Annotated in this window: 38 protein-coding genes and 1 pseudogene (1 of these 39 cut by a window edge); 17 read left to right on the top strand and 22 right to left on the bottom strand. The window is 44.6% G+C overall.

All coding sequences use genetic code 11. The annotated features are described in order from the left end of the window. Positions 1-4,705, bottom strand: a 4,705-nt coding sequence (locus tag ACRBG0_RS15250; RefSeq protein ID WP_431487724.1) for a hypothetical protein, incomplete at its 3' end; no start/stop codon positions are given. A gap of 389 nt (positions 4,706-5,094) precedes the next feature. Here ACRBG0_RS15250 and ACRBG0_RS15245 point away from each other — a divergent pair. Then, entirely contained in the window at positions 5,095-7,029 is a 1,935-nt protein-coding gene (locus tag ACRBG0_RS15245; protein ID WP_431487723.1) for a hypothetical protein, read from the top strand. Between the two features lie 417 nt (positions 7,030-7,446). Here the strand turns inward: ACRBG0_RS15245 and pdxH are convergent, their stop codons facing one another. From pdxH to ACRBG0_RS15220, 5 genes are all read right to left on the bottom strand, one after another. Further along, a complete protein-coding gene (gene pdxH, locus ACRBG0_RS15240; RefSeq protein WP_431487722.1) occupies positions 7,447-8,091 on the bottom strand; it encodes a pyridoxamine 5'-phosphate oxidase in 645 nt (214 codons plus the stop codon). A 588-nt stretch (positions 8,092-8,679) separates the two neighbouring features. After that, the gene (locus ACRBG0_RS15235; RefSeq protein WP_431487721.1) at positions 8,680-12,120 is read right to left on the bottom strand and encodes an efflux RND transporter permease subunit; all 3,441 of its coding nucleotides are present in this window, start codon (positions 12,118-12,120) and stop codon (positions 8,680-8,682) included. After that, positions 12,113-13,279: an efflux RND transporter periplasmic adaptor subunit gene (locus tag ACRBG0_RS15230; RefSeq protein WP_431487720.1), complete on the bottom strand. Its 1,167-nt coding sequence runs from the start codon at positions 13,277-13,279 to the stop codon at positions 12,113-12,115. Before ACRBG0_RS15230 ends, ACRBG0_RS15235 begins: the two co-directional genes overlap by 8 nt. 63 nt (positions 13,280-13,342) lie before the next feature. Further along, positions 13,343-14,659 (bottom strand): TolC family protein, encoded by a 1,317-nt coding sequence (locus tag ACRBG0_RS15225; protein ID WP_431487719.1) that lies wholly within the window; start codon positions 14,657-14,659, stop codon positions 13,343-13,345. A 59-nt stretch (positions 14,660-14,718) separates the two neighbouring features. After that, positions 14,719-15,336, bottom strand: coding sequence for a TetR/AcrR family transcriptional regulator (locus tag ACRBG0_RS15220; protein ID WP_431487718.1), 618 nt, complete (start codon positions 15,334-15,336; stop codon positions 14,719-14,721). Between the two features lie 513 nt (positions 15,337-15,849). Between ACRBG0_RS15220 and ACRBG0_RS15215 the strand changes: the two genes are divergently transcribed. The 10 genes and pseudogenes from ACRBG0_RS15215 (at position 15,850) to ACRBG0_RS15170 (ending at position 27,595) form a co-directional block, all read left to right on the top strand. After that, entirely contained in the window at positions 15,850-16,218 is a 369-nt protein-coding gene (locus tag ACRBG0_RS15215; protein WP_431487717.1) for a hypothetical protein, read from the top strand. Then, positions 16,211-17,032, top strand: a complete 822-nt coding sequence (locus ACRBG0_RS15210; RefSeq protein ID WP_431487716.1) for a hypothetical protein — start codon at positions 16,211-16,213, stop codon at positions 17,030-17,032. The genes ACRBG0_RS15215 and ACRBG0_RS15210 overlap by 8 nt, the downstream gene beginning before the upstream one ends. Further along, positions 17,032-18,782, top strand: a pseudogene (locus ACRBG0_RS15205) (KGGVGR-motif variant AAA ATPase); the annotation flags it as partial. The gene ACRBG0_RS15210 and the pseudogene ACRBG0_RS15205, both read left to right, overlap by 1 nt. A 33-nt stretch (positions 18,783-18,815) precedes the next feature. Beyond that, positions 18,816-21,587, top strand: coding sequence for a tetratricopeptide repeat protein (locus ACRBG0_RS15200; protein ID WP_431487727.1), 2,772 nt, complete (start codon positions 18,816-18,818; stop codon positions 21,585-21,587). A 208-nt stretch (positions 21,588-21,795) separates the two neighbouring features. Further along, complete coding sequence (locus ACRBG0_RS15195) at positions 21,796-22,113, top strand: transposase (RefSeq protein ID WP_431487715.1); 318 nt, start codon at positions 21,796-21,798, stop codon at positions 22,111-22,113. Between the two features lie 32 nt (positions 22,114-22,145). Then, positions 22,146-22,394 (top strand): IS3 family transposase, encoded by a 249-nt coding sequence (locus ACRBG0_RS15190; RefSeq protein ID WP_431487714.1) that lies wholly within the window; start codon positions 22,146-22,148, stop codon positions 22,392-22,394. 140 nt (positions 22,395-22,534) lie between these two features. Next, positions 22,535-22,669: an IS3 family transposase gene (locus ACRBG0_RS15185; protein ID WP_431487726.1), complete on the top strand. Its 135-nt coding sequence runs from the start codon at positions 22,535-22,537 to the stop codon at positions 22,667-22,669. A gap of 64 nt (positions 22,670-22,733) precedes the next feature. Beyond that, positions 22,734-23,501: a hypothetical protein gene (locus ACRBG0_RS15180; protein ID WP_431487713.1), complete on the top strand. Its 768-nt coding sequence runs from the start codon at positions 22,734-22,736 to the stop codon at positions 23,499-23,501. A gap of 871 nt (positions 23,502-24,372) precedes the next feature. Further along, the gene (locus ACRBG0_RS15175) at positions 24,373-25,872 is read left to right on the top strand and encodes a hypothetical protein (protein ID WP_431487712.1); all 1,500 of its coding nucleotides are present in this window, start codon (positions 24,373-24,375) and stop codon (positions 25,870-25,872) included. A 61-nt stretch (positions 25,873-25,933) separates the two neighbouring features. After that, positions 25,934-27,595: a glycoside hydrolase family 10 protein gene (locus ACRBG0_RS15170; protein WP_431487711.1), complete on the top strand. Its 1,662-nt coding sequence runs from the start codon at positions 25,934-25,936 to the stop codon at positions 27,593-27,595. A 183-nt stretch (positions 27,596-27,778) separates the two neighbouring features. Here the strand turns inward: ACRBG0_RS15170 and ACRBG0_RS15165 are convergent, their stop codons facing one another. Both ACRBG0_RS15165 and ACRBG0_RS15160 read right to left on the bottom strand, forming a co-directional pair. Then, the gene (locus tag ACRBG0_RS15165; protein WP_431487710.1) at positions 27,779-28,471 is read right to left on the bottom strand and encodes an RluA family pseudouridine synthase; all 693 of its coding nucleotides are present in this window, start codon (positions 28,469-28,471) and stop codon (positions 27,779-27,781) included. 148 nt (positions 28,472-28,619) lie between these two features. After that, positions 28,620-29,474 carry a glucosaminidase domain-containing protein gene (locus ACRBG0_RS15160; protein ID WP_431487709.1) on the bottom strand — a complete coding sequence of 285 codons (855 nt, stop codon included), beginning with the start codon at positions 29,472-29,474 and terminating at the stop codon, positions 28,620-28,622. 140 nt (positions 29,475-29,614) lie between these two features. Here ACRBG0_RS15160 and ACRBG0_RS15155 point away from each other — a divergent pair, with 140 nt between their 5' ends. From ACRBG0_RS15155 to ACRBG0_RS15145, 3 genes are all read left to right on the top strand, one after another. Then, on the top strand, positions 29,615-30,349 hold the full coding sequence (locus tag ACRBG0_RS15155; RefSeq protein WP_431487708.1) for a S24 family peptidase: 735 nt from the start codon (positions 29,615-29,617) through the stop codon (positions 30,347-30,349). 9 nt (positions 30,350-30,358) lie between these two features. Then, the gene (locus tag ACRBG0_RS15150) at positions 30,359-31,087 is read left to right on the top strand and encodes a metallophosphoesterase (protein ID WP_431487707.1); all 729 of its coding nucleotides are present in this window, start codon (positions 30,359-30,361) and stop codon (positions 31,085-31,087) included. Positions 31,088-31,222: 135 nt separating this feature from the next. After that, complete coding sequence (locus ACRBG0_RS15145) at positions 31,223-32,071, top strand: hypothetical protein (protein ID WP_431487706.1); 849 nt, start codon at positions 31,223-31,225, stop codon at positions 32,069-32,071. 26 nt (positions 32,072-32,097) lie between these two features. Here the strand turns inward: ACRBG0_RS15145 and ACRBG0_RS15140 are convergent, their stop codons facing one another. The 3 genes from ACRBG0_RS15140 to ACRBG0_RS15130 form a co-directional block, all read right to left on the bottom strand. Next, positions 32,098-32,748, bottom strand: a complete 651-nt coding sequence (locus ACRBG0_RS15140) for a phosphatidylserine decarboxylase family protein (RefSeq protein WP_431487705.1) — start codon at positions 32,746-32,748, stop codon at positions 32,098-32,100. A gap of 38 nt (positions 32,749-32,786) precedes the next feature. After that, the gene (locus ACRBG0_RS15135; protein ID WP_431487704.1) at positions 32,787-33,632 is read right to left on the bottom strand and encodes a phosphatidate cytidylyltransferase; all 846 of its coding nucleotides are present in this window, start codon (positions 33,630-33,632) and stop codon (positions 32,787-32,789) included. A gap of 86 nt (positions 33,633-33,718) precedes the next feature. Next, complete coding sequence (locus ACRBG0_RS15130) at positions 33,719-34,660, bottom strand: CPBP family intramembrane glutamic endopeptidase (protein WP_431487703.1); 942 nt, start codon at positions 34,658-34,660, stop codon at positions 33,719-33,721. A gap of 303 nt (positions 34,661-34,963) precedes the next feature. Here ACRBG0_RS15130 and ACRBG0_RS15125 point away from each other — a divergent pair, with 303 nt between their 5' ends. Next, the gene (locus ACRBG0_RS15125; protein WP_431487702.1) at positions 34,964-42,877 is read left to right on the top strand and encodes a gliding motility-associated C-terminal domain-containing protein; all 7,914 of its coding nucleotides are present in this window, start codon (positions 34,964-34,966) and stop codon (positions 42,875-42,877) included. Positions 42,878-43,105: 228 nt separating this feature from the next. Here ACRBG0_RS15125 and ACRBG0_RS15120 read toward each other — a convergent pair whose 3' ends face one another. Further along, entirely contained in the window at positions 43,106-43,399 is a 294-nt protein-coding gene (locus tag ACRBG0_RS15120) for a hypothetical protein (protein WP_431487701.1), read from the bottom strand. Positions 43,400-43,621: 222 nt separating this feature from the next. Between ACRBG0_RS15120 and ACRBG0_RS15115 the strand changes: the two genes are divergently transcribed. After that, positions 43,622-44,887, top strand: a complete 1,266-nt coding sequence (locus ACRBG0_RS15115; RefSeq protein WP_431487700.1) for a hypothetical protein — start codon at positions 43,622-43,624, stop codon at positions 44,885-44,887. On the opposite strand, the gene ACRBG0_RS15110 is transcribed toward ACRBG0_RS15115, so the two are convergent. The 3 genes from ACRBG0_RS15110 to ACRBG0_RS15100 all read right to left on the bottom strand — a co-directional run bounded on the left by ACRBG0_RS15110 (position 44,874) and on the right by ACRBG0_RS15100 (position 47,150). After that, positions 44,874-45,698: a DUF6503 family protein gene (locus ACRBG0_RS15110; RefSeq protein WP_431487699.1), complete on the bottom strand. Its 825-nt coding sequence runs from the start codon at positions 45,696-45,698 to the stop codon at positions 44,874-44,876. The genes ACRBG0_RS15115 and ACRBG0_RS15110 overlap by 14 nt on opposite strands. 44 nt (positions 45,699-45,742) lie before the next feature. Beyond that, entirely contained in the window at positions 45,743-46,477 is a 735-nt protein-coding gene (locus ACRBG0_RS15105; protein WP_431487698.1) for an SDR family oxidoreductase, read from the bottom strand. Between the two features lie 70 nt (positions 46,478-46,547). After that, positions 46,548-47,150: a TetR/AcrR family transcriptional regulator gene (locus ACRBG0_RS15100; RefSeq protein ID WP_431487697.1), complete on the bottom strand. Its 603-nt coding sequence runs from the start codon at positions 47,148-47,150 to the stop codon at positions 46,548-46,550. A 198-nt stretch (positions 47,151-47,348) separates the two neighbouring features. Here ACRBG0_RS15100 and ACRBG0_RS15095 point away from each other — a divergent pair, with 198 nt between their 5' ends. Beyond that, positions 47,349-48,674 (top strand): extracellular solute-binding protein, encoded by a 1,326-nt coding sequence (locus tag ACRBG0_RS15095; protein ID WP_431487696.1) that lies wholly within the window; start codon positions 47,349-47,351, stop codon positions 48,672-48,674. Here the strand turns inward: ACRBG0_RS15095 and ACRBG0_RS15090 are convergent. From ACRBG0_RS15090 to ACRBG0_RS15060, 7 genes are all read right to left on the bottom strand, one after another. Beyond that, positions 48,643-49,770: an ABC transporter ATP-binding protein gene (locus ACRBG0_RS15090; protein ID WP_431487695.1), complete on the bottom strand. Its 1,128-nt coding sequence runs from the start codon at positions 49,768-49,770 to the stop codon at positions 48,643-48,645. The genes ACRBG0_RS15095 and ACRBG0_RS15090 overlap by 32 nt on opposite strands. A 272-nt stretch (positions 49,771-50,042) precedes the next feature. Next, a complete protein-coding gene (locus ACRBG0_RS15085) occupies positions 50,043-51,359 on the bottom strand; it encodes a hypothetical protein (protein ID WP_431487694.1) in 1,317 nt (438 codons plus the stop codon). After that, the gene (locus ACRBG0_RS15080; protein WP_431487693.1) at positions 51,360-52,790 is read right to left on the bottom strand and encodes a glycoside hydrolase family 130 protein; all 1,431 of its coding nucleotides are present in this window, start codon (positions 52,788-52,790) and stop codon (positions 51,360-51,362) included. Between the two features lie 20 nt (positions 52,791-52,810). Then, on the bottom strand, positions 52,811-53,626 hold the full coding sequence (locus ACRBG0_RS15075) for a carbohydrate ABC transporter permease (RefSeq protein WP_431487692.1): 816 nt from the start codon (positions 53,624-53,626) through the stop codon (positions 52,811-52,813). A 134-nt stretch (positions 53,627-53,760) separates the two neighbouring features. After that, positions 53,761-54,630: a carbohydrate ABC transporter permease gene (locus tag ACRBG0_RS15070; RefSeq protein WP_431487691.1), complete on the bottom strand. Its 870-nt coding sequence runs from the start codon at positions 54,628-54,630 to the stop codon at positions 53,761-53,763. A gap of 14 nt (positions 54,631-54,644) precedes the next feature. Further along, the gene (locus ACRBG0_RS15065) at positions 54,645-55,697 is read right to left on the bottom strand and encodes a glycoside hydrolase family 130 protein (RefSeq protein WP_431487690.1); all 1,053 of its coding nucleotides are present in this window, start codon (positions 55,695-55,697) and stop codon (positions 54,645-54,647) included. An 81-nt stretch (positions 55,698-55,778) separates the two neighbouring features. Continuing rightward, on the bottom strand, positions 55,779-56,322 hold the 3' end of the coding sequence (locus ACRBG0_RS15060) for a LamG-like jellyroll fold domain-containing protein (protein ID WP_431487689.1). The gene runs 3,548 nt beyond the window's last position; the window shows 544 of its 4,092 coding nt (coding positions 3,549-4,092); its start codon lies beyond the right edge, outside the window; it ends in the stop codon at positions 55,779-55,781.

Here is a 56,322-nt window from a genome sequence, read left to right as displayed (position 1 = left end):
GCAGGTTGAACCCGATCAGGGTTGCTGCTGCAAATGGGTTAGGCGTGTTCTGATACAATTCGTAAAGACCTTGCACTAGAACGTCCTTGTCGCTGAATATAATACCCAAATTATACACCTCTTCTCCTCCATCAGGCAAGCTATCTCCTTGCCCTAGCGGAATCTTATATGCCTCTGCAGCCGTGTACCGGTTATTGAAACTCAATAACTCACTCAATTTTGCCTTTCTCTTAGCGCGGACGACCAAGCTGAATAAAGGACTCGTCGTTCCAGCAACTTCTTTACCACGCATCTCTGCTGGCTTAAACCAAGCCATCGTCAGGTAGCCTTCCGCTAGATAACGGGTACCAAGATGATCGCGTCCAAAGAAGGGCTCCAGTCCATAATGGATATCTATTACCTCCAGATCTTGCCAATGAAACGTCCCCTGTAAACCGGCAAACTGCGCCAAATCCTTGACCATAACAGGGATCGTATATTCCTCCCCTATTCCCATTTCAATATCCTCTACCCAAAGGTTGACCGTCTCTCGAAGGTACGACTCCGGAGGCGATTGAAAATTAGACATGGCGGTACAATTCAAATCGCCAATTTTGACACCCACAAAATCGATATCCAAAACATCCTCTTGTACATCTCCCAGCGTTATAATTTCCGGGAACGCAGATTCCCAAGGATTAGAAGGATTTGGGAATACGTAATCAGCAAGCACAAAACGCCAGCTCGTATTGTTAGGAAACACCTGAATTATACCCAGTAAAAGCTGCCGGATATAATCAAAATCAGCCATCGTAATATCTCCGGAACCATCAACGTCCGCTGCAATCAATTGGTAAGGGCTTTGCAACAGCTCCGTTCCATTGATGTGTTTCAATATTTTTATCATATCAATGGTGTTGACACCATTCCCGTGGTCAGTATTGAGGTAAGGGACAAGGGAGAAACCTCCACCAAAGTCCAGGCCTCCAAAGTAGTAGTCGCCAACAGCATCTGTTTCATCGCTCATATTGGCACTACCGCTCAGGGTTACTTCTACCCCTTCAATCGCTTCATCCTCTTTCGTCTTAATTATTCCTCCGAGCTGAAGAAAACACTCATGTGAAAATTGGACTAAAATATAAGTATCACATGAACCATAATTCCCCTCTTCGTCAAAGGTGAAGATAGTTACAAGCGTAGTTTCCTCATAGTTTTCATCCGTGACCCACAAACTCGTATCGGCTGGGCTGGGCACAAAGGTCGAATCATTTACTTCAGAAGTGAAGTAAATGGCATATTGGGTAATAAGTGACTTACCTGATGACGGGACCTCTGGCCCTTGGCCTGTACAGTCGTAGATAGGAGAGCCACTAAAATCGATAGCCATCACTTCAAGAGCACATCCCCCTTCTGGCTGTGGGCTTAGATTTATGGTTAGACCATTGATACAGACAGCTAATGGTGCCTTACAATCAACCACATCAAAAGTGATCATCTCATTACTTTGATTACCACAACCATCTTCCACGACAATAGATACAGCATGGTAAATACTATCTCCCATTGCTGATGGAATAATGGGGTAAGCCCCTTCAAGGGTATACGTGCCATCGCTATTGGTAACAATATTGGCGATTACATTACCAGCCTCACCTGCTTCTGCAACAAATTCATCTGCTTGGATGATGTTATCACCATTCGCATCTACCGCAAAAGCATCCAACTGTGCGGAAACAATGCTCACACTGGTGTTCAGTTCATCAGCAAACAGGCCACAACCAGAAGCTACCGAAAAAGGAATAGCAACCTCCTCTTCACAATCACCATCATCATCGCCAAACTGGCCAGGTAGAAGGTCAGGGCAGTTAGCCGTCGGCCCTCCAAAGGCCAACACATTGGTCTCGATGCTTTCCACATTCAGCACCTTCACAAACTGCGTATAGCGAAAACGGCCATAATTACGCAGCCCATTCTCATCAGCGGGTAGACAAGCTTCTGGTGTTTCTGCGACATTATCGTATTGGACATCCGGCAGACTAGAATCGCCATCTACATCAGGGTGGTTGCGATCTAGTAGCAAGAAGTAACGAATATTAGTCGCATCATCCACACCATTTTCAGCGGTGCTCAAGATACCGTCACAGTTTTCATCGTCAGGGCCAGTCGTTGAGGTGATTCGCAATACAGGACGTTCAGCGGCTTCTACGCCAAAACCTGTACCAAACGGTTCACCGTCATCTTCCGTGAGGCGGGGAACTTCCCAGCCTTCTGAAGCGCCATCCCACACGCACCAGTTGATGACGTCGTAGGTGATGCTCACCTGGTTACACTCCTCTCCTGAAACAGTAGAGGGTACCGGGTCACCGATATTGATGCTCAATACATCACAGCCTGTTGAAGTAGTCACCACACCTGGGAAATCTGTTTCACTACAGTCAACGATAACGTCCTGAGGAAAATCAATCACAAAATCATGGGCTTCTGCTACTGTAATAACCTGAGTACAGTTATTCGTAGATCGCAGCACTTCCGCTATGTCAATCGCTCCATTGCCATTCACATCACCCTCCGGCAACAACTGCCAAGTTTCAAAACGACGGATGATGGTTCCCCAACCACAATCGTTGAACTGAAAAAGGGGCTGGTTTTCTACCAAGGTGTCCACTGCACAATTATCCGTACCTGTAGCTTCGCCAAACAAACTATTCATTAAAACCGAGGTAGCTGTAAAATCATTGACATACGCTCCTTCTATGTCAGCAGGAAAGCCCACTGGAGACTGCCCACAGGTGATTGATGCAGCAGCGGGCGCATAGCAATACGGAGCAAGCATATCGTCTATTTCCGCAATCGTCCAGCAGGTACTTTGTTGTCCTCCCCCATCGGTCACGCGTAGCTCTATCGTCACATTATCATTATCAATATCACAGCAATAAAAATCAACATGTGGACCCCAAGGACTCCAACGGTTAGCACTCAGGTCGCAGGTGTTATTGCGCCAATAATTTCGGCGCAATTCAAACGTCACTTCGCCACAATTATCATTGGATCCATTATTAACATCCTCAGGAAATACTCGGGCAATCCCCTCTAATCCATTCGCAGTATCTCCTCCTCCAATAAGAATAGATAGATTAGAGTTACAATTAGCGGTAGGCGAGGTACTATCCGTAATAATAAGTACCGTTTCCCCGCAAGTTTCGTTACCACAGGCATCTTCGGTACAAGAAACAACGATGTGCTCACCAAGGGGTAACTGAACGACATCACTATCATCGAGGTCCCCACCCGCAAAAAAGAATTCTCCAAATGCCAAAACAGCATACGTCGTAAGCACTGCGGAGGAACAGCCATTGCCATCCGTCACCTCTGGCACAGGCACTGCAAAATGGGCAAAACAACTAAATGGAGAGGAAGAAATCCTTATCGTATCCATCAGGTTAAAAAAAACAGGCCCTACCTCGTCATCTACGGTCACCAACTGGGGAATCATCAGGCTACCCTCCGGGGCACACTCATCCTCCAGGCTCCACTGCCGCCGGTATTTATAGATTCCATCACACACCACAATCCTCGGTTCATCCACGTAGCTGGCGCCAAGATTCAGATAGCTGGAATCCAGCTCTACATAGCCTGCGGCCGTCAATAGCAGTGGCCTCCCTACGGCTGCTACCGAAGGGTTATCGTCAGGCCCTCCGACTTCGCCATCTACAGGAAAGTTTTCATCACATTGCACACTGGCCGAATAAGCAGGCCATTGCACATCTGCTAAAGTTGGCGAACGAAAAGAAATCAGTTGCTGGCAGCTGGTAGTAGCAGGGGTGCAATTTTCGTCTATCGTTTGCACCTCAAAAGTCCGGGTAATGGTCAGCCCTTCACAGGTCATTCCCTGACTAAGTTCATCGTTCAGGCGCACTACCATCGGGCCACAATCACCACTTACTGCTGGTAGCCCGGTGTAATTCAATTGTGCCAGGAAAGCATTGAGTTGCGCTTCATCACCTGCAAAAAAAGCAGCAAGCGTAGCCACTGTATCCAGGTTTCCTGCTTCGTCGACGATCCATTGCTGAGGGCTGGAAAACAGCACTTCACTCGTGTCCGTAAGCAGCAAATCAAACAACAGCGGATGTAATACTGGGGCATCGAACCCACTCAGCGTACCTGCTGTTTCGTGATAGGCCGTCACCTCCCAGCTTCCTGCCTCACCTACGAGTTCATTGGAGATCAACAAACTGTAAGTTTCGTTGGCACGCAAGTCAAAACTCAAATGTTCTTCTGGTAATGGCAAAACACCTGGTAGCGGTAATAAATAGCTTCTTTCGGCACTTTGCATCAAATGGCTACAAGGGTTATCAACATTGAAGCTACCTTGGGACAAACTAAAATTACCCGCAAAATCGGCGCCCATAAAAAAGGTATAAATCCCCGATACACTTGGTGTGAAGTTGACCACATCAAACTCATGCTCCCCCTCTGCAACTTGCAAGTAGGAAGAGAAACAACTGTAGTCCAGAAAATTAATGGTTGGATCCCCCAGCTCCAGCGATCCACTTATTCGTTGTAATCGCTTGGTTTTCATGACCTTCCCAGTCGCTGCCGGGCATACTACATCAAGCGGAGGCAGCATTGGCGCATCAGCCAGAGAAGAACTTCCAATAAATAAACTTGCGAACAGGAGGAGTAACGAGTGAGAGATCACTCTTGAAGAGTTGCGTCTTTTTTTCATTTTTGAGAGCTTAAAAAGTTAATGGGAATATTTCGCTATCAAAATACGAAACTTAAACCTTTTGCAAAGGATACATTATCAATTATTTGCAATTAAAACACCCTTCTATGTTCATCCTCTCCTTCTTTTGGGGCCGTGCCATTAGTAGCGTTGCTGCGCCGCCGCCACTACGGCACCAGGCTGTTCGCTCTTTCCGCTCCTTAGGGGTGGGTTTTACCCCCCCCTAAGAAGCGGAACCGCTGCCATCCCTCGGCCTTGCCCCCTCCGGGCCCCGCGCTCCGGCCTCACGGCCTGCGCACCGATTGCTACTTTTACACCTGTTTAGTCGGTGGGTTCGTTAATGGCACTCGAAGAGAAAAGAGAAAACAACTCGGACAAACCCGGACAAAATGGCCAAGCAGTTAATTAGGGAGTATTCATTGCTTATTTTTACCAAAATGAATACCTTAATAATGAGAAGCAACAGGCCGCTCTACCTATTTTGTTTCGCCTTGGTCGCTTTCTTAACATGCTGTGCCCTCGGTTGTAAGAAAAAGGCAACCGGACAACCGGACAACACGTTTTTCGAAACCCAGAATGCAGCTCATGGAGGCGACTATCTGGCGACCTATCCCCTGTCCAATGCAGATTCTTGCGTCGCACGACTAAAAGCCGAAGTGCCTGCCGATCTTCAACCTTGGGGCTGCCTAAGTATTTGGTACCACATGCCGAGAACCAACCCTGCTGTAAATTTTCGGCTCTTGGAGCTTTACGAAAAGAACTACCCGCATGATACGGTGTTTGCTTTTGCCCAAATGGTACGAGGTGAATTTTATGTAGACCTGGCCAAATTTGACTCTGCCCAGGTTTGTCTGGCGGATGCCCATGATCGGTATATCCGACTCCATCGCCCCTTAGATGCCAGCGATGCCACCTACCTGATGGCTCGTAGCTACTTGTATCAAAATAATTATGCGGATGCCCTCCAAGGCTATTTTGAAGTATTGGACTTACTTAATATTAATGACACTACTTTCTCCCATCGACGGGCTTATCTATATAGAGATATAGCTATCGCCTATGAACGCAGTGGCAACAAACCCCAAGAATTGTTCTGGTGGAAAAAGATGTGGAACGCAAACGCATCAAAACTGGATAACCCCGGGCGATTCAAAGCAGGAGTAGCATCTGGTCTCAGCTCTTATTATTTAAGGTCAGACCCTGATTCCAGTATCATTTGGACAAAAAAAGCGATTGAGCTTTTTAAAAAAGAGAATGAATCCTCCCCTCCACCTGCCAGGTTTATCTACTGGCTGGCAAGAGCTTATTTTATGAAAGGAGAATGTGAAATAGCACTCCCTTATTTCTTAGATGCCTACCAACGAAATCTACACAAAAGCAACCTTTTTAGCCATTACCAATATGGACTGGCACTTGGCGAATGTTATTTATGCTTAGAGAAATTAGACTCGGCAGAGATTTACCTTACGGAAACACTGGCCACACCTGACACAGGCAACTTAGCAAAGAGCTACGAACTACTGGGGGAACTTTATGCCAAAAAACAACGCTACCAAAAGGCATGGCTGGCAGAAAAAGAGAATTTTCGACTGACTAAAGCCAAAATCACCTCAGACAGGATAAAAGCAACTGCTAATGCAGATGCTCGCTTCCGATTGGCGCAAAAAGCTTATCAAATTGAGGCCTTGGAATCACAACACGAAATCACTCGCCAGAAAAATCTCATTGTATCCCTCCTTGCCTTACTTTCAATAGGCTTACTATTATTCCTCTATCAGAGACAACGTGTTAAACACCAATTGATAGAAAAGGAAAAAAACGCCTTAGAGCAAAAAAAACAATTAGCGGAAACCAACGAACGCCTGAAATCACAAGAATTACTTCTTGCGCAGAAAGACCTGGTAGAAACAAAGGCAGAACTCCACGCAACCATCGATATTCTATCACTTAAAGATCAAATAATAGAAGAACTACAACTGCGCATTACAGATGCGAATTCCCACTCAGCGAAGAATAACGATAGGACACCTGATAATCACTTAACCAGTATGAAGATACTGACTCCTGCCGATTGGGGGCGATTTCAGCGACGCTTCAATGAGCAATTGCCTGATATTATCCCAAAAATGAAATTGGACTTCCCTAATTTAACATCCGCTGAAACTCGTCTATTTTTACTCATCAAATTAGGCTTTGAAACGTCTGAGATATCAGAAACGCTGGGCATTGCCCGAGATAGTGTTTGGCGTAGTCGACATCGACTGAGTAAAAAATTAAATCTACCTGACACCAGCACGCTAGATACCTTCATCAGCACATTCTAATGTGCTATACCCGTTACTAGGTTCTCCTTGGGGGGAGAAAAAAAAGAACCAGTCATTACGCCTAAACATAGTGACTGATTCTTGAATGCAAAGTGGTTTGGTAAAGGGTTGTAGCTTGTGAAGCCAATACTATCAGGCCCTTAAATGCTTCTTTTCAACCTGACAAACCGGAAGTAATTTTCATCTGTAATTTCCGCTGAAAAGAGCGTGTTACACTACTGTAAAAGTCAGTACTTACAACTTTTGTGTTTATTGTTTGGGTTAAAAAGCAATGCAACAACGCTATGCTACAAAAGAACAGCTATCTTTCAAAAATCCATCCTTTTTGGACTAGGACAAACACCGGACAAAACCAAAATCGTGTTAAGTTCAAGGCAAGTTCATGAATTTTCCTTGAACTTTGATTGGTGGCCCCTCCTATGGTGCCAACCGCTCGCGCAACCATTCTCCATCCACCAACCGGTAGCGGATACGATCATGCAGGCGGCTGCTCCTCCCTTGCCAGAATTCAAAGCAGTCGGGAATAAGGCGAAAGCCACCCCAGTTGTTTGGCAAGGGTAATTTTTCCTGATCAGCATAAGCCTCTTCCAATTGAATAACTTTATTTTTCAGGATTTCACGGTCAGAAATGACCTGACTTTGTGGAGATGCTGTAGCTCCTATTTGTGACCCCTTTGGACGAGACTGAAAATAGTCGCGCGAGGATGTTTCGCTAATTTTTTCAACAGTACCTTCAACTCTTACCTGCCGCTGCTGGGCATCCCAGAAAAAAACGAGACTGGCGACAGGGTTAGCTACCAAATCCTGCCCTTTTTGGCTATCATAATTGGTATAAAACAGCAAGCCATGCTCGTCTACATGCTTGAGTAACACGATCCTTGCTTTAGGCCGGCCATTTGCAGCAATCGTTGCCAGCGTCATGGCGTTAGGCTCTCGTACCTCCGATTCCTGAGCGGCAGCAAACCACTGTTTAAATTGATCGAACGGACTAGGGCAAGTATCTTCAATGGAAAGTTCATCCTTATTGTAGTCCTCTCGAAGATCTCCTAAATCTAATAGCATAGTCTAATGTTTTACTTTCTTCCTTTAAAACACCTCTGAATCTATGAAGTTTAGGGGCATAAAAAAACCCCATCAAAGGACGGGGTTCGAAACAAACACTATGAACAACACAAATTCTTAAGAGGATGAAAAAAATCCCCCAACCAAGGGGGGATTCTAACTATGAACAAACACTCACCCAATTGTATTTTGGACGGTAATTAAACCGTATTAATCTTTCTTATAACACAAATTAAAGCCCATAACGCTTCTATAATACTACATAAAACACAACAAATGTGACATAGTAAACGGCAATAATGGGCAAAAAAAAGCTGGAAACTTACGTTTCCAGCGGAAAATCATATCACATGAAAAAAATTACATCTTTATATTCACTCTCAAATAGAGGAAAATTTTGCAGTTCATTTGTAACCTTGGAGACCAAGTGATTACAATGCAAACATATATTTTTTTTCTTATACTTCCTAGGTTAAGTGGGCTTTTTTTTGAAAAAACGGAATTTACTCAACCCTAAATAAACAGGACACCAACAAAGTATCTTGCTATATATGAAAAGTGATGAAAAAAAAGGTGTCACAAAAATTCTCACTCTGTTGATGCGTTCTTTACATTCTTTTTCGGCCCGAATACACTATTTATCCATAAACGGGAGCGATATGCCAGCCAGTACATAACCGGAATAACGACCAATGTAAGGAATGTAGCAAAAGTCAAGCCATAGATAACCGTCCAAGCCATCGGTCCCCAAAATGCCTGATTATCTCCACCAATAAATATTTGTGGGTCCCAATCAGTAATCAATGAGAAGAAGTCAAAGTTAAAACCTATCGCAAGTGGTACCAAACCAAGAACCGTTGTAATTGCGGTTAATAACACGGGACGCAAACGTGTAGCTCCTGCCTTGATAATACTATCTCGTACATCCTTTGCATCCAATTCGTACATGCTCTTCAGCCCCTTGGCTTCGATCTTTTTGCTTATCAAAAGAATGATATAATCAATCAAGACAATAGCATTGTTCACGACCACTCCGGCAAGGGAAATAATCCCCACACCAGTAAAGACTATTGAGATATCCTGTAGGAAAATAGCATACCCAAGGAATACACCAATTGTACTAAACAAAACAGAAAGGATAATAATAAAGGGCGCCGTAATACTATTGAACTGAGCAACAAGAATGATAAAGATAAAGAACAGCGCTGCCAAAAAGGCCCCACTCAAAAACTCCGTATCTTCTGCCTGTTGCTGCTGCTCACCGGTAAACTCGTAGGTAAACCCAGAGGGCATATCAAACTGTCCCAGAGCCTCATCGATCTGACCAACAATCTCGTTGGCATTATAGCCATCACGAACGTTAGAAAAGATAGTTACTACCCTATCCAGATCTTTCCGCTTAATAGACGAATAAGTACTAGAGTATTCCATCTCTGCAACGGCTGAAATAGGCACTTGCACGATCTGGCCATTACCCGGATTCCGGAAAGTAACCTTCTGATTCATCAGGTCATCAATACTAGACCTGGAGTCCTCGTTTAGCCTCACAAAAATCGGGTAATCCTCTTCTCCCAATTTGTACTTGCTTACCTCCTTACCAAATAAAGCCGTACGAATAGTAGAGGCCACATTGTAAGTAGAGATACCGTAACGACGGGCAGCTTCACGGTCAACTGTAATGATCAACTCTGGCTTACCGATTTTTACATCTGCCTGTAGTTTCTCGATACCCGGAATTCCTTGCTGGTTGATGTATGCAATGACCTCCTCCGAAAGGATTGCTAGTTGGTCAATATCCTCGCCTTGCAATTCCAAGTTAATAGGCTTACCTGTTGGTGGGCCATCGGCATTTTTATCTACTGAAACAGCTACTCCTGCAGTACCACCAGTAACTTCACGAATTTCTTCCATGATCTTAAAAGTAGAAACATCACCACGCTCACGAGCCGGCACAAAAGAAACCGTCAAGCGGGCACGATTTGGCGAAGATCCCGGTTCTGGCGGACCATTAGGGTCGGCGGTGTCTTCCCCTATTTGGGTAAGGATCGACTGCACAACATCTCCGTAAGGTTCCACCACTTGTGTGATCTTCTCTTCCAGTTCTGCTACTACCCTATTGGTTTTTTCAATATCCGTCCCAAGTGGCAGCTCCACAAAAGCATTGACATACAAAGGATCTGAACTTGGGAACAAGTCTACCTTGGGTTGTCGAATACCCAGCAAAACCAATGATAAAACGAGTAGTACAAAGGTTCCCACAAAAATCTGCCACGGCCGCTCTAGGGCCCATTTCACGAAGTGATCGTAGGCCGTCTCCAAGCGAGGCAAGAAATTATTTTGAAAACGCAATGCAGAAGGACGAAAAACAAAGAAATGCAGAAGACTTACAACCGTTGCAATCAGCATAATATTGAATAGCCAACCTGCTCCTGCCAATAGTCCTAACACACCAATGAGCATCATTCCTCCTGCAAAGATCAGTACGTTTCGGTTTTTACGCCGACGTTCTTCCCTGGTTCCTGCTATCTCTTCCATCTTCATAAAAGTGGCTGAAAACACAGGATTAATCACCAGTGCTACAAACAAAGAACTGGTAAGAACAATGATGAGCGTAATCGGCAGGTATTTCATAAAACTACCTACCAACCCTGGCCAAAAGGCAATCGGTACAAAAGCAGCTAAAGTCGTAGCCGTTGAAGCAATAATAGGTAAAGCAACCTCTCCTGCCCCCTTCTTGGAAGCCTCCATCAAGGAATGCCCTTCCTGAACGTAGCGATAGATGTTTTCAATGACCACAATACCATTGTCCACCAAGAGTCCGAGGGCCAAAATCAAGGCAAAAAGCACCACGATGTTTAGCGTCACGCCACTCATGTAGATAAACAAAATCCCCATCAGCATACTCAACGGAATAGCGATACCTACAAAGAGGGCATTACGTAACCCGAGGAAGAACAAAAGGATCAAGGTCACCAGGATAACACCAGAGATAATACTATTCTCCAGGTTGGCTACCTGCTCACGGGTATTATCCGACTGGTCGTTGAATAAGCTAATATTCAAATCCGAGGGCAATGCATCAACCTGTGCTTCTGCAATGATGGCCTTGAGGTTATCTGCGGCAGACAGCAAGTTCTTTCCCTGTTTCTTGATCACATTTAGTGACACCACCGGGTTGCCATCAGCACGAGCGATACTGGTTCGCTCTTTGTAGCCGAAGGTCACCGTTGCAATGTCCTTGAGGTAGATAGGGCGAAGGTTTTCACTCTTCACAATCATATCTTCTATTTCCTCTACTGACTTGAACTCCCCAACGACCCTTACTGCTCTACGGAATTCATTGCGAACGATTTCACCGCTTGAAAGCGTGAGGTTCTCCGAAGCAATAGCGTTTTCAATATCTGTGAAACTCACCTGAGTGCTCTCCATGCGGCGTAAATCCACATCAATCTTCACCTCGCGTTCTCGGTCGCCTTTGATTTCAGCACGAGCTACTTCATCAAGGGTTTCAATTTCATCCTGTAGGTATTCCGCGTAGTTGATCAATTCATCCAGCTCATACTCTCCGGAGATATTGACGGTAACAATAGGAATTTCGGCCAGATTAATGTCCATCACGGTAGGATCCTGATCCAAATCAGAAGGCAACTCCTGCTTTGCAATATCTACAGCATCCTTTACTTTGCGGACGGCTTCGTCAATGTCTTCACCACTGTTAAACTCAACGGTGATCACCGAAAAATCCTGAATAGAGGTGGATCGAATTGTTTTCACACCATCCACCGACTGTAATTCCTTCTCCAGTTCACGGGTTACCAAACTTTCGATATCCTTTGCAGAGTTACCAAAGTAAGGGGTATTAACATAAACCTGAGGAAACTGTACCTCCGGAAATTGCTCTTTAGGAACAGCAGAATAACTGCGCAATCCAAAAAGCAAAATCATAAAGGCCAGAATAAAAATACTGGTTGCATTATCAACGGCCAGTTCCGTTAGCCCAAACGAGCGGTATTCTTTATTCTTAGCCATTATTAGCCGGTTGATTTATTTTAATGAGTTGACCATCAGTAAGGTCACGTGAACCTTCTGTAATCAATTGTTCGCCACCAATAAGGCCTTCTGTAATGATGACATTGCCGTCGTAAGACTCCCCTATTTTCACATAGTGCTTACGGGCAATCATACCTCCGTCTTCATTTTCATCGAGGACAAATACGAAGCGCTTGCCACCTACTTCTTGCTGCACCCAATCCATAGAGATTGTTACGACATCTTCAGCAACAAACTCCTTGATTTTCATTTCCGCCAGCAGATTAGGCTTCAAATCAGGGTTAGTAGGCAGCTTTACTTCTACCTTGAAGGTACGGTTAGCAGGGTCAACGGTTTTGCCAATAAGGCTTACTGGTAGCGTCTGTTCTATACCCAAAGCCGGTACTGCAACCTCTACTTTCTCCCCACGGCTTACCGAGCGGATATAATTTTCTGGCACATCAGCGGCCAACTTAAGTTCGCTGGTATTGAGAATTTGAATAATCGGTACGCCAGGGCCCGCCAATTCTCCAGACTGTAATACAACGCGTTCCACCACTCCGGAAATCGGAGCATAAACTTTGTTTTTCGACAACTGAAGGTCTAGGGTACTCAGGCTTTTTTCCAATCGCTCTTTGTTGTTCTTTGCCTGAAGGAACTGAATCTCCGAGCCAATGTTCTGGTCCCAGAGGCGTCTCTGTCTCTCAAAAACATCAACAGCCAAGCTTAGTGTTGTTTCCAACTCTTCTCGTTGTTTCTGATAGCCTTCTACATCTAAAACAGCGATCAGTTGACCACGGCGAACGGTTTGCCCTTCTTTTGCCTCAAGTTGCAAAATGCGCCCACCTATTTCGGCGGTAACGTCAGTCAAATCTTCTGCCGTAACACTGCCCTGAAGGACAACATAACTGGCAAAGTCGCTTTTGGCTACCTTTGTAGTAGCTACTAAAATGCCGGCATCCTGGCTTTCTGGATCCTGGGCAGCAATAGCATCTTCCAGGGTTTTGATCTCATCACTTAAACCTTTCAGTGCGATACGCTTCTCCCGAAGAAGGGTTTTCTTTTCGTCTAAGCTGGCGGGGAGTTCTCCCTCTGGCGCTTCTGCCTGACAGCTGGCAAAGATCAGCGCCAGCATCATAAATGGAATGAAAAATTTCATAAGGTATGCTAGTTAGCAGGTTGATATTTTAATGTTAGTATTGCGCAAAAAATAAATTGAGGCTTAGTTTTCGCCCAGTGCTTCTTCGAGCGCCACCTTGGCTTGCAGAACATCATAGATGGCCTGCAGACGATTGGTCTGAGAGGTGTAGAGCGCTTGTTCCGCTTGGTTGACTTCCAAACTGGAACCCACACCTTCCCGGTACTTCACCTGGGTGGTATCGTAGATGCGTTGCGCAAGCGCAAGGTTATCTTCTCTGTCTTTTAGTCGTTCCTGAGAGCTCAAGTAAGTAGCACGAGCATTTTCCACCTCCAGGTCAATAAGCCGTTGTACGGTTGAACGCTGTACTTGTACCTGCTGGCGAGTAATAGTTGCCCGATCGATTTGTGAACGTTTGAATCCACCATCGTAAATAGGAACATTCAAAGTAAGGCCTACAAAACCAGTAGGTGCCCAGAAACCACTTTTGAAATCATTGCCTTGGTACTGGTACTGATAACCTGCAAAGCCACGAAGGCTAGGAAGGTAACCGGTCTTAAAATTCTCGATATTGTAATCACTCAGCGCTATGGCCTGGTCCAGAAGGTTAATTTCCGGGCGACGGGTATAATTGACAGTCATCGTCAGCATTTCCGCGTTATCTTCCGCCAACATAGCTTCCATATCATCGCCGATTGTGAGCGCTTGCCCGGCAGGATAATTGATGGTAAACTTGAGCGCCCGCAAAGCATTCTCATACTGGCGATCCAAGGCATCACGTTCGGTCCGCAGATTAGCTAACGAAAGCGCCAGACGGTCAACATCCAACTGCTCAGCAAAACCAGCTTCGTAAATCTGCTGGGTTTCTTCATAGAGGTCTTCCAGGTTCGCCAAGTTCTTGTCCAGTTGCGCTAAATTGGATTGCAACAAAAGTACTGGCAAGTATACATCACGCACCTGTTGGCGTACCTGACGCTGGCGGTCTACCAACTCTAGTTGTGCATAGGTACGAGCAGCACGAGCAGCCTTAAGTGCGACGAAATAGGCCGCATCGAAGATCATTGCATCCAGATTGACGCCTGCTGTCAAGTTGTTTTTTAATACAAAAGAAACCTCCTGTGGCTCGCCCCCCGTAAACTCGGCAGGTAAAGGCACAACAGGTACTTCGAAATAACGCTGGTAGGTACCACTACCACTCACTTGTGGCAAACCAGTAGACTTACTTTGCAAAATTTGAGCTTCTGCATCCTGAACTTTCAATTGAGCATCCAGCATTTCCGGGCTGTTCGCCAGCGCATAATCGATCAATTGATCCATGCTCATCTCAGCAGATTGGCTCCAACCGGTTTGCAACATGGTCATCAGCGTGCAAAGGAGAACGACACGCAATGGGTGATTCATGAATTGTTAGTTATATAGTGGTATGCCTAAAACAAGCCACTTGATTGATAAAATGATTACTAAATTTTTTCTTCATCCTCATCCCCCAGGTATTCCCGCACAACTTGCATTCCTTTTTCTGATGCAACCCCGTGGATATGGTATACAAATAGTTGACTAACCAGATCCTCCAAGCGGTGCTCTTTTACCGAGAAGTATTCATTATGTGCTAAGCGAGTAGCCATGCCTACAAAAAATTTGGCAACCAAGGCCACTTTAGTACTCCGTCGATACAAGCCCTCTTCTATCCCCCTAGTCAGGTTTTCCTGAATAAAGTGAGTAAAAAAGGTCATGTGCAAATGATCCAGCTCTCGATGAACATCCTGGTAGTATTTTTCCAAATCATAGCGAGATGTTGGAGAAACCTTGCTTAACCGACTGATCATAAAACGTGCTACCTCTACCATCTCCTCAATCGCATTAGCAGATTTCTTCCGCATCACTTCAATCTCATGCCGTTCAACCAATGATCGTTCAACAAATATCTGCCGAATCAAATCCGACTTGTTTTCAACCTGCTGGTATAAAGTCTTTTTGGAAACGCCAAGTTCCCGGGCAATATCATCCATGCTCACACTACGTATGCCGTAGCGCATGAACAATTCCTCCGATTTCGTTATTATCTGCTGTTTTATCATGCTTTGATTAGCCGCTCTCCCCTATTGAGCTTGAGAATTTAACACTTTAGTGTTGTTGGGAATTCAAGCAATGGACTACTCTTTCCATCCGCAAAGAAACGCAGGAAACTTTAAAGTAGTTTAAAGTTTCCTGCGTTTTTTTACTAACAATTTCAAACCTTCGATAAATAAGCTCAGAATAGCGACAAGCAAAATAATCTACCGTATTTAGCCACAAGAGGGATACGAAAAAAGAGGGAGTATTTATGGTATTTGGGGCCGTGCCATTGTTCCTCGATACTAGGGTGCCTGCCGCTCTGCTCCAATGGATTATAGACTTGCTGTTCTTTGAGTTCAAAAGAATAGTGAGCCAACCACCAACCTCTTATAAATTGCGATAGTCATATTACCACAACATAGCATAGTCAGTTGTCTATCTTCCGATATTTTTGAACGGCCCTCTGGTTAAAAAGAATGAGGATTATTCATATTTTTACTAAAATTCAAAAAATCACCGGATAAATTCATTACATCATGAAGTTTAAATTCATTCAGTTAATTGAGCTTTCCTTCTATTTATTAGGATTATACTTGTGTTTAGTCTGGGCAAAATGGGTTACTCGTCCAAATTGGATTCAAGAAGACATTGAGCCCATTTATGCAACCTTAGGAGTAATTGGTATGATATGTGCCTTTATTTGGAGGTTCAAAAACACTGATGATAACAGCGGTATTATTAAACGTTTCAATAATATTGTAAGAGGCAATTGGATAAATTTGAAGGGAGATTTCCACGTCGGAAACATTGGAGAAAACACCGACAAAACGGAAGGTGAAAATAATGTGGTAGAAAATAATATTATTAACGCTAATAAATTCCGGGTAGGCGACAAAAATGAGTGATCAAAAAAATATTGTTAAGTATAATACAATACGTGTCACCGGTGACATGCAAGTTGGTGATATCTATAATTTCATCAATAAAGAAGCAGAAAATGCATTTGTGATAATTATTGTTGCAATGACTCAAGATGATTTCTCGACTTTACTCGATGAAAAAATGACCTCCTTTAAAATCGAAGAACGAAGAGTTTTGTATCAAAAGGACGAGTGTGATGATGACGAGGATTTAAAAGACTTCTATAATTCTTGTTTCAAAGATGTCGTTTCAAAAGATTACTATCATGATACTACATTAGAATGGAAGCCTTTTCGTGGAAAAAAACCATCCGCTCTAAATATTAATGAAATACTAACCAATATTTTTTCAAAACGAACGACTAAAGTACGATGCTTATATTTAGAAAGTGATCTCCCCCTCTCTAAACTAATTAAAGATGATCATGACATAGAAACATTTATTGATATAAGTGAAAAAGCAGTTTTAATATTTGATCCAATATCATTATCACATCAAGTACATAGGGAGTTCATTGAAGAAATTGGGAATATTCCAATTGGAGGCGTGATTTCGCCTACCTGTTCCTATTTACCAAAAAACATTCAGCATTTTTCGAAATTATTTTCAAAGCGGATAGTTTACAAATGGCATATAGATGCAAAAAAACCTGATGCTCCATTTTACTTTCAGGTTCCAGATAAAGATAATTTTCAAAAAAACATTTTAACTCTTTGTATGCAGTTAGGTCATAATATCCAAGTAGACATTTTCAAAGGAAGTAAAAACATCACTAACAATACAAGACATTTAGGATAATGATAGTTTCATTTTATTCATACAAAGGAGGGGTGGGAAGAACTCAACTTTTAGCTAATATCGCAAGTTGCCTTTGCTTTGAATTCCACCAGAAAGTTTTATTAATAGATTGGGATTTAGAAGCACCAGGTCTACCTTTCTTTTTTAATAACACAAACCCTGATCAAGATGGGTTAATTGATTTGTTTACAGATTATCTTCTTTTTGTAAAAGAATCATCAGACATTGACAAAAACACTATTCCATCTTTCAGTGAAAAATATATTCAGAAATGCCTTACATCAAATGAAGGCACTATAGATCTAGTTTCTGCTGGAAAAAAAACTGAATACACCCAAAAGTTATATGATTTTGACTGGAATGAATTCTACGACATTTATGATGGCAAGAACTATATTGAATGGTTAAAGGAAGGCTTAAAATCAAAGTATGATTACATTCTTATTGATAGTCGTACAGGTATTAGTAATTACAGTGGTATTCCTAATATACAAATGCCTGACATCAATGTTATGGTAGTTGCTCCTACTCAACAAAATTTTGAGGGTAGCTTGAGAATTGCTAAATCAATAAGGGAATCTGATTATGTTTCACAAGGATATAGAAAATCAATTATAATACCAATACTCTCAAGAATAGATCCTTTTATTATTGAAAGAGTTAATGAATGGACTCAAAAATTCAAAGACGACTTTGAGGAGTTGTACACGCCTCTGTTTAACATAATGGGTAAGTTCGGCGAGGCTTATTTAAAGAAGGACACATATATTAATGATACTTTTATAGAATATAACAGTGGCTTATCATTTGGGGAAAATTTACTTTTCCCAGTAGACAAAGCCAAAGAAAGTCCAGTCAAAGGATTCACTTCTAAAATCAGAAAAGTAGCAGAAATAATTTCAAATGTCAAAAAACCTGTTCTTTTTGATAACACAAAAAACAGTAACCTTACATATCATATAAATTCGACCGGTGAAATTTATTTTAAAGAAAGAGTATATGCAATTGACAGAGACCTTCAAAAAATTATTTTATTTCTTAGCATAAAAAAAACAGAAAGCCCTGAAAAATACACACTTAATTTAGGTTTAAAAAGTACCGAATCTAGGCTGAGTGTGCTAGGAGCAGTAGGTGAGAATCTTTTAAAAAAGGATATTAATATTTCTATAAGTAGAAATCTATTTGATGACATAACTGACTTTCAAAATTTTCGCCGTAGCCTCGATACCCAAATCTATTACCATGGTATTAGTACACCTTATAATAACAAAATTCATCCTTCCGAGACTAAAATAGCGAAACAGATTTTTCAAACTTTCTTTATAAAAGAAATAAAAAAAGCTTGCGCTGATTTCATCCGACTCCTCGAAGAACAACGCATCGACGAATTGCTGCTGGCCATTTCTGCCGACGATGACGCGATCATCAACGTGCCCTTTGAAATGGCCTTGCCCAAGCTATTTTCCGTCAAACTGGGCATAACCAAAAAGAGCCTCACCAGTAATCATTTTGGCCTCGTACGCACGAAAGCCAACTCGCTCGAAGCCTTCCGCATGCAAGGCAAGCACGCCACCGCCGCCCCACTGAAGATGCTGTTTATCACTGTACTCCCTGAAGACCTGGACGAACGGAGTAAAATGCTGCAAATCGAAGAAGAGCAAACCCGCCTCATTCAAGCCATTGGTGCCCTGGAAGCCACCGGCGACCAGCAACCGAAAATTGTGATCGAGTTTCTGGACAATGCCTCCCTNNGGACAAAACTCTCCGCGCCCGCCAACACGATATCGTACACATCAGTGGAACAAAGGCTTACCACACAAAGAAAAAAAAGGGAGCTCTCTATTTCGAAAACGAAGGCGGCGACGAAGAACAAGTCTCTGGTACAAGCTTGGCCGAAACGCTACGAGAGCACGCCTGCGTCAAACTCCTGATTTTGAGTGCCAGCGAAACGGCCATTGCCGGCAGCGAAGGCGGCGTGACGGAACAAGCAGCAGCCTACGGCCTGCCCAGCATCGTGGCCATGCGTTTTGCCGTGACCGACGAAGGAGCCAAGGTGTTTACCACCGAATTGTATACCCAGCTGGCCAAAGGCTTGTCACTCACCCGCGCCCTGGCCTACGCCCGCGAGGCACTGCACCGCGACATCGTGTTGCGCAGAGAAACAGCCCCACAAATTCTGCACATCGCCGAATGGTTTACACCCGTGGTATACCAGAATCAATGGGTAGGGCCTTTGATCGACAAAGCTCAGCCCTACCAGCTGCCCGAGTATTTTCACCCCCGCAGCAGCTTTCTCAAAACCAAGCAGTCGCGGCTGATTGGGGAAGGGTTTATTGGTCGCAAACGCTACCTGATCCAGCTGCGCCAAGCCTTCCGGGCGGGGCGGCACGTTTGTTTACACGGCCTAGGTGGCCTGGGTAAAACCACGTTAGCGGAAGCCTTTGCCCATAATTACGATAACCATAGCCATAGCATCATCATCTTCAGAAATGGCCATCAGATCAATGAGGCGCACATTCTGACCGACCTTGCCAAACGTTTTGCCAACGCTAAGCCGGAGTTGGCAGAGTCTGTGCAGCAGACAATAGACAACCCGAAAATACCTCCTCAGGACAAGCTCCAATTGCTGATCGACAACTACCTCCAAGGACGAAAAACCATATTGATCTTCGATAATGTAGAGGATGTACAAACCGAAGAGGGGGAGATTGGAAGCGAGTCTTTACTGACCTTTTTAAAGCACTTGTGTAAAAATACTCCTGTGAATTGCCACCTCCTGTTCACTACCCGCTACAAAATAGAGAATCTGGCAGAGGAGGTCGAACATCTTGCTCTAGACAAAATGAGTTATGCAGAGCAATACCGCCTGCTCAATTACTCCAAAGTACTTCGTAATATACCACTCATCCACCGAGAAGAGGTATACCGGCGTCTCGACGGCCACCCTCGAGGTTACGAGTACTTGGAGGCTTTACTGAAAAAGGAAAAGACCTTCCAATGGGCACTAGTCAACCAAGCCGAAGCCGACGTATTTGAAAGTCTTCTACTTGCAAAGGCTTATGAGTGCTTAACCAAGCAAGAAAAAGCCATTTTTCGAATCGCTTCTATTTTTATTACACGTACACCATTAACTGCTTTAGCGGCTGTAAGTGGTCAAGATGAAATAAGCTTAATTCCAGTTTTAGAAGCCTTACAAGACTGGTCATTATGCTTTTTCGAAAAAGAAAATCGCTTTGAAGTACATCGGTTAACACGAGAGTGGATGAAGCATAACATTATTCCTCCTACGGAAATAAAAGTTAGAGCCTTACAAGCAGGGGAATATTTCACAAGGCAATCTACATTGAATGACCAAATTTTAGCACGAGACTATTTCGAAATAGCCGAAGCCTGGGGACAGTTTGCTCAAACCTCTTTTACTATACAAAATCATTACCAACTCATCGGACTTTATCCGCAGGCTCTTGAATTAAATCAAACCGTATTAGAGAAAAATACAGAAGAGAAATTTATTTCTACAGCACTTTTCAACCAAGGAGTTATTTTGAAATTATTTGGTCAATATGACCAAGCATTAGCATTATATAAACAAGCCTTGACAATTGATAAAAAAATCGGTGACCGCAAAGGCGAGAGTGCTACTTTGAATAATTTAGCAACAATTGCTCATGCCAAGGGCGATTATGATACGGCCTTGCGTTTTTTGGAACAAAGCCTTACAATAACTCAAGAAATCGGCGACCGTAAAGGCGAAAGTGCTACCCTAAATAACTTAGGAACAACTGCTCACACTAAAGGTGATTATAATACTGCTTTAAATTATTTAGAACAATCCTTAGTAATTAAGCGACAAATTGGTGATCGCCAAGGGGAAGGCGTTATTTTAAATAATATAAGTCAAATCAATGACGCTAAGGGTGATTACGACAATGCTTTGCGATATTTAGAACAGAGTTTATCTATTAGACAACAAATTGGTGACAGGAAAGGAGAAGGCGCCACATTGAACAATATCAGCCAAATTTATAATGCCAAAGGTGAATACGATACTTCTTTAAGTTATTTAGAAAAAAGTTTAAAAATCCTGCAGCTAATCGGTGATAGGAAAGGTGAGGGGACCACTCTGAATAATTTAGCAACAACTGCCTATGCAAAAGGTGAATACGATAAGGCTTTGCAGTATTTAAACCAAAGTTTAAAGATCCAAAAACAAATCGGCGACCTGCAAGGCGAGGGGACCACTCTAAATAATATCAGTCAAATTTATAATGCCAAAGGCGAATACGACAAGGCTATACAAAATTTGGAACAAAGTTTGGAGATAACCCATCAAATTGGAGATATGCCAGGTATAGCAACTACATTAAACAACATGGGAGGACTGTATTTTGACCAAGCAAATTACGAAGATGCTATTCCTCTTTTAGTACAGGCTTACCAAATTAACCAACAAATTGGCTTACCTAATGCAGATGTTACAGCGAGGTACTTACAGGCAATCATCGAACACATTGGGGAGGCTAGATTTCAGGAGATTATATCAGGCACAGACTAGGATTTTTGGGATTTGAGGATTATGGGATTTGGTGGCTACAACTTTTAGGCACAGCGTCTTTTTTTGCCACAGAAACACAAATACACGAAATAGCACAGAAGGGTTTTTTAGTGCGTTTTAGTGGTTTAGTGGTTATGGACCTCGTCATAAAAAAGGACAGTTAAAAATGTCAGACTGATTATTATTTTTAATCATCAAAACATTATTTATGTCCAAGCTAAGAAAAAAATACACGAAGGCAGAGAAGCTGGAAATTGTTAAACTGTCGCTATCTGACGATGTCCAAGTTACTGATTTAGCAGAACGCTTCGGTGTAGTAGCGAATACTATTTACAACTGGCGTAGTCGATACTACAAAGAGCATGGTATTGCCAGTGGAGGTCAGGGTGTCAAGAAACTCAGTGAGGAAGAGCAACAAATCGCTGATCTTAAAAAGCAACTTCGTGAAGCCCACTTAGAGCGTGACATCTTAAAAAAGGCCATCAGCATCTTCTCCAAGAGCGACGGCAAATTTACCGGTTCATAAAGGAGCATACCGGTGAATTTCCCGTTGGGAAGATGTGTGAGGTTTTTAGTGTTAGCCATAGCGGCTATTACCGTTGGATCAAAGCGGATGGAGAGGAAGAGGATAAGCCTGATACGCTAGATGATACCATTCGTTCAAGTTTCCAAGCGAGTCGACATACTTATGGGAGTCCGCGCATTGTACTAGACTTAAAACAGCAAGGAATTGAGGTATCGGCTTCAACGTTACGTTCAATGAGGATGCAAGTAGAGCAAGAACTGGAAATGCACCTCAGAACTTGAATATTATGCGCAAGATGGCGTTACAGCGAATTAAACAAGATGACTCAAAACTGAGTCAGAAAAAACGACGATTCAAGGCATCGTTGACTATCGATTATCTTAACCATCTACTCAATATCTGATTTTGGTGCGTTTGCCCTATTTTTAAATCGTATGAGCAATCCTACTCCGTCATCTTTGATTATATTGATGGCTGGTACAATACTCGTCGTATACATACTGTGATAGGAGGCATTGCTCCCGATCAGGTAATTTGCCAAAATCAGGCAGTCTGACATTTTTAACTGTCCTTTTTTATGACGAGGTCCACTACTACTTTCATCAACTTTAAACAACAGTATGGCAATTTTAGAAAAAGCAATCGACTACGTCGTCGGAATCGTTACCGAAAATGAGGAGGTGAAGAAATTCCCCAAGGATTTTGTCACGGCATCTATGCAATGGATACGGACTTGGTTTTTGATCGATGACCCTAAGACGGAAGCCAAGCTCACCGACCCCAAGCGGAGCGAGGAGAGCAAAAAGACCCTCGTGGAGTCGAAGCTGGAGGACTTGAATGAGAACCCACAGTTTGTAAAAGAGCTGACCGAGCGGCTCGCCGCCTTTGAGCAGCAACGTGCCCGCATCAAAAATGTGGTAACTGATTCGGATATCAAGGTAGATGGCAGTGTCCATATCGGCGATCAAGGCAACTCCTCTGGCGATAACTATGATGAGAAGAACATCATCAAAGGCAGTACCATCACTGCCGGAGGTGATTTCCGTGTGGGGGACGATGTCATTACCGGCAATCAAAATGTGCAGATCGTCCACAATTATTTGGGTGGTAATAAAAAGCAGGTAAAGGCTGCTGCGGGTACGGATATAAAATCGGAGCTAAAAGCCCTGCTGGCTAAAGAGAAAGCTGGCGAAGTCATAGAACGCCTCTTGGACCTGACCGAAGGCCAAGACGATTCGTTGAATAACAGTGTATTGTTGACTTCTGCTCGCCTTAATCGTATCAATAAGAAGGAACACGATGGGGTTATCAGCAGCTCAGATGCAAATGTGGAGCGCAATAAAATCAATAGTGCCTTAACGAGCTTTGTTGATGATTTGGAGGTGTAAAATAGTGCGGGGTGCGGTTTTCTGTGCGGAGTGCGGTGGGTGCTTGGTGCAAGACACACTTTTGGTGCGGCGTGCGAGGTGCGGCCTGAATGTACAATCGCACTGGTACGATTAGGGTGCGGTTTTCTGTGCGAGGTGCGGAGTGCGGTGAGTGCGAAAGCTAGGGTACGGTACGCTAAATACTTCCGAACTCCCACTTTCGACTTCCGACTTTGAGTGCGGGGTATGGGGTCAAATTTTGGGTTTCGTTCCTTCTGGCGGTTCAGGGCTTGTCCTCCTCCGTCCTCGCGGACACCTCCTCCGAAGGAGGACAAGTAGGTTGCTTAGGGGTGGATCGAATTTTGACGGTATTTAGCACCTGCCAATGCTTCCTCACATCTTACAAAATAGGAGCGCAAGGTAGCGCCTGAAGCTCGGCGGACGGAGGAGCAGGACAAAGGATAGACGGAAGCGCAGCGACCAGATAGCCTGGTGCCGAGGAACGAAGGCATGGCCCCAAAGCAACAATTAAGAACACCTACCGTATACCAAAAGCGGCATTGATCGATGACCAATGCCGCTGAAAATTTTTAGGCACAAACCGGAGTCTGTTAGGCTTTCAATAAGCTACCCGATGTGGAATGGGATTTACTTAGTTTTTGTGCTTACCAATCTACCCTGAACTCCATGAACAATAACAAGCGCCAATTTTAGAAACGATTTATAGTGTTTCCCAATAGGCTGATACAAAAGTGAAGTAAAAATCACGAATAATAACGTACCTTTATTCATATTTCTGGAACAGAAAAAACACCAACTGATCTACAACTCACTCTTTATCAGTTTTTTAATATAAAAATACACCTCGTTTTCTGAATTATATTATTTCTTTATGCAAGACAGTAAACTCATAAAAAACATCAGCGACCTGCCTGCCAAGGCTCGCCAGCGATTTAAAGTCTATGTTAATTCTCCTTATTTCAATCAACACGAGAAGACCATAGTACTACTAGATTACATTTATAAATACCTAGGCACCAACAAAAAGAAACTTGCCAGAGAAGTTGTTTTCAAGAAGCTTTTTCCAGGAGAGACCTATTCAGAGCAGTTGCTCTTCAATACCATGTCTAGCCTTAAAAAATTACTCCACGGATTTTTGGCACAACAACGCTACGAAGAACAGGATTTTGTTGAAGACTTATTTCTGCTGGAGTCCACCTATTATAATAATCAATTTGATCTACTCAAAAACAGAGCGAAACAACTGGATCGAAAGATGAACAAGCATCCCTACCAGGATGCCCAGCATTATTATACGCAGTTCAAGTATCTTAATGTAATGGCCTATTACAAAAACCAGCACGAAGATCGTAATAAGGCCAACCTGCTCCAACAGCTCACCGACAAGCTAGACCGCTATTTCATGTTGGAAAAGCTGCGCCATAGCTGCCAGTTGACAGCACATGAAATTCTCAGTAACTCTCAATTTGACTACAGTTTTCTTGACGAATTAATCACCTACTATCTAAAGGAGAAGGATCGCTTTGAAGAAGACACTTCTATTCACCTGTACTATACCATCCTCATGAGTTTGCGGGATGATGATAATCCGGCCTACTACCAAGACCTAAAGCTGTTGTTACAAGAACAAGTTCACCGTTTCAGCCCTCACGAGCAGCGAGATTTGTACTCTTACGCTAATAACTACTGTGTGCGCCAGATCAACAAAGGGGCGCAAAATTTCCAAAAGGAACTTTTTGAGCTTTATCAGGCAGGTTTATCCAATGAGTTGATCTTTACCAATGGGTTACTCAACGAATGGAACTATAAAAACATTACTGTACTGGGTTGTATTTTAGGAGAATTTGAGTGGACGGAATACTTTCTGGAAAATTATAAGGAGCGGCTGCCTGAAAAGCCACGTGAAAACTCTTACAACTACAATATGGCGCACCTCAATTATTCCAAACAGCGCTATAACGAGGCCCTCGACCACTTGCTACTGGTGCGCTTTTCCGACGTCACCTATCACCTCAACTACAACAACCTGTTGCTCGCCACCTACTACGCGCTTGGTGATACAGAAGCACTGATGTCGCTGATTGACACCTTCCGAATTTATGTCATCCGGAACCGAAAGATGACCAACAACCGTAAAAAACACTACACCAACTTTTTGCGTTTTGCGAAAAAAATAACGATAGCCAAGCAACAACCTCGCTCTTATGGCGGGCCCAGCAAGGAAGAAAAGTTTGCTCAGCTTTATTTGCAAATCAAACAATCTACAAATATTGTTAACCGTTATTGGCTCGAGAATACCTGCCGTAGTGAGGCCGGTGAAACATTGGAGCAGCTTTTGGCAGAGGAAAATGCAGATAGCTCGGCGGAATAATATCCGCAATAGCGCTTACCTTTGACCTTGGTATTTACTTCAGAACACCACAAACATCATCATGTACCTGTTCACCCGTACCTTTATACTTTTTACTTTCTTTTCATTTTTATTCTCCGCCGTGGGTTCTTCTCAGAACCTTAAATACCAGCCGGTAAAAGCCCCGAAACGGGAACTTCGTGCTGCGTGGATCGCCTCTGTGGTGAACATCGACTACCCCAAGTCGCCATCGACCAATCCCATTGCGCTGAAAGAGCAATACCGCAACCTGCTGGACCAATTGGAACAGGTGGGAATGAACGCTGTAATTGTGCAGATCAGGCCAGCCGGTGATGCGCTATACCCTAGTGCCTACGCACCTTGGTCGGCCTACCTGACCGGGCGGCAGGGCGCTCCACCCAAAGAGGATTTTGACCCTCTAGCCTTCATGATTGAAGAAACAAGGTCTCGAGCCATGGAATTCCATGCGTGGATCAATCCTTTCCGGGCTTCCATGAATATGGATACAGCTAGCCTTCACCTTACGCACCCTGTCTTTCAGCACCCTGATTGGCTGGTGGCTTACGGAGGGAAGATGTATTTCAACCCTGGTGTCCCCGCTGTACGTAACCACTTGGTAGATGTCGTTGGCGAACTGGTAGACAACTACGACCTTGATGGCATCCATATTGATGATTATTTCTACCCCTACCCTGTAAAGGATACGCCATTCCCGGATAGCATGACTTTTAAGTTTTATGGCCAACCGTTTAAAGATATCAACGATTGGCGACGGAACAATACCGACCAATTGGTACAAGCCCTGCATCAGCGTATCAAATCGGTGCAGCCTAGCGTGCAATTAGGCGTAAGCCCCTTCGGCGTTTGGCGCAACAAAAGCGACGATGTCCCCGGAGGTTCAGCTACCCGAGCAGGCGTGACCTCTTACGACGATCTCTACGCCGATGTCCTTAACTGGATCAACAAAGGCTGGCTGGATTACATCATGCCACAAATTTACTGGAGCATTGGCTATGCACCCGCAGATCACGAAACGCTGGTACAATGGTGGAGTCAAAATAGCCGTGAGCTGCCGCTTTACATTGGTCATGCAGCTTATAAAGTGGGTGACAATGCTGTGGTAGAATGGCATGACCCCGCAGAGATCCCAAAGCAAATTGATCTAAATCGGCGCAACTTCCGAACCTTAGGGAGTGCCTATTTTAGTGCCAAATCCATCCAGGCCAATCCCCTGCGGCTAAAGGACAGCTTACGCACTTATTACAAACACCACGCTTTATGGCAGGAGCGTCCTGAGCTTGAATTACCCAAACTCGTCCCTAGCGACTTACGTCGTCCCAAATGGCGTAATGATGCTGTGCGCTTGCAATGGCGTCCGAGCAAAGGAAGAGACGGTGTTTTGCAGCAAGCCCACTATTACGTAGTTTATCGTTTTAACGGCCAGCAGCTTGGCGACTTTGAAGATCCCGCCAATATATTGGCCATCACTCCTCTTGGAGCAGAAAACCAGCGTAAAGTTGTGTTTTACGACAATGCCACCACTGTGGGAGAAACTTATACTTATGCTATCCGTACCGCCAATCGCGCCAATATAGAAAGCAACCCTGGTGGCGCTCGTTCTATCGAGCAAAAAACAGCTATCCGCATCAAACGACCACGCACAAAGAAGACCAAGGAACGGAAGGTGAGGACGAGAGTTCGGCGTAGGGATTTGAAAAATTAGGGAAAAAACGAGGGTTAGATGGTTAATGGTTGATGGTTTTGCCAGTGGTAACATACACCTCTGAATCCAGTATACTATACAGGTAGAACCAGCATTCAACTGTGGTAAAAAACCTAAGATAGCCACGTGTATAAAGCCTCCCTGTCTTAATCAACAGATAAGCGCATCCTATTAATTCCCACTTTAGCTCTCCCCATCAAACAAATCCAACAGCGCTGCAAAGGTCGGCGGCGTAGGTTCCTCAAAAGTCATGCGTTCTTTAGTAACAGGATGCTCAAAACTGAGTGAGCAAGCATGTAGGTAAAGTCGTTTCTCGCCGATCATTTCTGCTAAAAGGCGGTTGAGTGGAAAATCTCCGTGTTCGGCATCTCCGATAATATCATGGCGATCATGGGAGCAGTGCTGACGCAGCTGGTGCCAACGACCAGTAGTGGGCTTCAGTTCAACCAGACTCAATGGGAGGTTCTCTTCCCCCTTGTGCTCCCATTTGGTGTAGACCGTTCGAAGCGTCCGGTAAGCTGTTTCAGCGGTAGCTTTATTTCCTCGTTTTGCTTTCTTCACCTTGCCATTGAAGACTCCCTCTCCTGGGATACCTTTTACCAAGGCGTGGTAAACCTTATCAACCTCGCGGCGGGCAAACTGCTCCGTCAACTGGGTCGCTATTTCCGGAGAAAGGGCCAAGAGTAAAATACCCGATGTTTTAGCATCCAACCGATGCACATTATAAACAGAGCATTCCAGTTGCTGGCCTAGCCACTTCGTTACGTATGGTGCGTCATTGGCCATCCCTTTACTCTTGTGTACTGGAAGACTGATGGGCTTATTGATGACGACCAGATGTTCGTCCTGATATATAATAGGAAGGATATTGCTCATGCGGTGAAGGTACAAGCATTTTTTCAGCGAAAATAAAAAAAACCGCCTCCCATTGGAGGCGGTCAACTTTGAGAAAATGGAGAACAATTAATCTCTTTTTGTGCTGTTCTTATTACGCAAAAAAATAAGCTGTGTTGTCTCTAAGTATTTAAATAGTCGGGTCATCCAGTTGCTCCAGGTGAAAGCGATCAATAATTTCCAGCAATTGATTTGCATAATTATCACTTCTGCTGTAACCCGCTTTTTCTAATCCGCGAGCCCAAGCACGGAAATCTTTGCCGTGGTCTAATAAATCGGGGTGGCGGTTGACAAGATAGAGGCTATGTTCCCGCCAATTGCGCCAAGCCGATTCGTAGGGTTGGCCAGACATTGGCTTACCAAAATGATTGTTATCGACTTTGGCATCCATTGCCTGACCAGCACGACTTTCCAGGATCGCCTGGGCCAACTTCACAGAAGCAGGAATACCAAATTTATTCATTTCCGTTTGAGCTACTTGTGCAAATCGATCCAGGTAATCTTCTACTGATGTCAAGTCTAATGCTGCTGGTTTAGCAGAAGCACTGGAACTACCTCCCATTGATACGGTCTGGGCAAAGCCCATGGTTTCCACACCTGCCTGGTTCACGCCTTCAGAATAGGAGGCAGATTGTGCAAAAGGAGCTTTCATTTGAATAGAAAACTGAATATCTCTTTGCATTACATAAAAGAACAATACCAGTGCGGCAGCAACTTTAAATAGCGGCACCGACCACTTTCGGAATAAAACCAAGCCTGGACCAGCCTGTTGTCTACGATGAGAAGGTGCTACCTGTTTGGAACCTTGACGGCGGCTGACCAAGTACCATAGTTCGGCGACTAAGCGCTTGAGAAAAAGCCAAATGCGCGACCAGAGGGCAACCCAATTGATAATAGGCCCAATGGGTGTTTCGCCTCCGGGCTGCATTTTTCGTCGATCTTCGTACCCTCCCCGGGGGGCATACTGCGTTGAATTTGATTTCATGGCTGAGATTTTTGCGAAACTTATTGTTATATTGCGACAATAATTTGTAGTAAAACAAAAACTTATTGTTGCTCGCACTACAAATATAAAACACAAAGTTTATTATAAACAATTATTTTCAAACTTTTATTTTTAAACAAATGAGTAAATTCTCAGATAGTATTGTAAATCAACGATTTGTACAAGTATATAAATTATTAGAAGATAAACATTTAATCCGCGGAAAGTCTGATTTAGCCAAACACCTTGGTACTTACAACCATGTTATCAACAGTATTTTACAAGGAAAGCGCAATCTTACGGTAGACCAGATTCACCAACTATGTGATACTTACGAGATAGATGCCAACTATTTGTTTGGCCTTGACGTACCTCCTTTTATGGCCAATCCCGGTAGCGAAAGAGAACTTCCAACAGGAGGTACTAATGAAATGGTCAATAATGGCCGACAAAACATCAAGCTGGTTCCTCAAAAAGCACTGGCTGGTTACGCGCTTGATTTTCAAGCACCTACTTACTTTCAGGAGCTCCCTAGTTTTAGTATCCCAGGTATGTCTGGGGAACTTTTGGCCTTCCCAGTGAGCGGGGATAGCATGTTGCCCACCATTACTAATGGAGATTTAGTTATTTGCGAAGCCCTGGAGAAGCCCCTTGATGGCACCTTTCCTGTGATCCGAGACAATGAAGTTTATGTGATCGTCAGTGATGTAGTCGTGGTTAAGCGGATTCAACAGCTAAAAACAGATGGGCTAGTCACTCAACTGCGCCTTATTTCGGACAATGCCAGTGTTTATCAACCTTATCAACTTGATCTTGAAGAAATCAAACAAGTTTTGCGGGTAAAACGTCGTTTAACTGATCATGCTATTAGTTAAGCCCCCCTTATGAGAATTATTCAAATAACCGATCTACACATTGGCACACCTGAAGAACGCCCCTTTGACATTGATATCAGAGCAAATTTTATTAAAGTCCTAAAAGCAGCCAAAGCCGTTCCTCACGATTTACTGGTCATCAGTGGCGACCTTTGCCTTGAGGAAGGAGACCTTGCTATTTACCAATGGATCAAACAGCAGCTCAACGATTTCCAGTTCAACTACTTGGTCATTCCCGGAAATCATGATGACAAAGAAATGATGGTCAGCACCTTTGGTCTCCATCAACAGTTACAAAAAGGAGCTTTATTTCTCACTTCTCCTGATGGCCAACCACCTCTTGTATTACTCGACTCAGGGCCAGGGCAGGTTGATGAAACCACACTGGATTTACTTAGGGAATACTTGCAAGCTCATCCTGCTCCTATCTGCCTGTTTATGCATCATCCGCCGATGAAGATGGGTGTACCCTTTATGGACAACAAACATGCATTGCGCAATAGAGAACCTTTATTATCAGTGCTCACCGAGCACTCTTACCCGATCAGTATTTTCACGGGGCATTATCATGTTGAAAAATCAATGCGCTGGCGCAACCTAAATATCCATATCACCCCCAGCTGTTATTTCCAGATTGACTGGCAGCAACATGATTTTGCTGTTGATCATCACAATATTGCCTATCGTTATATCAATTGGGACGGGGAAATGCTCGAACATGCTGTGGTTTATGTTTAGTTGCAATTCAAATTAACAACAAAACTAAACTTCTGCATCTATATGATTACTCTAATTCATTTTTTCTCGTCCTTCTATTACTTTCCTTCCTTAATGCCATAAAATCCTACTACTTTTCCTGATATTTGATCCATAATGGAAAAGGAAAACGCAGGTAAGGCAGTAAAATTAGAGCCGGAAGTCATCTTGGCTTGGATCAATGAATTGACCCTCAAAAACAACACTTCGGAGCCTACTTCGCTAGTACTTGCAGAATGGATGTGTGCTGGTCGTATCTGGGCCAATAAAGTCCCTGATAATTTTAAAGTTTTTTGTCTAGAACAACTAAGACAGCGTACTGAAACATCCTTCAATCCCAGTGACTTGGTACTTGCAGGATTGGCAACTCCGTTATTTAGCGAAGACCTCTCCGTACTCGAACAGCTATCGAACAATCACCTTCACCTTGCTGAACTCCTCGATCCTGATGAGACAGGGTTACTCCAATGGCCCTCCACTAATCCTAACTACCTGCCAGCGGTGCAAGCGGCCTGGATTTGGTCTACGGAACAACTACTAAAGTGTAAGTTACCACCATCGCAGGTAGAACAACTCATTCAATTAAAGGAGGTTTATATTTATGAAACAGATCGACAGTTGTGGAATAAAAAGAAAAACACCTATGAGGAGTTGCCTGCAATCACGGTGACAGCAGCATCAATCCTGGCAAACAACGCACTGGCCATGATGGCCTGGATACCAGACCAAGATCGGGCAGAAGATATACTGAGAGCATTCAGAGAACAAGCTCCTCCCTGGCAGGACAAAAAAGAAGCGCATGAGGAATGGCTGGGACCTGCTGCCTATTTACTTTTCGAGGCACTTGAAGCTTACGAAATGAACCACGCTGCAAAAGAATTGTACACCTACAAAAGAAACCATCTCTCAACCGTCCCTCATGGCTCTATGCGAAAATATCTTTACTGGTTGATGGTTGATGGTTAGACCTCGTCTTACCCCCTTACACCAACCTAAGACAACTCCGCCAAGACATCAAGATTCCCTTTCACATCGTCACCGATGGAAACTTTCATTTGCGCATCTAGCGGCAGAAAGATATCAACCCGGGAGCCGAAGGTAATAAAGCCAAATTCTTCACCTTGTTTAAGTTGCTGATCAGGCGTAACATAGGTACGAATTCGGCGAGCAACAGCACCGGCAATTTGCCGTAAAAGTACTTCATGCTTGCCATTATCAACAACGACTGTAGCTCGTTCATTTTCAGTACTGGACTTGGGGTGCCAAGCTACCAGGTATTTCCCCGGATGGTATTTAAAATACTTGACAATTCCAGCAAGAGGGCTTCGATTGACGTGAACATTAAGGGGAGACATAAAAATACTCACCTGCAAACGTTCTTCTTGAAAATACTCCTCTTCCTGTACTTTTTCGATAACAACGACTTTGCCATCTGCAGGAACGTAGACCAACCTGGAATCTTCCTGGGGAATAACTCGTTTAGGGTTTCTGAAAAACTGTAGAATCAGTAAAAAGAAGACGCCGCAAGCTATTTTTAGCAATAATCCCGGTAACGTAGCCAGGTAAAAATGCCCAAATAGAGCGAGGCCAAATAAGGCGACAAACGCCAGTGGTAAGATTTTTCTTCCCTCTTTATGAATCATAAAAATATACTTAGTTCTTGTTAGTTGATGCCAGGATCTTAACGAATCCAGAGCAAATAGGCCGCCGCGAAAGGCAGACAAAAAATGAATCCGTCAAAGCGATCGAGTAAACCTCCATGGCCCGGTAAAAGTGTTCCACTATCCTTCATGTCCACACTACGCTTTAGCAAGCTTTCTACCAAATCGCCTAAGGAAGCAAAAATACTTACAATAGCAGCTAGCACCAGCCAGTCTACAATTCTTAGCTCATTGATCGTAAAATAAAGGATTAGTGCTGATATAAACGTAATCACTCCGCCACCGATTGAGCCCTCCCAGGTCTTTTTGGGAGATACTCTCGGCAATAGCGGTGTTTTTCCAAACCGAGAGCCCACTAGATAAGCGCCGGTATCATTCATCCAGGTAAGTACCAGGATACCAAAAACGGTATTGGCATAAAAGTGCTCGCCATCAAAGGCTATGAAATCCAATAGTGCAAAAGGAACACCAATGTAAATAATACCCAAAACGATATAAGCTATGTTAGCAAACGGCTGGTCTGACTTTGTAAAAAGTTCGTAGATGAACGCCATGAAAATAAAAGGAGAAAACAATAACGAGGTGAAGATTACAAACGTTTCAGGGTCCTTTATGACTTCCAAGTTTGTCATCGCACTGAGAACAACAGGAAGTATCCCCATTATTAACCCTACAATCTTGCGGATTTTATCACGGCGGGTGTCTTTTATCAACACCATTCCTAAATATTCCCACAAACAAATCCCTGTGATGATAGCAAAAAGTAACACAAAACTATAAGGGCCACCAAAAAGGCCTGCCAGCATAACTACCACAAAGATAGCCGCAGTAGCTCCTCTTCTTAACAATCCCTGCATTGACGACATTTAAGCTCTTGTCTGATTATGGGGCCAAAAATACAGAATATGTTTAAGCTCCTTCCTTTCTAAGCATGATTATCTTATTCCTTGCCTCAAGCGGCCCCATCTCCTTGTTGATTAATCGCCTCAGGTATTCGCTTTTCATGAAACAGCTTTACTAAATAGCCGGCCGCTAATAAACTCAAGGCAACCAGCCAAATAGGAGGCATTTCTATTTCTGTTGTATCAACAGCTACCTTCATTGCTTCTGGGTTAAAATACGCTCCAAGAATCTGTACACCATTAAAAAGAAAATGAATCAAAATTGGCAGCCATAAAGAACCACTCCACCATAATAGATACCCCAACAAGGCACCCAATAACATCCGAGGAAAGAATCCCACAAACTGAAGATGAATAGCAGAAAACAAGATAGCACTCAGCCATATCCCCCAATGAGGATTATTGACCAATTTCTGCAACTGGGGCTGCAATAGCCCACGAAATAATAGCTCTTCTCCGATAGCGGGAGCGACAGCGGCAACCGTTAGAGCCACCAAAAACTCCTTAAAGCTCTCCATTCGCAGCACTTCCCCTACCAGCCAATTTTGGCTATCTTCCATACTTATCATCCATTCCGGCAAGGGTAAATTCGCATTGAGCCAATTACTAAACTGAATGAGTGGCAACGTGGCCACCAAAAGCAAGACACTCAGCCCCACCAGTTGGGCTGTCGTAAAGCGATCTAGTTGTAAAAAAGCAGTCCAACTACGATCCCCTTTGGCGAGCCAAGCCACCAGCAAGGCCGCAAAAGTAAAAGAGAAAACATGAGCTACCAGATTGAACCATCGAATACCTTGCCGCTCTAACAAATCCAAGGCTATAGCCTCTTCGCTGTTCATTATTTGGCCTATGTCAACACCAAGAGATTGTACGACTAAGTGACCTAAAGCAGCCCCTAATCCCATCCCGAAAATCAATGCTAATAAGGTAAGGACTATCACCAGCCATGGCTGTTTTCCCAAGGTCAATTTAAATATAGAATTATCAGCCATGAACATTATTTGATTAACCTAAAATTTACTTTATCCATTTGAGAGCTGGCAAAATAAACTATCTTTGCCAGCAAAGAAACCAATAATACATTTTATTGGTCATTAATTTTCCGAATTATTTTGAACGCACTGGGAAAAACGCTTTCAGCTTAACATTGCACTACACCTAACTATTACGCCCCAGTTAACTTACTACTCGTGTAAAACATTTTGGGTTTACCTAAAGCTTCTTCATTACGAAGTAAAGCTTATCCGTTGAGATGCCCCTAGCTCTTTTCCCAAGCGTTCGGTAAACGAGTAACTATGCGAGTATTTTTTACCCTGACTGTATTTTCGCTCTTCAGTCTTGCGCTTTTCGCCCAACCCGCCAATGATGATTGTGGTGACGCAGAAGTGCTAAGCCTTACAACACCGCCATCATGTCCTAGTACATCAACGGTGACCAATAATTTCACTTTTGATAATATTGATGCGACACCAGTTTCCCCATATCCGGTGTTTTCCAATTGTCCCTCAGGATCTACAAGCGGCCCTGCTGCCGAAGTATGGTTTACCTTCACAGCGACAGCAAACCAAACAACCATAAATGTTAATGGATTAAGCCAACCCAACCTTGTTGTTTATCAAGGTGACAATTGTGTTTCCCTCTTGGCTTTAGATTGTAACGATGGCAACGGTAGTACTGGTGTTGCGGTCAACACCTTGATTGGATTAGACTACTTCATCTTAGTCTCTGGCGTTGATGTCGATGATCAGGGCTCTTTTGATTTAGAAATAATCAGTGGGAACCTTTGTAACAGTTGTGCTCCTCCCGGAGCTATTGAAATTATTCCTAACCCTCCTCCCATCAACGGTACTTACCCCTCCGGACAATCCGTTCAAATTTGTGTAAATATCAACGTTTGGGAAGGTAATGCTGCCGGTACCATTGAGTGGTTACACGCCGTAACGTTTGAATTCGGTGATGGCTGGGACGTCAACTCCATCAACCCCAACCCGCCAGCTTCTTGTGATGGGACAGGCTCTTGGGACTGGTACGACTCTTGGACGGGCTGTAACACTGGCGACACCTTTGGGCCTGGCTTCGCATACGACTCCAGTGCCGGAGTAGGTTGTGGAGGCTCTGCCAATGATGGTGACCCTGGCAACAACTGGGGTGATGGCGGTGGTGGATGTTCCAACGTCCCAGGCGGTGCCCCCCCTTTTGAATTCTGTTTCAATATAGAAGTGGGTGATTGCCCACCAAATTTCACCGGTGACGACATAGGTTTCACCGTTGAAATCTGGTCCGACGGTGATAGTGGTAGTTGGACGCAAACAGGATGTAATTCCGGACAAGATTTCTCTATTACTTCTTCCGTTATTTGTTGTAACGATGACCCACCATTACTTAACGCTATTGATGTTACTTGTGGCGGCCAGGACGATGGTGCCATTGAGATGGAAGGAAACGGAGGCTTTGACCCCGACGAAGTATTTAATTTTTACGTCTTTGACGACAACAATAATATTGTTTTTGAATGTCTAGGATGTTCTGGACTTATCACAACGCCTTTCGATCTCCCTCCCGGAGAATATGACGTTACAGCAATTAACGTAGCTAACGACTGCCCAAGGTCAGAAGTCGTTGAAATCTTTGAACCCGACCAGCCAATAGCTGACGCTCAGGTGCTAAATATGCCCTGCCCTGGGGATTTAGCTACGCTGGAAGGCAGTGTAGACCTGGGTGGCAGCGTAGAAATTTATACATGGGAAGGACCAGACGGTACCATTTACATGGGACAATCCGTAGATGTACCTGATGCAGGAACCTACACTTTGAATGTAATGGTAGATGGCTGCCCTTCTACAGAAGCAACTGTCGAGGTAGAATTCGTAGACTTCAGTGTATTCATAGACGGCCCCGATGAAGCTTGTGCTGACACTGAATTCACTTTAGAAGCATCTGATGGCGATCAATGGGAATGGATAGACCTCAACAACAACGATTTCCTCGGTGACGATCAAATAATCAATGTTGTACTCCAAAATAGTACGACTATTCAAGTGACGGCTACCGACCCCAACGGTTGTGAAGCAGTAGCCACTATTGATATCAATGTCAATGACCTTCCTGTCATTGATGTGGTCATTACCAGTGGTTTTGGCTGTAGCAATGGAGAAACAGTGCTTGAAGCATCAGGTGCTGGCCCAGGCGGCAGTTATGAATGGACCGACGATGCAGGCGCAGACAATCCTCGCGTACTTATCGACCCTGCTCCAGGTTTCTTTACTTACGAAGTCATTGGAACAGATGCTAATGGTTGTCAGGAAATCGGCAGTATTGACGTTGAAATCGTTCCTCCACCAGAGGTAACGCTCGAATTAAGCGACGATCAAGTGTGTGCTGGTGAGATGGTTACCGTTACAGCAGTATCCAATGATCCTATCAGTAGTATCGACTGGAACGGTGCAGGGCCAAACAATCAAAACCCAATCACCGTCACCGTTGATGATGCGATGACGATCATCGCTGATGTTACCAATTCAGAAGGGTGTACGGCCTTTGATGTTACAGCACAGATTGGTGTTGAGCAACCACCGGCTCCACCTGTTATCATCTGTGGCATTAGTACCTCAACGACTGTTGAATTTGTTTGGAATGATATCCCAGGGGCTACAGAATATGAAGTAACGGTACAGAACACTGGTGATGTATTTACCGTATTCTCTCCTACGTTTACAGCCACTGGCTTTAGTTCTAATACTGACGTAACGATTACCGTACAAGCAATTGGTACAGACTTGTGTCCGGTAGCACCTGCCACGTTTACCTGTAGCACGTTGTCTTGTCCTGCTTTCCAATTGGATATTGACCCGGTAGCTCCAATCTGTTTGACAGGAACGACGCCTAATATTTTCCTTACCTACACTTCAGAAAGTAACGCAGGCACCATTACATGGGAAGGCAACAATGTCAACACTACGACTGGAGAATTCAGTCCTACAGGTGCTGGCGTTGGTACGCATACCATAACTATCCGTTACTCCGATGGAACTTGCGAATACACTGACACCGAAGATATTGTCATCAATGCGACTCCTACTGCCAACTTTACCGTTAGTAGTCCGGGGCCTATCTGTGTCAATACCCCGGTAACCGTTACTTACACCGGCAACGCAAGCGCTGCAGCTACCTACACATGGAACTTTGCAGGAGGAGATGCGATGCCAGGAACGGGACAGGGACCTCATACGGTTACTTGGCCCACAGGCGGCACCAAAACGATTACCTTGACGGTAATGGAGAATGGGTGTACCTCAACACAGGTCAGCCAAAGTATCAGTGTCGTAGCTCCTATTGCTACGCCGATTGTAACCTGTGGAACCAGTACGACGTCCTCTGTCGTCTTCAACTGGTCAGCAGTTGCAGGAGCAACCTCTTACACGGTCACTGATGTTACCGGGCCAGCAGGTGTACTCAATGGGACTACTTATACCGTGAGTAACCTCGCCCCTGGGCAAGCTGTTACCATTTCCGTGACAGCCAACACCAATAATGTTTGTGGCCCTACAACCTCTACCGAGGTTACTTGTACTGCTGCAAACTGTCCTAACTTCAATATCAATATTACACCAGTTGCGGATATCTGCCTCAATGGGATGAACACCCCAGTTACGCTTATGGCCACTGCCACTGGTGGAGCAGGTGGCGGCACCTTCACCTGGAGCGGCCCCAATGTAGTAGGCGATCAATTTACGCCAACCACTGCCGGCCCTCAAGTGATTACCGTCACTTACATGGAGGACAACTGTATGGCTTCGGAAACGACGACCATCAACGTATTCGATACACCTACCTCTACCTTTACGATTGCTCCGGCGAATATATGCATCGGCGAGGACGCTACCGTAACCTATACCGGCAACGCAAGCCCAGGTGCTACCTATTCGTGGAATTTCAACGGCGGCGTAGCAACACCAGGTACCGGCCAAGGGCCTCACACGGTCAATTGGGCAGTTGGTGGTCCGAAAACGGTTACGCTGACAGTAAGCGAAAATGGCTGTACCAGTGCCAGCGGCAGTCAGAACATTACCGTAGAGGAGCCTATGGCTGCTCCCGTGATCAACTGTAGTCCTAATACGACACAGATTGTCTTTAGTTGGAATGCTATTGTGGGTGCCACGGGCTACCAAGTTAACGTAATCAATGCTCCAGGTGGAGCAATGACGGCACTCGATGAACCCAACCGCACCTTTACAGTTACAGGCCTTATGGCTGGTGATGTTGTTGAGATCGAAGTCATCGCATTGGGCAACGGCCCTTGTGGTAACAGTAGTAACACCTTTAGTTGTCAAGCCCAAGACTGTCCAGCGATCACTGTAGATATCGATGCGGTGGCTCCTATTTGTTTAACAACAGGGATGCCTTCTTTCGACCTTACGGCAACTATTGCTGGCGGTGCTGGTGATGGTGTCTTCACCTGGTCTGGCGATGGAATTACCGATATGGCAGCAGGTACCTTCTCCCCTACTATGGCAGGCGTTGGCCCAGCAGCAGTGACTGTAAACTACCGCGAAGCTGGCTGTGATTATGTCGATGATATTGTCATTCAAATCAATGCTATCCCTACTGCTGACTTTACTGCCAGCAGCCCGGTATGTGTTAGTGGCAGCAGCAATATTCTTTATACTGGCGACGCAGCCATGAGTGCCACCTATGTTTGGGACTTTGATGGCGGTACCGCCGTTCCGGGAACAGGGCAAGGACCACACTCGGTCACTTGGCCTACCGATGGAGACAAGACCATTTCACTTACCGTAACAGAAAATGGTTGCCAAAGCGGCACCTTTACGCAAACAGTAACGGTAGCCCCTGAGCTGATTGCGCCAATGATTGCTTGTGATGTTACGGGTGACTCTATCATCTTCACTTGGCCTGCTGTTGCGGGAGCTACCGATTATACCGTGAGTATCATCGACGCTCCTGGCAATGCCTTTGCTACCGGCGGCGATCCTGCGCAGACGTTCACCGTTGCCGGATTAACCCCAGGGCAAACCGTCACCATTGAAGTAACGGCTATCAGCGGCACTGCTTGTCCAAACATCAGTTTCCAAGGAAATTGTGCATTGGAAAACTGCCCTGACATTACCGTTGACATTACGGATGTCGCACCTATTTGTCTCGACGCTAATACCACCAGCCTCGACCTGGTAGCGACCCTCACAGGTAACACCAGTGGCACACTCAGCTGGATGGGCACAGGTATCACAGACCCCATAGCGGGAACCTTTGATCCTACAGCAACAGGTGCTGGCAGCTTCGACATCATCGCGACTTACGAAGAAACGAGCTGTTTCTATGCTGACACGACTACCATTGTTGTAAATGCGCAACCAGACGCTTCCTTCAATGCTACCGGACCAGTATGTGAAGACGATATCAGCATCGTCACTTATACGGGAGGAGCCGACCCAGCAGCCAACTACAACTGGATGTTTGATGGTGGAACCATCATTTCTGGTGCAGATGCCGGGCCTTACGAAATCAGTTGGCCTGATGGTGGCAACCCTACCATAAGCCTTACCGTTACCGAAAATGGCTGTCCATCTGATCCATTCTCACTAAGTGTGGAAGTGATAGATTCATTGATTGCACCGATTATCAACTGCGATAGTGACAACACCTCTATTACCTTTAGCTGGAATGCTGTAGCAGGTGCTACCGATTACCAGGTTAACGTAATTGCAGCACCAGCCGGAGCAACGGAAACCGCAGATATCCCCAACCGGACGTACACCTTCAGTAACTTGATGCCGGAGGATGAGGTCACCATTGAAGTGGTGGTTATCACAAACAGTATTTGTGGCGGCATCAGCAGTACACAAACCTGTGCTTCGGAGGCTTGTATCGATCGCTTCTTTGGTCCCGACACTTACGGGCCTTTCTGTGCAGATGCAGGTAACCAAATGCTGAGTCCCGTCATTACGGGAGGAAATGTCACAGGTATGATCACCTGGTCTGGAGATGGTATTGTTGCCCCCAACGGAACGTTTGATCCAGCGAGTGCCAATATTGGCGACAATCTGGTAACACTATCTTACGAACAAACAGGTTGTTTCTACGACACCACTTATACGGTGGTAGTAAATCCGGTTCCAGTAGCCGACTTTACGGTGACCAGCCCGATTTGTATCACAGGAAACAGTACCATTACCTTCACTGGAACAGCTAGCGGAGCAGCCATGTACGACTGGGATTTTGCTGGCGGAACCATTATCAGTGGTACCGGCGCAGGCCCTTACGAAATCAACTGGGCTACACCAGGGACGAAAGACATCACCCTGACCATTACCGATAATGACTGTACGGGCAATACCGCTATGCAAAGTGTAGAAGTACAAGATGTAATTGCTCCGGTTGTCATCAGTTGTGCAGATGCTACCACCAGCAGTGTCACCTTTAGTTGGGACGACGTTGCAGGGGCGGATACTTACACCGTCGTGGTAATACAGGGCCCTGTTGGTACGCAAAATGGCAATACCTACCTTGTGGACGGCATTGTTGATGGCGAAGAAGTAATCATTGAAGTAACCGCAAGTGGTAATACTGTTTGTGGTACAAGCGTTGCTACCGGCACCTGTACCGCTCTTACTTGTCAACCGGTGACGATAGGCCTTACCGGACCAGATGTGATCTGCTCAGGCGAGGACGCTGCCTTCACGATCAGCTATTCTGGTGGGCAAGGAACACCACTGACGATCGATTACACCGTCAATGACGTACCTGCTCAATTGACGAATGTCAATGATGGTGATCAAATTTCATTGACCGGATTGACCGCCGAAACGACGGTAGTCATTACTCAGGTTGCTGACGAAGTCAACACCAACTGTATCTACCCGGTGGCTGCTACCTGGACGGTTGCCGTTGATGCGCCAGTGAATGCAGGTGCAAATGCAACTGTTGACCCAGTATGTCCGGATGATGCAACGACCATTGACCTTGATGCAGCGCTAGTCGGTGCTGACGCAGGGGGCGTATGGACCGAAACCTCCAACCCACTAAGTACGGGTGGAGCCTTTCAGTCAGCAGCGGGCACCTTTAATGCCCTTGGCCAGAATTCAGGTACTTATACCTTTGTCTATACCGTAGACGGAGGCGCTTGTCCTGATGCCAGCTCAACGGTTAGTTTCACCATCAATGAAACACCAACTGCTGATGCAGGCCTCGATCAAACGCTGACCTGTAATATGGGTGCAGTCGTATTGGGCGGCAACTCCTCAACAGGCGTTTCTTACAACTGGACAAGTGATAACCCGGACGCAATGATTATGGACCCAACAGCGGAACTCATCGACGTCAGTGCTCCTGGTATCTATACCCTGGAAGTTACGAATGCTGCCGGCTGTACGGCTGTTGACCAAGTTGAAGTACTTAGTGACTTTGACGTACCGGTCGCCGATGTAAGCATCAGTGAAGTGAGTTGTTTCCAGTCTGCTGACGGCGCTATTGTGATCAACAATGTTGCTGGTGGTACGCCACCTTACGCTTACAGCCTCAACAACGGCACACCGACGACCAATCCGTTCTTTGGCAACCTCAGCGGTGCAGAATACACCCTGACCATTACAGATATTAATGGTTGCTTTACGGAATTATCGATCATGCTGCTAGAGCCTACAGAAGTGGCCGTGGAACTCGTGACCAGTTTGGAAAATAACGGCAACGAAATCCAGCTCGGGGAATCTATTACGCTACAGGCGCTCTACGACCCAAGTATTCTGATTGACACCATTGTTTGGCAACCAGATAGCATTGGCGTGAATGGAGAAAATGCCGTAACCGTAAGTCCTGATCAGACGATGACCTACAGTGTGACGATCACCGATATCAATGGCTGTAGCGACAGCGACAACATGACTGTGATTGTACGCAAGACTCGCCCGGTATTTGTACCAACGGCCTTCTCACCTGATGGTGATGAGACCAATGATGTACTTTATCCTTTCGGAGGTAATGAAGTGAAGGAGATCAAATCCTTCATGATTTTCAATCGTTGGGGAGAAGCCGTATTTGAAAACTTCGACTTCCTGCCCAACAATCCTTCCGAAGGGTGGGATGGTCGTTTCCGTGGGCAAGTACAAAACGCCGCCGTCTTCGTTTACTTCCTGGAAGTAGAGTTTATCGACGGTGAAGTAGAAATCATTAAAGGTGATGTGATGCTGATGCGTTAAGAGGTTGGTAAACATTGCTTCTTTATCCCGAATGCCTTAACTGACATTCGGGATTTTTTTTTGGCTAGATGCTGGTCGGGAAACCAGCGAGATATAGCCCCTTAGTCTGGAGACTAAGAGGAGCGTGAGCTTTTTACACAACCCCGAGTGGTACCAAGGACGCCCGCCTCCATCCTTCGGATGCCTCCGTCCAAATGGATGACAGAAATTTTGTCTTGGCAGTATGCGCTAGGGATGGTAACCAGGCCCGTTCAAGGGCAGCCCGTAAGGGCCGAGCGAACAGCGAGTGGTGGACAGCCCGCCCCGGAGCGCTAGCGAAGGGGAGCGCCCAAAATAGCATTGAGCCCATCCATTAGTCTTTTCCCCTGCTTCGGGGAGCTCAAAGGTTGCTCCATCGGCAATGTATATAGAATCGAGTCCTGCCTGAGGAGCGTTCGTTTCTGCAGTCAGTACGATTTGTGCACTGCCTAGATACCAACAGATAAATGTAAAAAGGAAGAGTATAATTCTTTTGAACTGCATAATTTTGCTTTTTGAAATGAATGATTATAAAATTGTTGAGATCGCCGTTTGGCCAGCGTTCTTTCTATAGCAAAAGTGCAGCAAACCCTCTGCCGGGGGTTATAAAAAAATCGGCAAATTGTATAAAATACCAAGCAGCGTATAACATTTGATGCATTAGGGTGGCTCAAAATTTATACGGGGCAGCATTCAGCGCTTATCTTTGCGCAAAGCAAAATTGCCATGATCTTTTATCGTCCTCTTTCTTTTTGTGTGTTCTTGCTGCTCGGCTGTCTACTTTCTATAAGTGGGAATGCGCAGGTATTTCGCAACTACGCAGTTCCGGCTCCACCACCTGAGCCAGGAGTACCTCAACAGTCTGCTAAAGGAGAGAAAATCTACACCATTGACACCACTTTTCAAACCTGGCAAGAGGCCGAGGTAAAATGGCTCGACGCAGATAGCAGCATTCACTGGGAGAAGCAATTCCCTAACTATAGTCAAGGGAGAATAGCGAAAAACAGCCAACATATTGGCCTGGCCGGTGTGGAGACGATCTATACTGACGGGTACGCTAGTGAGAGCCGATTATATCTTGACATCCTCGACCTAAGTGGCACCCCGTCCGGGAAGCTTGTCATTACAAATACCAAGGGAATCATCTTGGTAAGTGTTGCCGCCGGTGAAGCTTTCTTCTACCTTGCTTACGAAAAACATACGGGATCCAGTGATAGGAACATGTTCATTGCGCAGGTCGATACGCTGGGTAATTTGCAATGGGAAACCAACCTTGGCCAGCGCTACGGCACTTCTGGCACCCGCCTTTTACAAGTAGACCCTGAAGGCAATGCTGTACTCTTTGCGCAAATGTACAAAGAGGTCGGTTTTGATGTGCTTACCCCGGCTGGAGTTATCAAAGACCGGAAGATGCTGTATTTCAACCATACGTTCTCCCCTACTTCTTTTAGTTTCCGCAAAAACGGTCATGTCCTGGCTATTGGCAAGCAACTCAAATATGTAAAGAGTGAAACCTACAGCAGCAGCGTGGCCATTGAGTTGGACGATCAATACCAAGTCTTACAATACTGCCAAATAGAAAGCCCCTACAACGATGTAGCCCTGGACATCACCGAAGATGAACAGGGCCACATTTATTTTCTTACCAATGCTGAAGACTTAAAAAGCCCTTATGGTCAAAGAGCTAACTTTAACATTATTGGGCAATTAGATACCAATTTCGAGTTGCTCCAAACCAGTCGTTTTAACAATACCAGCACCGGCCTTTCCCTGCAATTGGCCTGGTCACCTACGCTTGGCCTCTGGACTTACCAACGCTACTACAACAAGGGGCAGACGTTTGCTCTTTTCCATTTCAATGAAGACCTTTCTATTGAAAGCATTTGGAGCAAGCATGGTGCTTTTAGTGACCCTCACCAGCTATTGATAACCGATGACACTTTTTATTTAGGTGGGGGATCGAGGGATTCGTGGGTGCTTAACTTTTTTTAAAGTCTTCCTTTGTTAAGTTATTATTGAACTTTATAGCTGACCAGTTGACTTTAATCCAAGGAGCTTCACTTACATCTGCATCCCAGGTGGATTTTTTGTAAAGCCGTTCTGTTGGTATCATCAAGCCGTCTATCTCTTCATACTTAAGCGTCATTAGATTGGGGATTTCCATTTTACCAAAATCAGCTACGGTAAAAAGAAACTGGTCTACCAAGGAGGTCTCTTTATTGATATAAAGCTGGTAAATATCCGTCGGCTTATCATCTTCTGAATTAAACGTGATTTTTACGATATCATAATCTTTACCTTCAATATTTTTCTCGCCAAGGTATTCGTAGTTTAAGCCTGGGTCCAACAACTTTTGCATCATGGTGAACCAGTAGAAGTTGGTGGGTCTGTTAAAGGCGACCCGCTTCAGCATATCTTCATCATTTAATACTTCTCCGTTGTGCTTGAGCCAGTATTCTTCTCCATCATAACCCTGCTCAATTAATCCTTCGAGTTGAGGGAAAGTTCGATCATGTTGATGGTAAGCCCCATAAGACAACTCTCCATCAAAGATGTACTTCTCGGTAGTCTGATCTGTTTTGCCATCTGGCGTTTGGTAGGTGTAAGTATATATTACATCCTTCTTCTCCAGAAGGGCGCGATAATCACCGACTTTTTGTACCATATTATTCACCAACTGCTGTCCCTTGTCTTGAAACATGAAAGCCGCATCTTCTGATGATGGGGATTCCGCTGGATGATTATTGCTGCAAGCAACGAACAAACAGCTTAAGAGGATGACCGTTAAAAATTTAAAATTCATTTCCATTTTTTATTTATAAAACAATGATTGTCAAATCAATACAATTAGACCAATGCTCCATTTGCGCCTATGATCTGGCCTGAAATCCATTTAGAATCACTACTTGCCAAAAACAATACAACTCTTGCAATATCAATAGGCTTAGCTAGCCTGTTAAAAGCATTCATAGCACTGAGTTTGGCTATAAACTCTTGGGATTTTCCATTTAAGAATAGTTCCGTTTCTGTTGCTCCTGGAGCAATTGCATTTACGGAGATTCCTCTACCAATTTCTTTTGAGAACACCCGAGTCATCTGCTCTACGGCTGCCTTAGAAGCAGAATAAAGCGCATAAGTAGGGAACATTAATTTAGCTGTACTCGAGGAAAAATTTATGATATTTCCATTATCCGATAATTTATAATATGCCTCTTGAAGGGTATTAAAAATCCCCCTTACATTGACATCAAATTGCCGAGAGAAATCTTCCTGGGTATTATCTTTTAATAGTTTGGAAATCATGATGCCCGCATTGTTAACCAACACATCTACCTTTCCGTAGCGTTCTATGGTTTCATCAAACAAGCGGGTCACTTCATTCTTTTTGCTTACGTCAGCTTTAACAGAAAAGGCTGTTCCTCCGTTTTTAATAATAGTATCAACAGTAGTCTCGGCCTCCTCTTCACTATTGGAATGATTGACGACGACCTTCGCCCCTTCTTTTGCCAGAAGTAGGGCAACCTCTTTGCCTATTCCTTTTGACGAACCTGTTACGATCGCCACTTTTTGATCTAACTTCATTGTCTTGTTCAATTTATTGTTACATGTAACACGACAAACATACCAACCAGTATGTTTATAGGCAAAAAAATTACACTCCTATTTGCTTCAAATAAAAAGAAAGGCCCGCAATGTATTCATCAAGAATCAAATCATTATCATATAATTTACGGATACCACGAATGCCTTCAAAAGCACTTATCAAATAAACAGCCAAGGCCTTACTGGAAATATTTTTGCTAATAGCGTTTTCCTCTTTTCCTCTATCGATTAAATAAACTAGTGCAGATTTCCATTCCTCTATTATCCTTTTCAAAGCTAATTGATAGGCCGTTTCAAAATCCGCAACTTCATTAATAAAGTTATTCAAAGGGCACCCATGCTGTTTTTCATACAGTGAAAAGGACTTTAAACGCTCTATAAAAGTAGATTCTATTATTTCTAACGCATTTCCATCTTGGTACAAGGGAGTAATCATTCCCTTGTATACTCGCTTTTGTACCGCTAGGCTAATCACTGCAAGCCCAACTTCCTTTTTGTTTTTAAAATGATGATAAAACGCACCTTTGGTAAGCTTGGTAGCGCTCATTATTTTATCTACACTCGTGGTTTTAAAACCACTTTGATAGAACAATTTAAATGACTCATCAATGATTAACTGCCTAGTGAGTTCTGACTTTGTTTTTTGCTCCATGCTACAAAGGTACAAAAAATACCATATAGTATGTTTTACTGGTTGTTTACTTAGAAAGGTTTTGTTTTCACGCTAGAAAAATGGCATACAATCCCCTTACTATCTCACTAAAAAAGCTTATCTTATACGCTTAATTATTCCACTACATCACTCTTGATTAAGACAGCAATAGTCTTCAAGACACAAACCAATCACTCCTTGAAAAGCTATCCTTTATTTCAGCTTAGAGCCTGGTCGATATTTCTATTCTTTGCGTTTTTTTCTTTTTCCCTGGCCAGTTGTAGCCAAGAAAAAAATGCCTCAGATACTACGATTACTTATTGGACATCAAACAATGGCGGCGAGATCGCTTTTTCCGACTGGGCGGTGGAACAATGGCAAGGCGCGCATCCTAATACTCCTATTAAATATCAGCCAATTCCCGAGGGGCAGTCTAGTGAAGAAATCATCCTGGCAGCAGTGGTGGCGCGTACAACTCCCGATGTTTATTCCAACATTTGGCAAGGCACCGTTGCTTTTTACAGTGACGCTGATATTCTCGTGGCACTAGATACCCTTGATGGGTTTCTTGATTTTATCCAAAGTCGTTGCTCCCCCTCTACTATTCAGGAGATCACGGCTAAAAATGGGCATATTTACCAACTCCCGTGGAAGATAAATCCGATCATGACAATTTACAACAAGCGGCTGCTCAGCGAGCTAGGTTATGATCAATTTCCTGCCACCTATTCCGAGTTTCTGCAAGCGGCCAAAGATTTTCAAAGTGACGAAAACAATGATGGCTATGTTGATCAATGGTTTGGCAACACCTCTGTAAAGCTAGCGTGGTATCAACGTTTGTTCAATTTTTACCCGCTATATCTGGCAGCTTCCGGAGGGGCTCCGCTCATTAAAGATGGTAAAGCTAACTTTAACAACGAGCACGCCATTGAAGCTTTCCGTTTTTTGCAAACACTCTATAGGGAAAACTACTTTTCTAAACAATCCGAATCTGCTGGCCAGGATCTCTTCGTCGCCGAACAATACGCCAGCAAGTGGACGGGGCCTTGGGAAATTCAATACCTGGAACGATTCAAAAAGGACGATTTCGCATATAATTTCGCCCCAATGCCTGTACCAGATACACACAAAGGGCCTATCTATACCTACTGCGACCCCAAAAGCTTCGTTATTTTCAATACTTGTAAAGCGCCACAGGCCGCGTGGGAATTCATAAAAAGTATGGTGACAGAGGAAGCGGATTTGCAATTTCTAAAAATGACTAACCAGCTCCCTCGCCGACAAAACCTAAATCAGTTGTCAGCGTTCATTGAACACTTTGCTGCTTTTCCTAAAATGCAGGCGTTTGCAAATCAAGTACAATATGTTGTTGGAGGAGATTATAGCCCTTACTTGACAGAGGTATTTGATATTATTTCACAAGAGTATGAAGCTTGCGTGCTGTATCAAACCAAAACCCCAGAACAAGCAATCGCGGATGCAGAAGCAGCCGTTAATGTACTACTTCGTGCGGAGCAGTCGTAAGTGACTCCCCCGTCTCAGCGGAAAAAAAATGGATTTTTTCTCGTTCTATATAAAGATCCATCGTTGCGGGCAAATTGTTACTCACTTCTTCACTGAGTAAGCGGGCCGATATTTGCTGGTTACCAATGGTTAAAAAGGCGAAGCATTCATGCCCCAAACGTTCCACCATTGGAATGTGCGCACTAAAGGGAATGGCTTTAGGCCCGGCTTTGGCAGCACTGGCATAGATGTGTTCTGGACGAATACCCATGGTCACTTTCTGGTGAAGAAATGCAGCAATTTCTGCCTGATTTTTTACCGAAACACGTATTTGCCCAGTCGCTTCGTCACGAAAGATGATATCTCCTTCTTCTTGTGTTATTTTTCCATCCAGGAAATTCATGGGAGGCGTGCCAATAAACCCTGCAACAAAACGATTTCGTGGAAATCGGTAGAGATTATCAGGCGTATCAACTTGCTGGATAACGCCCTGGTTAATTACCGCTATGCGATCCCCCAATGTCATTGCTTCTACTTGATCGTGCGTAACATAGACGATCGTGGTCTGCAGCTTTTTATGTAGGCGAGCAATCTCCAATCTCATCTGCCCTCGTAATTTAGCATCTAGGTTACTGAGGGGTTCGTCAAAAAGAAACACTCTTGGTTCTCGTACAATCGCTCGGCCAATGGCAATACGCTGCCGTTGCCCACCCGACATCGCTTTGGGCTTTCTTCCCAATAGGTCTTCGATACCCAGAATGGCGGCGGCGCTCATGACTTTTTCGTGAATGACCGCTTTACTCATTCCCCGTATTTTTAATCCGAACGCCATATTTTCATAGGCAGTCATGTGTGGGTAGAGTGCATAATTCTGAAAGACAATAGCAATATCACGATCCTTTGGAGGCAATTCATTAACAACTTGGTCGCCGATGTAAAGTTCTCCCATACTGATTTCCTCCAAGCCGGCAATCATACGTAGCAATGTAGATTTCCCGCACCCGGAAGGCCCTACTAAAACCATGAACTCACGGTCTTTCACTCCTAAAGTTACTTCTTTGATGGCCTGTACTTTGCCGTATTGCTTAGTGACCTTGTCAAATTTTATTGCTGCCATTGAAAAGCGTATTTAAGAGATTGATTAATAAAGCGTTGTAGTATATTTGGCCACAGAGAGGCACAGAGACACGGAATAACACAGTTTCTTTTATAGCCAAGTCGGCTAGTGTTCTGCGAGCTGGTCAGAAGACCAGATTGATATAACATCTTAGTTCGGAAACTAAGATGAGCTTAGTACTTTTTTTTGCGGGTTTTATTGCTTTAGATTTCCAAATATAAAACCTCTGTGTCTCAGTGCCTCAGTGGCTAGAAAAAATCAAAACAAAGTGCTTATTCTGGTTTCACCACAGCTAGCAGCGCCGCCTGTGCGACGGGTACCTGCTCTACCGCAAGCAACGTCAGCAAAGCCTCAATGGTAGATTCTGCTCCCGAATTTTGATTCACCTGATCCGCGCTATTGATGCCATCAAAAGTGCGACCGCTAGTGGCATCATAGATGACCTTTTCAGCGGGGTTATCGCCCAAAAACCAAGCCGTTAACTCCGCAGCCTGAAGCGCGTAAGCCTCTTCGCCAGTTAGCTCGTAAGCCTTCAGTGCAGCATAGACCATCGGGCGGATATTATATGCTATCTGCGGAAATTGTCGAACATTGACAAGCACCAGCTTTTTGTCTTTTTGCTCTATTTCGAAAGCATGGAGCCCATCTTGGGCTAAAAAGTACGACTGAAAACCACGTACTTCACGTAAGCCAGCAGCTACAAAACTGGCTTCTTCGATCAGCTCTCCTGCTGACAGCAGTGCATAAGCTTGCGTATTCCCCCAGGCATGCCACAGGTTCTGCCAGCTCAAAAATGCTCCATAGGGAGCTTGTTCTTCGCTACCGGCCTGCGCACTCAGCATTAAATCCCCCATTTTCCTAATAAGCGCTCTCAGTTCCTCAGAAGGAGACTGGCGATAATGGTTATTGAGCCCTTGCAAGATAACAGCAATCTGGTCTGTCCCCATTTCCGATAAACAACGGGGAAGCGATAGTCCTGCGACCTCGTAAGTATCCTCGGGTTCTGGACACAATTGGCTAATAAGAGGAATCATTACGTCAATTACCGTAAGGCTACGGCTTTGTACCTCCTTTAGCTCCTTAGCATTCACTACTCGAAGTTCCGTCAAAGCCCAAAAAGCTCTCCATGACCACGAGTTGGGAGTGGCAACGCTATTTTGGTGTGTCGTATTCACCGTTCCGTCAGGAAAAACGAAATTATTAAAGTATCCATTTTCTGCTTGCATTTGCAAGATAAACTCAGCCAGAGATTCAATTCTTTCAAGGATCTTGGCCGAAGGTTCCTGCTCATAATAGCGGCAATAAAAAACCAAGCTACGCGCCACATCATCCACACAAGTGAAGCCCTCGTCTTCATCCGTCACCAGACGATAATCAGGTGCCTCGCTGTAAATCCAGATGCCACCTACCTCTTGGTCTTTTACTTTGAGGGTGGTGAATAAATGATCGAGATGACTCGTATTGATTAAGCTTACCGGGCTTTCAGCCTGTGTTGTTTCGTCCTCAGCAGCAGCAGCAGGTGATGGTGAGCAGCTAAAGCAGAAGCTTGCTAAGCCTAAAACTTGGAGAAGAATATATCTAGCCCTCATTTAGTTTTTCTTTAATAATTCAGCAATAAGATCGTTCTCCGCAACAGTCGCGAAGCTGATAGCGCTATCTGACATGGCATAAGGAATAACCAAATGACCAGCATGCGCGATCATGCCACAGGTGTACAGCACATTGGGTACGTAACCTTCTCTTTCTTCAGCGTTTGGTGACAAAAGCGGCAGTTCCAGGCTGGCGATCACCTTTTCCGGTTTTTCAAGATCGAGGAGCGTACAACTCAGCACATATTTACGCATAGGGCCCACGCCATGGGTGAGCAATAGCCAGCCAGCGGCCGTCTTTACGGGGCTTCCACAATTACCGATTTGCAACATCTCCCAGCCCCGTTCTGGTACTTGCAGCGGCTGTGACTCCTCCCAAAAATGGCGATCATCGGAGTACATGATCGATAAGCTACGGCCTCCTTGACGGCCAACCATGGCGTAACGGCTGCCTATTTTTTCAGGGAAGAGGGCCATTCCTTTATCCGAAGCCATACTGCCGTAAAAAGGACCGATTTTAAAATGACGAAAATCCTTGGTTTCAATAAGTTGTGGTCGAATTTCCCGGCCATTATATGCCGTATAAGTTCCCAGGTAAGTGGTCTCGTCGCTATGCGTAAAAGTCACGAAACGAGCATCTTCCATTCCATTGGTTTCTGACTGAGAATGTGGAAAAAGAACTCTACTCATCAGAGGAGTGCTTTCATCAAAATCTACTTCATAATTTAATTCAAAGACGAGTGTCAGTTCCGCTTTAATTTCCTGCTGCTGGGCAGGCGTTAGTTCAGACAACGTATCAACAACTTGCTTTGCTTCCGCTAAGCTAAAAGACGCGGGTAAAGTTTGTGCTAAAAGCTCTTGTCCTTCATCGGAAATATCCAACCTGTTTATCACAAAAGACTTGTCACGTACCAGGTTCGAGGAAACGTTCCCGCTCGAGAGATACCCGGAGCGCTCGTCAAGCACAACGCCTCCTTGCGCATCTATCAACCCAGTGGCAAACGTAACGGAAGAAATATGCCCTTCTCCAGCAGCCCTCAAACTCATCAAGAATCGTACGCCCCCCGCTGAAACTCCTTGCTGGTCAGGATGAACGACAATGGAAGGGTTAAAAAGCGCAGCAGCTTCAATACTGTACTCATTGGTAAAATAAGCGCCGAGTAGTACCTGCTTAGGAGCGTCTGCAAGGGGTGGAACGTATTGGGTCACCCTTTCATAGTTTTTGCGAAAAATACCGGGCAAATCGGCGTGTCGTTCGCCAAATTCCTGGTACAAGTTCTCTAATTGCTCCGCCGCCGCCGCCGCCGGCAACGATCGGATATAGTCAGCAACAGGCGCAATGCGCGCTGCGTTCCCAATATTGAGGTAACGAGCCAATACCCGTTGAGGGTTAGCGTATAATCGAATCTTTGTTCTTTTGATTGTTTTCATATTAAATTATGGATCGTTAGTTATCCTTTTAGCCCTGAAGAAGCCATACTCTGAATAAAATGTTTCTGAAAAACAGCGTAAGCAATAATTATAGGCAAGGCTAGTAAAAATGCCGCTGCCAGCTTAACCCCCAACTGTGCCTCAGCTCGCCCACCTACAGCAAAGAGTGTAACCAATTGCGGCATCGTCATTAAGTCTTCTTCTCGAATGACGATCAATGGCCAAAGGACATCATTCCACGAATTCATAAAAGTGATGATCCCTACAGTAATCAATGTGGGTAAAATATTAGGCCATAGCACCTGAAAAATGATCCGTAATTCACCACAACCGTCTACCCGAGCGGCGTAGATAAGGTCATCAGGGATGGCTTTGAAAGCCTGCCGAAAAAGAAGAATGGCAAACGCACCATTGAGTGCAGGTACGATCAATGCTGCCAGCGTATCTACCCATCCAAATTCTACCATGAGGATATAATTCGGGATTAAGGTAATCTGAAACGGGAGGGTCATCGTAAAAATGATGATGTAAAAAAGGGCCTCGCGCCCGCGAAAGTGGAGCTTAGACAAAGCGTAGCCTGTCATCGACCCAAAGGTCAACACGCCCGCTGTTGCCGTGAGCGCGACCAAACTGCTGTTCAAAAAAGAACGCCAGATAGGGATTTTATCAAAGAGTGCCAGGTAGTTGTCCAAGGTAAAACCCTGCGGCAAAATACCCAGCTTGGTAATGTTGGCTTCTGGCGTAAAAGAAGCCAGCAGCATCCAATAGAATGGGTAGATAAAAGCCAACGCAGCTATCACCAAAACAAAGTACAACAGAATGCGGGATAATTTCATGGTAAATACTTATGTATTGCGCAAAAAATAAGCTTAGCCTTCTTTTAAGCTTTCCAAATAAATGGCACACTTATAAATGAACCGTTTAGCCACTTATTTTGAAAGCGAAGGTTCAACTTATTTTTGTGCTGTCTCTATTCGTCAGCTTCAATCGTGTATTTCTGAACAGCAACTACTAACATAATCAGGACCGCAAAAAAGAGTCCCAAAGTAGCGGAATACCCCATGTGGTAATACCCAAAGGCCTGTTTGTAGATGTAGAGCATCGCCGACAAGGTACTATTCAGTGGGCCTCCATCTGTCATAATGTAGGGTTCGATAAAGAGGCTAAACCCTCCTATTGTCGACAAGATTGCTACCATGAAAAGCGTGGGATTGATCGCCGGCAAAGTAATGTACCTAAACTGCTGCCAGGAGCTTGCTCCTTCTACCTTTGCAGCCTCGTAGTAGCTTTGTGGAACAGCTTGTAGACCGACTAAAAAAAGGATAACGTACAGCCCCACATTCTTCCACGTGGCCATTATCGCAATAGAGATCATAGCGATCTTGGGGTTAGTGAGCCAGCCTACCCTGGCAAAGCCCAAATCCGTCAACATCCGATTCAACAGCCCCGTCTCGACCCCCAGTAATTGCTGCCACAGGATAGTAACCACCACCCCGGAAACTACCACCGGCAAGAAGAAAGACGCTCGAAAAAAACCACGCATGAATAATTTTTCATTCAAGACGTAGGCCAAACCCAAGGCGATCAACACCTGTAAAGGGATATGAATAAGGAGAAATTTCAGGGTATTCAAGATGGCCTTCCAAAACAATCTATCCTGGATAAGACGAGAAAAATTATCCATTCCTACAAATTCCATCGGAGCAATAATATTCCATTTATGGAAAGTAAGCAGGATAGAAAACCCTACCGGAAACAGAATGAAAAATACGAGATGTAGCAAGTAGGGAGAAACTATCAGATAAGGTAACAATCGGCTTTTTGTACGGTTTTGCAGCATCTTTTTTCGTCGATTTAGACTGTCGTTAATATATCAGTAAGAATATCCTGGACAGATAAAGTAGCACCGCAGATGACTTCGTCTGAAGCACCGTAATACATCGTCAGTTTGTCGCCATCCAGGAGGTGACCATTGGTAAATATAACATTCCCAAAAAAGCCCATCTGTTCATAAATGGAATCAGGTTCCATTAATGGTCGATGAGAACGAGCCAATACCTTGGAGGGGTCTTCTAAATCGAGCAGAGCAGCTCCGAGGCAATACCGATGTTCTCCATTCGCTCCGTGATAGATCATCAGCCAGCCTTCCTCCGTCTTAATGGGGGCTGCTCCCGCTCCTACCCTGGCGCTGTCCCACCAACCTTCACGGGTTTGCAAAATACACTGATGCCCTCCCCAATGCAGCAAATCAGGAGAAGAAGCAATCCAGATAAAATTTCCTCCCGGACCATGCCCTGACGGGCGATGAAAGCAGTAATATTTACCTCCTATTTTTTCTTCAAAAAAAGCACAATCTTTATTGTGAGGTGGAAAAATCATGCCTTCTCTTCTAATCTCACGCCAGTCTTGCGTTCGCATAAGGCCTACACCTACGCCACTCTCTGATACTTGGGTATAGGTTAGGTAATACTCGCCTTCAAAAAAGCTCACCCGACAGTCTTCGATACCGTAAGTTTCAAGCTTACCTTTACCAAAAAGCTGGGTGGGAAAGCCTGCCGGTTCAACGAACGATTTACCATCTTCGCTACAAACCAAACGCAGATGAGAAATAGTCGACAAGTATTTTTTGCCATTGTGCCCAATCATTCGGGGATCAGAAAGGTCTACTTCTTCTTTTTTGAAAGAGAGTACCTCGATGGTTCCATCTTCTTTAAGGACAGGAAATGAGACAACTCCTTCCTGCTGTACCGGGCGTTCTGCCACCCGAAGGAGTAACCATATTTTCCCATCAAAACGAAAAACCCCTGGATTGAGTACACATTCTACGACCCAGCCAGGTTGGCTCGGCGCAATATCTTTTGTTGTTAAAATAGGGTTACCAACAAACCGTTTAACCGTATTTGCCATAATGCTAATTACGAGTTTGGAAAGAAGGAAGGTTAGCCGTCATTGCTAACCTTCCCTTACTTGTTTTATAGATGTTCCGACTTACTGCTTATTGAACATTACAGTTCCCAGGTTCTTGCCTCCCAACACAAAGTTGAGCGAATAGATACCCGCAGGGTAATCAGATACAGACAAATCGAATTGCCCATTGGCTACTTCAGCAGGGGTCAAGCGTAATACATCCAACTGGCGACCAGCTGCGTCAAAAGTGCGCAACAAAAGGGGCTGATTGGCTGGCAATTCGTGCCGTACATTCAGTATATCCGTCGTAGGATTAGGGTAAACACTTTCGATGTAAGTACCAACCAAATTGGGCTCATTCGTACCTACTACAATAGATCCTGTCTCATAAAGTGTTGCAATTTCTGCGGCCGTTAATGCCCGGTTGTAAATCTTTACGTTGTCCAAAGCACCATTAAAGTACTGCTCGCCTTCTACCGGGTTGTTACCCATACCGAGGGACATAGCAGTAACGTTTAATACTCCAGGAGATGGCTTGCTGTTTGCCTGGACACCATTGACATACACCAAATCGTTTTCACCATCATGCACCATCGTTACATACCACCAGAATCCTGGTACCAGT

The organism is Lewinella sp., from assembly GCF_050633125.1.
Classification (GTDB): domain Bacteria; phylum Bacteroidota; class Bacteroidia; order Chitinophagales; family Saprospiraceae; genus Lewinella.
This window is presented reverse-complemented; position numbering and strand designations above follow the sequence as displayed.

What these genes read in the sequence shown, in the direction of transcription:
- ACRBG0_RS15245 (WP_431487723.1), top strand. Translation starts at nt 5,095, where the DNA reads ATGGCCAAGCAGTTAATTAGGGAGTATTCATTGCTTATTTTTACCAAA.
- pdxH (WP_431487722.1), bottom strand. Translation starts at nt 8,091, where the DNA reads ATGCTATTAGATTTAGGAGATCTTCGAGAGGACTACAATAAGGATGAA.
- ACRBG0_RS15235 (WP_431487721.1), bottom strand. Translation starts at nt 12,120, where the DNA reads ATGGCTAAGAATAAAGAATACCGCTCGTTTGGGCTAACGGAACTGGCC.
- ACRBG0_RS15230 (WP_431487720.1), bottom strand. Translation starts at nt 13,279, where the DNA reads ATGAAATTTTTCATTCCATTTATGATGCTGGCGCTGATCTTTGCCAGC.
- ACRBG0_RS15225 (WP_431487719.1), bottom strand. Translation starts at nt 14,659, where the DNA reads ATGAATCACCCATTGCGTGTCGTTCTCCTTTGCACGCTGATGACCATG.
- ACRBG0_RS15220 (WP_431487718.1), bottom strand. Translation starts at nt 15,336, where the DNA reads ATGATAAAACAGCAGATAATAACGAAATCGGAGGAATTGTTCATGCGC.
- ACRBG0_RS15215 (WP_431487717.1), top strand. Translation starts at nt 15,850, where the DNA reads ATGAAGTTTAAATTCATTCAGTTAATTGAGCTTTCCTTCTATTTATTA.
- ACRBG0_RS15210 (WP_431487716.1), top strand. Translation starts at nt 16,211, where the DNA reads ATGAGTGATCAAAAAAATATTGTTAAGTATAATACAATACGTGTCACC.
- ACRBG0_RS15195 (WP_431487715.1), top strand. Translation starts at nt 21,796, where the DNA reads ATGTCCAAGCTAAGAAAAAAATACACGAAGGCAGAGAAGCTGGAAATT.
- ACRBG0_RS15190 (WP_431487714.1), top strand. Translation starts at nt 22,146, where the DNA reads ATGTGTGAGGTTTTTAGTGTTAGCCATAGCGGCTATTACCGTTGGATC.
- ACRBG0_RS15180 (WP_431487713.1), top strand. Translation starts at nt 22,734, where the DNA reads ATGGCAATTTTAGAAAAAGCAATCGACTACGTCGTCGGAATCGTTACC.
- ACRBG0_RS15175 (WP_431487712.1), top strand. Translation starts at nt 24,373, where the DNA reads ATGCAAGACAGTAAACTCATAAAAAACATCAGCGACCTGCCTGCCAAG.
- ACRBG0_RS15170 (WP_431487711.1), top strand. Translation starts at nt 25,934, where the DNA reads ATGTACCTGTTCACCCGTACCTTTATACTTTTTACTTTCTTTTCATTT.
- ACRBG0_RS15165 (WP_431487710.1), bottom strand. Translation starts at nt 28,471, where the DNA reads ATGAGCAATATCCTTCCTATTATATATCAGGACGAACATCTGGTCGTC.
- ACRBG0_RS15160 (WP_431487709.1), bottom strand. Translation starts at nt 29,474, where the DNA reads ATGAAATCAAATTCAACGCAGTATGCCCCCCGGGGAGGGTACGAAGAT.
- ACRBG0_RS15155 (WP_431487708.1), top strand. Translation starts at nt 29,615, where the DNA reads ATGAGTAAATTCTCAGATAGTATTGTAAATCAACGATTTGTACAAGTA.
- ACRBG0_RS15150 (WP_431487707.1), top strand. Translation starts at nt 30,359, where the DNA reads ATGAGAATTATTCAAATAACCGATCTACACATTGGCACACCTGAAGAA.
- ACRBG0_RS15145 (WP_431487706.1), top strand. Translation starts at nt 31,223, where the DNA reads ATGGAAAAGGAAAACGCAGGTAAGGCAGTAAAATTAGAGCCGGAAGTC.
- ACRBG0_RS15140 (WP_431487705.1), bottom strand. Translation starts at nt 32,748, where the DNA reads ATGATTCATAAAGAGGGAAGAAAAATCTTACCACTGGCGTTTGTCGCC.
- ACRBG0_RS15135 (WP_431487704.1), bottom strand. Translation starts at nt 33,632, where the DNA reads ATGTCGTCAATGCAGGGATTGTTAAGAAGAGGAGCTACTGCGGCTATC.
- ACRBG0_RS15130 (WP_431487703.1), bottom strand. Translation starts at nt 34,660, where the DNA reads ATGGCTGATAATTCTATATTTAAATTGACCTTGGGAAAACAGCCATGG.
- ACRBG0_RS15125 (WP_431487702.1), top strand. Translation starts at nt 34,964, where the DNA reads ATGCGAGTATTTTTTACCCTGACTGTATTTTCGCTCTTCAGTCTTGCG.
- ACRBG0_RS15120 (WP_431487701.1), bottom strand. Translation starts at nt 43,399, where the DNA reads ATGCAGTTCAAAAGAATTATACTCTTCCTTTTTACATTTATCTGTTGG.
- ACRBG0_RS15115 (WP_431487700.1), top strand. Translation starts at nt 43,622, where the DNA reads ATGATCTTTTATCGTCCTCTTTCTTTTTGTGTGTTCTTGCTGCTCGGC.
- ACRBG0_RS15110 (WP_431487699.1), bottom strand. Translation starts at nt 45,698, where the DNA reads ATGAATTTTAAATTTTTAACGGTCATCCTCTTAAGCTGTTTGTTCGTT.
- ACRBG0_RS15105 (WP_431487698.1), bottom strand. Translation starts at nt 46,477, where the DNA reads ATGAAGTTAGATCAAAAAGTGGCGATCGTAACAGGTTCGTCAAAAGGA.
- ACRBG0_RS15100 (WP_431487697.1), bottom strand. Translation starts at nt 47,150, where the DNA reads ATGGAGCAAAAAACAAAGTCAGAACTCACTAGGCAGTTAATCATTGAT.
- ACRBG0_RS15090 (WP_431487695.1), bottom strand. Translation starts at nt 49,770, where the DNA reads ATGGCAGCAATAAAATTTGACAAGGTCACTAAGCAATACGGCAAAGTA.
- ACRBG0_RS15085 (WP_431487694.1), bottom strand. Translation starts at nt 51,359, where the DNA reads ATGAGGGCTAGATATATTCTTCTCCAAGTTTTAGGCTTAGCAAGCTTC.
- ACRBG0_RS15080 (WP_431487693.1), bottom strand. Translation starts at nt 52,790, where the DNA reads ATGAAAACAATCAAAAGAACAAAGATTCGATTATACGCTAACCCTCAA.
- ACRBG0_RS15075 (WP_431487692.1), bottom strand. Translation starts at nt 53,626, where the DNA reads ATGAAATTATCCCGCATTCTGTTGTACTTTGTTTTGGTGATAGCTGCG.
- ACRBG0_RS15070 (WP_431487691.1), bottom strand. Translation starts at nt 54,630, where the DNA reads ATGCTGCAAAACCGTACAAAAAGCCGATTGTTACCTTATCTGATAGTT.
- ACRBG0_RS15065 (WP_431487690.1), bottom strand. Translation starts at nt 55,697, where the DNA reads ATGGCAAATACGGTTAAACGGTTTGTTGGTAACCCTATTTTAACAACA.